Origin of the sequence: Acetoanaerobium pronyense (assembly GCF_017874355.1) — a bacterium.
GTDB classification, from domain to species: Bacteria; Bacillota; Clostridia; order Peptostreptococcales; family Filifactoraceae; genus Acetoanaerobium; species Acetoanaerobium pronyense.
In genome coordinates this window covers 1-57,671 of sequence record NZ_JAGGLI010000014.1, presented here as the reverse complement: position 1 = coordinate 57,671, position 57,671 = coordinate 1, and the positions used below count along the sequence as shown (strand labels likewise).

At 32.8% G+C, this 57,671-nt stretch carries 51 protein-coding genes, 1 rRNA gene and 1 riboswitch; of the genes, 2 read left to right on the top strand and 50 right to left on the bottom strand.

Features of this window, described 5'->3' with window-relative positions; translation table 11 throughout:
- Positions 1–128: 128 nt before the first annotated feature.
- From J2Z35_RS07470 to J2Z35_RS07335, 28 genes are all read right to left on the bottom strand, one after another.
- The gene (locus tag J2Z35_RS07470) at positions 129–722 is read right to left on the bottom strand and encodes a uridine kinase family protein (protein WP_209660768.1); all 594 of its coding nucleotides are present in this window, start codon (positions 720–722) and stop codon (positions 129–131) included.
- A 32-nt stretch (positions 723–754) separates the two neighbouring features.
- Entirely contained in the window at positions 755–3,886 is a 3,132-nt protein-coding gene (locus J2Z35_RS07465) for an AAA family ATPase (protein ID WP_209660767.1), read from the bottom strand.
- A gap of 2 nt (positions 3,887–3,888) precedes the next feature.
- Positions 3,889–5,067 carry an exonuclease SbcCD subunit D gene (locus tag J2Z35_RS07460; protein ID WP_209660766.1) on the bottom strand — a complete coding sequence of 393 codons (1,179 nt, stop codon included), beginning with the start codon at positions 5,065–5,067 and terminating at the stop codon, positions 3,889–3,891.
- Positions 5,068–5,082: 15 nt separating this feature from the next.
- Positions 5,083–5,988: a DMT family transporter gene (locus tag J2Z35_RS07455; RefSeq protein WP_209660765.1), complete on the bottom strand. Its 906-nt coding sequence runs from the start codon at positions 5,986–5,988 to the stop codon at positions 5,083–5,085.
- A gap of 27 nt (positions 5,989–6,015) precedes the next feature.
- Positions 6,016–6,594 (bottom strand): O-acetyl-ADP-ribose deacetylase, encoded by a 579-nt coding sequence (locus J2Z35_RS07450; RefSeq protein ID WP_245330798.1) that lies wholly within the window; start codon positions 6,592–6,594, stop codon positions 6,016–6,018.
- A gap of 49 nt (positions 6,595–6,643) precedes the next feature.
- Positions 6,644–7,402, bottom strand: a complete 759-nt coding sequence (gene surE, locus J2Z35_RS07445) for a 5'/3'-nucleotidase SurE (RefSeq protein ID WP_209660764.1) — start codon at positions 7,400–7,402, stop codon at positions 6,644–6,646.
- A gap of 181 nt (positions 7,403–7,583) precedes the next feature.
- Positions 7,584–8,459, bottom strand: a complete 876-nt coding sequence (locus J2Z35_RS07440; protein WP_209660763.1) for a DegV family protein — start codon at positions 8,457–8,459, stop codon at positions 7,584–7,586.
- 31 nt (positions 8,460–8,490) lie between these two features.
- Positions 8,491–9,783 carry a glutamate-1-semialdehyde 2,1-aminomutase gene (hemL, locus tag J2Z35_RS07435; protein WP_209660762.1) on the bottom strand — a complete coding sequence of 431 codons (1,293 nt, stop codon included), beginning with the start codon at positions 9,781–9,783 and terminating at the stop codon, positions 8,491–8,493.
- A 26-nt stretch (positions 9,784–9,809) separates the two neighbouring features.
- Positions 9,810–10,769: a porphobilinogen synthase gene (gene hemB, locus J2Z35_RS07430; RefSeq protein ID WP_209660761.1), complete on the bottom strand. Its 960-nt coding sequence runs from the start codon at positions 10,767–10,769 to the stop codon at positions 9,810–9,812.
- Positions 10,762–12,264, bottom strand: coding sequence for a uroporphyrinogen-III C-methyltransferase (gene cobA / locus J2Z35_RS07425; protein WP_209660760.1), 1,503 nt, complete (start codon positions 12,262–12,264; stop codon positions 10,762–10,764). The genes hemB and cobA overlap by 8 nt, the downstream gene beginning before the upstream one ends.
- 1 nt (position 12,265) lies before the next feature.
- Complete coding sequence (hemC, locus tag J2Z35_RS07420) at positions 12,266–13,165, bottom strand: hydroxymethylbilane synthase (RefSeq protein WP_209660759.1); 900 nt, start codon at positions 13,163–13,165, stop codon at positions 12,266–12,268.
- A complete protein-coding gene (locus tag J2Z35_RS07415) occupies positions 13,137–13,790 on the bottom strand; it encodes a precorrin-2 dehydrogenase/sirohydrochlorin ferrochelatase family protein (protein ID WP_209660758.1) in 654 nt (217 codons plus the stop codon). The genes hemC and J2Z35_RS07415 overlap by 29 nt, the downstream gene beginning before the upstream one ends.
- A gap of 1 nt (position 13,791) precedes the next feature.
- Positions 13,792–15,039 carry a glutamyl-tRNA reductase gene (gene hemA, locus J2Z35_RS07410; protein ID WP_209660757.1) on the bottom strand — a complete coding sequence of 416 codons (1,248 nt, stop codon included), beginning with the start codon at positions 15,037–15,039 and terminating at the stop codon, positions 13,792–13,794.
- Entirely contained in the window at positions 15,036–15,794 is a 759-nt protein-coding gene (cobK, locus tag J2Z35_RS07405; protein WP_209660756.1) for a precorrin-6A reductase, read from the bottom strand. The genes hemA and cobK overlap by 4 nt, the downstream gene beginning before the upstream one ends.
- Positions 15,791–16,510: a precorrin-3B C(17)-methyltransferase gene (gene cobJ, locus J2Z35_RS07400; RefSeq protein WP_209660755.1), complete on the bottom strand. Its 720-nt coding sequence runs from the start codon at positions 16,508–16,510 to the stop codon at positions 15,791–15,793. The genes cobK and cobJ overlap by 4 nt, the downstream gene beginning before the upstream one ends.
- 25 nt (positions 16,511–16,535) lie before the next feature.
- Positions 16,536–17,747, bottom strand: coding sequence for a cobalt-precorrin 5A hydrolase (locus tag J2Z35_RS07395; protein ID WP_209660754.1), 1,212 nt, complete (start codon positions 17,745–17,747; stop codon positions 16,536–16,538).
- Complete coding sequence (locus tag J2Z35_RS07390; protein ID WP_209660753.1) at positions 17,707–18,480, bottom strand: cobalt-precorrin-4 methyltransferase; 774 nt, start codon at positions 18,478–18,480, stop codon at positions 17,707–17,709. Before J2Z35_RS07390 ends, J2Z35_RS07395 begins: the two co-directional genes overlap by 41 nt.
- Positions 18,480–19,181 carry a cobalt-factor II C(20)-methyltransferase gene (locus J2Z35_RS07385; protein ID WP_209660752.1) on the bottom strand — a complete coding sequence of 234 codons (702 nt, stop codon included), beginning with the start codon at positions 19,179–19,181 and terminating at the stop codon, positions 18,480–18,482. Before J2Z35_RS07385 ends, J2Z35_RS07390 begins: the two co-directional genes overlap by 1 nt.
- A 16-nt stretch (positions 19,182–19,197) precedes the next feature.
- Positions 19,198–19,779: a precorrin-6Y C5,15-methyltransferase (decarboxylating) subunit CbiT gene (gene cbiT / locus J2Z35_RS07380; protein ID WP_209660751.1), complete on the bottom strand. Its 582-nt coding sequence runs from the start codon at positions 19,777–19,779 to the stop codon at positions 19,198–19,200.
- Positions 19,772–20,413 carry a precorrin-6y C5,15-methyltransferase (decarboxylating) subunit CbiE gene (gene cbiE, locus J2Z35_RS07375; RefSeq protein ID WP_209660750.1) on the bottom strand — a complete coding sequence of 214 codons (642 nt, stop codon included), beginning with the start codon at positions 20,411–20,413 and terminating at the stop codon, positions 19,772–19,774. Before cbiE ends, cbiT begins: the two co-directional genes overlap by 8 nt.
- A 1-nt stretch (position 20,414) precedes the next feature.
- Complete coding sequence (gene cbiD, locus J2Z35_RS07370) at positions 20,415–21,536, bottom strand: cobalt-precorrin-5B (C(1))-methyltransferase CbiD (protein WP_209660749.1); 1,122 nt, start codon at positions 21,534–21,536, stop codon at positions 20,415–20,417.
- Between the two features lie 2 nt (positions 21,537–21,538).
- Positions 21,539–22,180, bottom strand: a complete 642-nt coding sequence (locus J2Z35_RS07365; RefSeq protein WP_209660791.1) for a cobalt-precorrin-8 methylmutase — start codon at positions 22,178–22,180, stop codon at positions 21,539–21,541.
- A 1-nt stretch (position 22,181) separates the two neighbouring features.
- Positions 22,182–23,105: a GHMP family kinase ATP-binding protein gene (locus J2Z35_RS07360; RefSeq protein ID WP_209660748.1), complete on the bottom strand. Its 924-nt coding sequence runs from the start codon at positions 23,103–23,105 to the stop codon at positions 22,182–22,184.
- On the bottom strand, positions 23,092–24,186 hold the full coding sequence (locus tag J2Z35_RS07355; RefSeq protein WP_209660747.1) for a pyridoxal phosphate-dependent aminotransferase: 1,095 nt from the start codon (positions 24,184–24,186) through the stop codon (positions 23,092–23,094). Before J2Z35_RS07355 ends, J2Z35_RS07360 begins: the two co-directional genes overlap by 14 nt.
- Entirely contained in the window at positions 24,165–24,662 is a 498-nt protein-coding gene (locus J2Z35_RS07350; protein WP_209660746.1) for a hypothetical protein, read from the bottom strand. Before J2Z35_RS07350 ends, J2Z35_RS07355 begins: the two co-directional genes overlap by 22 nt.
- Positions 24,659–25,618, bottom strand: coding sequence for an adenosylcobinamide-phosphate synthase CbiB (cbiB, locus tag J2Z35_RS07345; RefSeq protein ID WP_209660745.1), 960 nt, complete (start codon positions 25,616–25,618; stop codon positions 24,659–24,661). The genes J2Z35_RS07350 and cbiB overlap by 4 nt, the downstream gene beginning before the upstream one ends.
- Positions 25,602–26,972 (bottom strand): cobyrinate a,c-diamide synthase, encoded by a 1,371-nt coding sequence (locus J2Z35_RS07340; RefSeq protein WP_209660744.1) that lies wholly within the window; start codon positions 26,970–26,972, stop codon positions 25,602–25,604. The genes cbiB and J2Z35_RS07340 overlap by 17 nt, the downstream gene beginning before the upstream one ends.
- 149 nt (positions 26,973–27,121) lie before the next feature.
- Positions 27,122–27,300, bottom strand: a riboswitch (cobalamin riboswitch).
- Between the two features lie 69 nt (positions 27,301–27,369).
- On the bottom strand, positions 27,370–28,440 hold the full coding sequence (locus J2Z35_RS07335) for a hypothetical protein (protein WP_209660743.1): 1,071 nt from the start codon (positions 28,438–28,440) through the stop codon (positions 27,370–27,372).
- Between the two features lie 115 nt (positions 28,441–28,555).
- Here J2Z35_RS07335 and J2Z35_RS07330 point away from each other — a divergent pair, with 115 nt between their 5' ends.
- Entirely contained in the window at positions 28,556–29,284 is a 729-nt protein-coding gene (locus tag J2Z35_RS07330; protein ID WP_209660742.1) for an HAD family hydrolase, read from the top strand.
- A 78-nt stretch (positions 29,285–29,362) separates the two neighbouring features.
- Here J2Z35_RS07330 and J2Z35_RS07325 read toward each other — a convergent pair whose 3' ends face one another.
- The 3 genes from J2Z35_RS07325 to J2Z35_RS07315 are packed head-to-tail and all read right to left on the bottom strand — an operon-like array spanning position 29,363 to position 31,508.
- Positions 29,363–29,893, bottom strand: coding sequence for a cob(I)yrinic acid a,c-diamide adenosyltransferase (locus J2Z35_RS07325; protein ID WP_209660741.1), 531 nt, complete (start codon positions 29,891–29,893; stop codon positions 29,363–29,365).
- 50 nt (positions 29,894–29,943) lie between these two features.
- Positions 29,944–31,065, bottom strand: a complete 1,122-nt coding sequence (locus J2Z35_RS07320) for a YibE/F family protein (protein ID WP_209660740.1) — start codon at positions 31,063–31,065, stop codon at positions 29,944–29,946.
- A 47-nt stretch (positions 31,066–31,112) separates the two neighbouring features.
- Positions 31,113–31,508: an FxsA family protein gene (locus tag J2Z35_RS07315; RefSeq protein ID WP_209660739.1), complete on the bottom strand. Its 396-nt coding sequence runs from the start codon at positions 31,506–31,508 to the stop codon at positions 31,113–31,115.
- A gap of 112 nt (positions 31,509–31,620) precedes the next feature.
- On the opposite strand from J2Z35_RS07315, the gene J2Z35_RS07310 reads away from it, so the two are divergent.
- Positions 31,621–31,944, top strand: coding sequence for a PilZ domain-containing protein (locus J2Z35_RS07310; RefSeq protein WP_209660738.1), 324 nt, complete (start codon positions 31,621–31,623; stop codon positions 31,942–31,944).
- A gap of 59 nt (positions 31,945–32,003) precedes the next feature.
- Here J2Z35_RS07310 and J2Z35_RS07305 read toward each other — a convergent pair whose 3' ends face one another.
- The 19 genes from J2Z35_RS07305 to rrf all read right to left on the bottom strand — a co-directional run.
- Entirely contained in the window at positions 32,004–33,278 is a 1,275-nt protein-coding gene (locus tag J2Z35_RS07305; protein WP_209660737.1) for a DEAD/DEAH box helicase, read from the bottom strand.
- 73 nt (positions 33,279–33,351) lie between these two features.
- Positions 33,352–35,229 (bottom strand): glycoside hydrolase family 13 protein, encoded by a 1,878-nt coding sequence (locus J2Z35_RS07300; RefSeq protein ID WP_209660736.1) that lies wholly within the window; start codon positions 35,227–35,229, stop codon positions 33,352–33,354.
- An 11-nt stretch (positions 35,230–35,240) separates the two neighbouring features.
- On the bottom strand, positions 35,241–37,673 hold the full coding sequence (locus tag J2Z35_RS07295; protein ID WP_209660735.1) for a glycogen/starch/alpha-glucan phosphorylase: 2,433 nt from the start codon (positions 37,671–37,673) through the stop codon (positions 35,241–35,243).
- Complete coding sequence (gene glgA / locus J2Z35_RS07290; protein WP_209660734.1) at positions 37,670–39,112, bottom strand: glycogen synthase GlgA; 1,443 nt, start codon at positions 39,110–39,112, stop codon at positions 37,670–37,672. The genes J2Z35_RS07295 and glgA overlap by 4 nt, the downstream gene beginning before the upstream one ends.
- A gap of 25 nt (positions 39,113–39,137) precedes the next feature.
- Positions 39,138–40,259 carry a glucose-1-phosphate adenylyltransferase subunit GlgD gene (gene glgD / locus J2Z35_RS07285; protein WP_209660733.1) on the bottom strand — a complete coding sequence of 374 codons (1,122 nt, stop codon included), beginning with the start codon at positions 40,257–40,259 and terminating at the stop codon, positions 39,138–39,140.
- On the bottom strand, positions 40,252–41,421 hold the full coding sequence (locus tag J2Z35_RS07280) for a glucose-1-phosphate adenylyltransferase (protein ID WP_209660732.1): 1,170 nt from the start codon (positions 41,419–41,421) through the stop codon (positions 40,252–40,254). The genes glgD and J2Z35_RS07280 overlap by 8 nt, the downstream gene beginning before the upstream one ends.
- Before the next feature lie 220 nt (positions 41,422–41,641).
- Positions 41,642–41,869 (bottom strand): hypothetical protein, encoded by a 228-nt coding sequence (locus tag J2Z35_RS07275; protein ID WP_209660731.1) that lies wholly within the window; start codon positions 41,867–41,869, stop codon positions 41,642–41,644.
- Between the two features lie 132 nt (positions 41,870–42,001).
- Positions 42,002–43,033, bottom strand: a complete 1,032-nt coding sequence (locus J2Z35_RS07270; RefSeq protein ID WP_209660730.1) for a LacI family DNA-binding transcriptional regulator — start codon at positions 43,031–43,033, stop codon at positions 42,002–42,004.
- 37 nt (positions 43,034–43,070) lie between these two features.
- Positions 43,071–44,156 (bottom strand): ABC transporter ATP-binding protein, encoded by a 1,086-nt coding sequence (locus J2Z35_RS07265; RefSeq protein ID WP_209660729.1) that lies wholly within the window; start codon positions 44,154–44,156, stop codon positions 43,071–43,073.
- Between the two features lie 28 nt (positions 44,157–44,184).
- Positions 44,185–45,078, bottom strand: coding sequence for a sugar ABC transporter permease (locus J2Z35_RS07260; protein WP_209660728.1), 894 nt, complete (start codon positions 45,076–45,078; stop codon positions 44,185–44,187).
- On the bottom strand, positions 45,078–47,168 hold the full coding sequence (locus J2Z35_RS07255) for an ABC transporter permease subunit (RefSeq protein ID WP_209660727.1): 2,091 nt from the start codon (positions 47,166–47,168) through the stop codon (positions 45,078–45,080). Before J2Z35_RS07255 ends, J2Z35_RS07260 begins: the two co-directional genes overlap by 1 nt.
- A gap of 22 nt (positions 47,169–47,190) precedes the next feature.
- A complete protein-coding gene (locus J2Z35_RS07250) occupies positions 47,191–47,640 on the bottom strand; it encodes a hypothetical protein (protein WP_209660726.1) in 450 nt (149 codons plus the stop codon).
- A gap of 63 nt (positions 47,641–47,703) precedes the next feature.
- Positions 47,704–49,020: a sugar ABC transporter substrate-binding protein gene (locus tag J2Z35_RS07245; RefSeq protein ID WP_209660725.1), complete on the bottom strand. Its 1,317-nt coding sequence runs from the start codon at positions 49,018–49,020 to the stop codon at positions 47,704–47,706.
- Positions 49,021–49,253: 233 nt separating this feature from the next.
- Entirely contained in the window at positions 49,254–51,614 is a 2,361-nt protein-coding gene (locus tag J2Z35_RS07240; RefSeq protein ID WP_209660724.1) for a glycogen/starch/alpha-glucan phosphorylase, read from the bottom strand.
- Between the two features lie 2 nt (positions 51,615–51,616).
- Positions 51,617–53,095 carry a 4-alpha-glucanotransferase gene (malQ, locus tag J2Z35_RS07235; protein ID WP_209660723.1) on the bottom strand — a complete coding sequence of 493 codons (1,479 nt, stop codon included), beginning with the start codon at positions 53,093–53,095 and terminating at the stop codon, positions 51,617–51,619.
- 9 nt (positions 53,096–53,104) lie between these two features.
- Positions 53,105–55,243 carry a glycoside hydrolase family 31 protein gene (locus tag J2Z35_RS07230; RefSeq protein ID WP_209660722.1) on the bottom strand — a complete coding sequence of 713 codons (2,139 nt, stop codon included), beginning with the start codon at positions 55,241–55,243 and terminating at the stop codon, positions 53,105–53,107.
- Between the two features lie 143 nt (positions 55,244–55,386).
- On the bottom strand, positions 55,387–56,529 hold the full coding sequence (locus tag J2Z35_RS07225; RefSeq protein WP_209660721.1) for a DUF362 domain-containing protein: 1,143 nt from the start codon (positions 56,527–56,529) through the stop codon (positions 55,387–55,389).
- A gap of 30 nt (positions 56,530–56,559) precedes the next feature.
- On the bottom strand, positions 56,560–57,465 hold the full coding sequence (locus tag J2Z35_RS07220) for a diacylglycerol/lipid kinase family protein (RefSeq protein WP_209660720.1): 906 nt from the start codon (positions 57,463–57,465) through the stop codon (positions 56,560–56,562).
- A 113-nt stretch (positions 57,466–57,578) separates the two neighbouring features.
- Positions 57,579–57,671 (bottom strand): 5S ribosomal RNA (gene rrf / locus J2Z35_RS07215); the annotation flags it as partial.

Genomic DNA, 57,671 nt, shown 5'->3' with positions numbered 1-57,671 from the left:
TAAATACCTAAAAAACACAAAGACAGATGCAATTTCTCCATCCATCTTTGTGTTTTTTGTTGTAAATAAAAGAAAGTAAATTTTAATTTTATAAGGATTATTTCTTCTTGAAATATTTTATTAAGCCCTCAAAAAAAATTTGTAGTATCAATAATCAAATCACATTTTGAGCTAAGATTATAAAATGATATATACTTTTCTTCTAAAGGAATCCAAATATCCTCAAATCTTTTGGCTCCATCTTCATTATTTCTTTGAATCAGTCTCTTCATTTGATTATCTTTTGAAACTGTCATAAATACAGTAAAATTATAGTTTTCATAAAGCTCTTTAGTCATGCTATATGCCCCCTCCACTATATTTATTTGTTTTGGAAGCATGATTTTTTCATCTGAAAAATCTTGTGTAAAGCATGAAAATGGTCTATAGATAACAGATTCCTCATTTTTAATAGGAAAAATAATCTCCTCTAAGAATCTCTCATGATGAATGTTTCCGCCTAGAATACTCAATCTTTCTTTTGTTCTTATGCTATTTGGAAGATAAAAATCATCTGTGTGGAAAAGATTTCCATCTACTACACTGCAAAGCTCTTTTGCAAAGGTGCTTTTTCCGCTTGCACACCTTCCATCTATTGCTATTATTATAGGTTTTTCTTTTGAAAGCTTTTCTATTTGATTTTTTATTATATCTATAAAATATTGTGGATATTTTTTTTCCATTGAATTGGTTTCCTTTTTAAAAATAAAGTAAATTACACAACAAAAATAGCTTCACTTCCTCTATTTGTAGCTCGAACTTCAAGCCTTGCATCTATTCTATCTTTGAGATCCTGAACATGGGAGATGATTCCTACAAGTCTTCCATCTTTTTGAAGATTTGCTAGGCAATCTATAGCACCTTCAAGGGATTCTGGATCCAAAGTTCCAAAGCCTTCATCTATAAATATAGTATCAAGCTGTATCCCTCCTGCATGAGATTGAACCACATCTGCAAGTCCTAAAGCCATAGAAAGTGAAGCCTTAAATCCTTCTCCCCCTGAAAGGGTTTTTACATCTCTTTTTTTGCCAGTATAATTATCAAATACTTCAAGGTCAAGACCCTGTCCTTTTCTTTTATCTCCTACATCCTCTTTCCTTACAAGCTCATATCTATTTGAAGTCATCTTTGAAAACCTTATATTTGCAGCTTCAATTATCTCTTCAAAATAAGCCCCAAGAACATATCTTTCAAAACTAATTTTTTTGTCATTGTCTCCATTTATGATTTTTGATAATCTTCCGATATCTTTAAATCTATCCTCATCTTTTTGTATTTCTCTTGTAAGTGCTTTGCATTCTAGAACTATATCCTTGTTATGACTAAGGGTTAGATAGTTCTCTTGTAGCTTTTCCGATAAGATACTCTTTAGTTTTTTCTCTTTATTTAGATTTTCAACAAGGGACGATATATCTTTTTTAGAAAGGCCTTCTGTTGATTTCATACCTTCTTCATAAAGAGTTTTTGTAGCTGCAAGCTCTTCCTCATAAAGCTTTATTTCTCTTTGGGTATTTTCTAGTTCTTTTATATCAATTTTTGAATTAAAATAATCTTCATAGGATGAAAACTTATTTAATTTTATTTGCATTTCAAGTTTTTCTTTTGATTCTGTCTTTTCAAGAGAAAGGGATTTTAAACTCTTAATACATGATTGGTTTATTCCATGTTCTCTTTGAAGCTTATCTTTGCACATATTATAGTTTTTTTCTGCCTCTTCATAATCTTTTTCCATGGCTTTTAGTTTTGACTTAAGTAAATGCTCATTTTGTATAAGATTTTCAAGAGGAATTATATTATACTCAAATTCTTTTTCTATAGCATCAAGCTTTTCTTTTTCTGCCCTGAGGTCCCCTGATTTATCACTTAATTTCCTTGATATATCTTTTAGGTTAGATTCAAGATTTTTTAGCTGTATTTCAATATCGTTTTTCTCTTTTTTTAGTAGTGCTTCTTTAAGAATCTTTTTATTTAATTCATCAATTTCACTTTTTAGATTTTTTAATGTTTCTTCAAAGTCCCTTTTAAAAATAACTAAATGGGCTTTTATTTCATCAATTTCTAAAAAGGTTTCTCCATGAAATTCTTCCTTTACAATAGGCCAGATAATATCCTTTTCCAGAGTTTTCATATCACTTTTTAACCCTGTGAGTATATCAAGATATTTCTGCTTATTGTTAAATTCTTTTTCTGCAGCTTCCTTTGCTGATTTTATAGATTTTTCATCTATATCTTCATGTTCAAGTCTTGCAGGGTTTGGATGTTCATTTGAGCCGCATACGGGACATGGTTTATCGTCCTCAAGCATCTTGGCTATAAGACCTGCTTGATTTCTTAAAAATCTATCTTCTAGAATATCATATTCATTTTTTAGTCTCTTGTATTTTATGTCTGTTTCTTCATAGATTTTACTTCCTTTGACATGTCTTTCTTTTTTTTCGGTCCAGAGCTTTATATTTTCTTCCAGTCGATTTAAGCTCTTAAATCTATTGATTAGCTTGCTTTCTTTTAACTCTAGATTTGATTTTAAATTTTTCACTTCTTGAATTTCTTCTATAGAGTTTGATATATTTTTAAACCTTTGTTCTAAGCTAACCTTGTCTTTTTCTGCTTTTAAAAATATTTCATTCATATTTTCAATATTTTGAGAGATATCTTTGATAATTTTTTCCTGATTTTCCCTTTCCATTAACTTTTCTTTTAGTTTTTCATTTTTCTCTATGTCTTTTATTAACTGGTCTTTGTCTTTTTGAAGGAGCTTCTGATCTTTAAGCCTTGTTTCAGATTGATCCATATCTGCTTTATACTGATTTAATCTTTTATCGCTTTCTTCAAGTTCCAATACTGCAGCTTCATATTTTTTTGTTATTTCAGTATATTTTTCTTCAAAAGTCTGGATTTGTAGAGCTTTTTTCCCAAGCTCTAGCTTTAGTGATTTTTGGGAATATACTTCCTTTCTATCATTTAGACTTTTAAGCTTGTCCTTGTAAACCTCTAGGCTCTCTAGTCTTTTATTTATATCCTCTGATATAGTTATTTCTTTTGATAGCTTTTCTACAAGATCTTCTGCTGATTCAAACTCCTTTTTCAAGGCGTTTTGCTGATTCTCTGACTTAGTAATAAATTCTTCAAACTTATTGAGCACCGAGATGATGTCTATATACTGAGCATCTATCATAGATTTTAACTCTTCATCCTCTTTTACTTTAAAGGCTCTGATTCTAGATGCTCTTTGTCTTTGAATTTCATCAATAGCTTTTTTTAAGGCATTTCCTCTTTCTTTAATTTCATTTTGAATTTCTGAAAACATGTTGGTTCCAAATATTTTTCTAAATATATCTTCTTTTTTATCACTATCAGATACAAGTAATTTTTTGAATTCTCCTTGGGGAATCATAAGAAGTTGTTTGAACTGCTCTGACGTAATTCCCAAAATATCTTCTATCTCCCTTGTAACTTCTTTTGGACCTGTGATTACTTTGGAGTTTGGAAGTTTTAGCTCTGCACTTGATTTACTTTCTGTAAGTCCTTCTCCTCTTTGCTTTGCCCTAAAATATTGAGGGCTTCTTTTTATATAATAAATATTATCTCTAAGAGAGAAAAAAAGCTCGACTTCGGTTGGAGTATCTATGCTTGCAAAATCACTTCTCAGAGATTTTCCCTCTCTATCACTACCACTTGGTTCTCCATAAAGAGCAAAATTGATGGCATCAAAGATAGTTGTCTTTCCGGCTCCTGTATTTCCTGTTATTACAAACATACGCTTGTCCTTTAAATGGGTTTCAAAATCCAGTTCTTGTCTCTGAGCATATGGTCCAAATCCACAGATAATTAGTTTTTTTAGCTTCAACCTTAGTCACCTCCCCTCTCACATTTTTCTATAATATCAGTCATTATCAATATATCTTGAGGATTACATTTTTCTCCAACCATATCTTCATAAAACTGTTCAAATAAATCAAGCTTTGACTTTTGCTTGATTTGTTCAGAGCTTATTTTAGATTCAGATATTTTAAGTCTTTCTCTTCTTTCTACTCTGACTAGCTCCATTACGTTTGGATAGACTGCTCGTAATTTTGCCATAGGGTCTATTAGCTCTCCTACGTCTTCAAGCTCAGCCTTTATATAATCTTCATAGTTTAGACTTTCCTGATTGTTCTTAGTTATTAAATCTTCGAGATTTCCTTTTATTATTCTAAAATCTCTTAGAGGTTTTAATGGTTTGAATTCTATAGTTACCTCTCCGTCTTTATCCATTTTCACTATAGTAATACCCTTATTTTGATTGACTTCCGAGAAGGAATACTTCATTAATGAACCACTATATCTTGCTTTATTGGATCCTACCTTTTGAGGGCCATGAAGGTGTCCCAGAGCAGTATAGTGAAACTCTTTGAAATGCTCGATACTTACATATTCACTTCCCCCAATTGAAAGTGGCTTTTCCGATTCACTTTCTGTAAGATGCTCAAACCCTTCTTTTCCAAATCCAGTTATATATCCATGGGCTATTGCAACATTTCTTTTAGTTGGGTCTAAATCTTTTTTTATGGACTCCATAATTTTTCCCATTGCATCATCATGGTTTTTTATGGTTTTATCCTCAAAAAACTCTCTAATTATCACAGGATCTACATAGGGGATAGGGTAAAAATCAACTTCCCCATTCTCATCTTTTAAAGTGATTTTTTCGGTTTCTGGGGTTAGAGTCCCTTTTAAATAAAGACCACTGCTTTTTAGGATTTCACTTCCAAACCCTATCCTTTCATTACTATCATGATTTCCTGCTATTGCAATTATCGGCGTCTTAAGCTCTACTATTATTTTTCTTAGAGACTTATTCATAAGTTCAATTGCATGTATAGGTGGTACAGATCGGTCATATATATCTCCAGCTATTATTAGTACATCTGGTTTTTCTTCTTTTATAGACTGAAATATTTGTTCAAGCAAAAACCCTTGATCTTCTGTCATATAATATCCATTGACCAGTTTTCCTATATGCCAGTCTCCCATGTGAAAAATTTTCATAAAAAGACCTCCAAATCAGTTCTGATATCTTGCTTTCCTAATATATAAAGATGGACTATTCATCAGTATTATTGATAAAAATATAAGGGATGCACCTGCTATGTTTCCAGATTTTATAGGTTCTTTTAAAATAAAAGCTGCAATAAGGATAGACACTATAAGCTCTACAGATGCTATGACTCCAAGCTTTGAAACCTGCACATTATGAAGAGATGGTATATAAAGACTGTATGGAAGTACAGCTACAACTACGCTAAATACTATAAGCAATAGAATAAGTGACGGATTTTTAAGTTCTCCAATAATCGCAAAAGGATTTGCAAAAGGAAGGAGTACTAAGGCCCCAAACATAAAACTGTATATAATGATTGTAAATGGGTTATATTTTGATGCAGTTTTTTTGCTAAGGGCTGGCATCAGAGAATATCCCAAAGATGCTACTATTCCCATAGTTATTCCCATAAAATCACTTTGAAGGACAGAAAAGTCTCCACCTGTCACCCCTAAAATACATCCAAAAAAACAGATTCCCACAGATATTATTTTCTTCTTATCAGGAATCTCTTTATACATAAACGTCCCAAGAATAAACATAAATACAGGTGAAAGATAAAGAAGTACCACAGCTGTAAAGCTTCCTACTCTTTGAATAGCTTGGAAATAAGCTATATTAAAAATCCCCTGTGAGATAACTCCTATGACAAATGATGAAAAAATCCCCTTTTTATCGATTTTAAGGACAGATGGGTCTTTAAGTGCAAATATAACCGTTAAAATAATAAAGCCAAGGAATAACCTAGAGAATGCTACCATCTCTGAGGTTAGACCAAAGCTAGTTAGTGTCTGGACTAATATTCCTATAGTTCCCCATAGTCCGCCTGCCACCGCAATTTTTATATAGCTTTTAGTAGAGCTTTGCATAGTATTTCCTTTCTTTAGTCAAATATTTTATGATAATCTTTCTTCAAATTCTTTATAAATTTTTTCTAGAGCTATTTTATATGTATTATAAACCTCATCATTGAAACATACAAAGAAAACTTTTTCAATCAGGTCCTCTCCATATATTTCAAGGATATTAATTACTGTAGTAAGGGCTATATGTGAAGCTTCCTCAACGGGATATCCATAGGCTCCTGTACTAATAGATGGAAAAGCAAGTTTTTTCAGTCCATGTTCGAGGGCAAGATTTAAAGAATTCATATAACACTCCTCTAGAAGTTCCTCTTCTTTATGGTTCCCTCCCTCCCATATAGGTCCTACCGTATGTATTATATAATCAGATGGAAGATTATAGCCCTTTGTAATCTTTGCTTCTCCTGTCTTGCATCCGTTTAGTTCTTGGCATTCCTTTAAAAGCTCTTCGCCGGCTTTTTTGTGAATCGCACCATCAACTCCAGAGCCTCCAAGCAAAGTATTATTGGCTGCATTTACTATGGCATCAATTTTGAGTTCAGATATATCTCCCTTTATTATTTTTATCCTATTTTTTATTTCATGTTTTTCTATGACCTCTACATCCATCATATAAAACATCTCCTTTTATATTTATTTTAAAGCATTTATAATTAAATCTTTACCAGTTTTTCTTTAGGTACTCAAAATGCAAATGAGAATAAAGACTATTGTAGACAGGGGTTACTGTTATTTTGTTTTCCCTTATCATCCATACATCGCTATGGGATGCCTCTTCTTCTAGTATAGGCTCTCCACCAATAATATACTCGAATACCCCTTCTTTAATTACTTTTTTTGCTATGACATTTTCATAGTCTCTTCTTCCAAGAGATGTAATTGCAAATTCATGGGCATTTTCAATATCATGGGGAAAATTTATATTGAGAATAAAATTACCTATATGGTTTCTTTTAGTTAGGTACTCTTTAATAAATTCCTCAAATTTGTCACAGATTTTTTCATAGTCTTCTTCATTATCATGAAATGAACAAAATGAAACAGCAATCGAGTTTATATTTTGATAAAGACCTTCAAGGGCAGCAGATACCGTTCCTGAATAAAACACATCAGTTCCAAGATTCGGTCCTCTATTTATTCCACTAATTAGTAAATCAAATTTTACTTCACTAAAAATCCCTTCTATTCCTATCTTTACGCAGTCAGTAGGAGAGCCAGAAAGACTATAGGCGTTTATACTGTCTCCCATATCATGCAATTTTGCAATAAGAGGCTTTTTTATAGATATACTCCTAGACATACCACTATATTCCTTGTCAGGGGCAACAACATAAACCTGTCCAAACCTTCTCATAGCTTTTGCAAGCATTCTAATCCCTAATGCATCTATACCGTCATCGTTGGTTATAAAAATATTCATAAACTCCTCCTCAAGCTTTTTACTAAGAATATTATACCTTATTTTCAAGGCTAATTCTCAGATAAATGCATAAATATACTTATTTCACAATAAAAAAATAAACCTCTTTATAGATGAACTTATATTCCAAATTAATTAGATATGAATCATCAAAAGAGGTTTATTTAATTTTGAAAGCTATTTATTTTTCATTTCCAACAAAAAATAATGTTATGGCTCCTGGACCTAAGTGAGTCCCTATTATAGGCCCTATGGGGCTTATATGTATTTTTTCTATTCCATACTCAGCTTTTATCATATCTCCCAGCATTTTAGCTTCTTCATAAGCTTGAGCATGACATATAAAAATTTCATTATTTTCTTCAAGTACCATACGTTCTTGCATGATTTCAAAAAGGCTTTTAATTGATTTTTTTCTTCCCCTTACATTTTTTACTGGTATTAGCTTTCCTTCGCTATTCACATGAAGCACTGGCTTTATACTAAGAGTACTTCCTATAGTAGCCTTCATAGAGCTCATTCTTCCTCCTCTAGCAAGGTGATGAAGGTCATCTACTGTAAACCAGTGACAAATTCTATCCATGTTGGACTGAGCCCAGTTTTCCCCATCCTCAATACTAAAGTTTTCTTCTTTTTTTAGCTTTGCAACTTTATAGGTAAGTAACCCCTGCCCCATAGCTGCAGCTTTTGAATCTATTGTGATTATCTTTCTATCTGGATATTCTGCCTCTAGCTCTTTCTTTGCAAGAATTGATGAGTTATAAGTTCCACTAAGTGCTGAGGAAAAGCAGATGTAAAGTATATCTAATCCTTCATCTAGGTACTTTTTAAAAAAATCAAGGTAAGTGCTCACTGTTATTTGTGAAGTGGAGCATTTAGCTCCTTTTTTTAACATATCATAAAATTCTTTGTCATCGAAGCTTGAATCTGTAGAGCAGTAGGTTTTTAATGCTCCATATATGGTATATTCCATAGGTATGACTTTTATACCCATACTCTGTGCAATATCCTTTTGAAGATCAGCGGTCGAATCTGTTATTATTACATATTCTTTCATTTTAAAAATGACTCCTTCCCAATATCGCCTGCTAAGAGTTAATCTCAACAAGTGCTTCTTTATGGCTTTTTATTGTATAATCTAGATGCTCATCTGTAAGAACAGTATTCATAAACATAGCTTCAAACTGTGCTGGTGCAAGTAAAATATTTCTTTTGAGCATCTCTCTAAAGTATATGCCATACATTTCATTGTCTGCCCTTTGAACATCTTTATAGGAGTCAATCGGTCCGCCAGTAAAAAACATGGATATCATAGATCTGTATCTATTTACAGTGATTTCAAGACCTAAATCACTTATATTCTTTTTAAATCCTTCTTCTAGTCTTTTGGCTTTTCTTTCAAGGTCCGTATATATATCTTTATTGTCCCTAAGCCTTCTAAGGGTTTTTAGTCCTAGATACATTGCAAGGGGATTTCCTGAAAGAGTTCCAGCCTGATATACTCCACCAAGGGGAGATACTATGCTCATTATGTCTTTTCGGCCTCCATATGCCCCTACTGGAAGTCCTCCTCCTATTATCTTTCCAAAGCATACCATATCTGGTTTTATATTAAAAGTCTCTGAAGCACCACCATATGCCAGCCTAAATCCAGTTATTACTTCATCAAAGATAAGAATAATACCTTCTTTTTTAGTTAATTCTCTAAGATCTTCCATAAATTTTTGAGTAGGAGGCACTACTCCCATATTTCCAGGTACAGGCTCTATTATTACAGCAGCTATTTCACCCTTATTTTCATCTATGGCATTTTGTACTGATTCAATTGAGTTAAATTCGCATACTATAGTATCCTTAATTACATCCTTTGGAACACCTAAACTGGTTGGCGCATTATATGTTAATGTTCCTGAACCTGATTTTACTAAAAGACAATCAGAATGTCCATGATAGCATCCCTCAAATTTTATAAATTTATCTTTTCCTGTATAGCCCCTTGCAGTTCTTATGGCACTCATTGTAGCTTCTGTTCCAGAGTTTACCATCCTTACCATTTCGCAGGCAGGGTAGGCATCTGATATTTCCTTTGCCATCTCAACCTCAATAGCTGATGGGAGTCCATAGGTTACTCCTTTGTCAAGAGCCTCAATAAATGCACTTCTCATTTCACTATCTGAATGTCCAAATATAAGAGGTCCCCAAGATGATATAAAATCTATATATTTATTTCCATCTACATCATAAAGATATGCTCCTTCCCCTTTTTCTACAAAGATTGGCGCCTTATCTACAGACCCAAATGCTCTTACAGGGCTATTAACTCCTCCAGGAATAAAGTTTTTTGCTATCTCAAATAGATTATTTGAATTTGTGCGCTCCATATTTCCCTCCCAAATTTAATTATTTATTATAGCATCTTTGCTATATCTTTAGCAAAATAAGTAATTATGATGTCAGCTCCTGCTCTTTTTATGGATATTATAGATTCATAAATTACAGCTTCATTCATAATATTGTTTTCTACAGCACTCTTTATCATAGCATATTCTCCGCTCACATTATAGGCTGCTATAGGTATATTAAATTTATCCTTTGCTCTTCTTATTATATCAAGGTATGAAAGAGCTGGTTTTACCATTATTATATCTGCCCCATCTTCTATATCAAGTTCAATCTCTCTTAAAGCCTCATCTGAATTGTGGATATCCATTTGGTAACTTTTTCTATCTCCCTTGCCTGGAGATGACGAAGCTGCTTCTCTAAAAGGCCCATAAAATGCAGATGCATATTTTGCGCTATATGCCATTATAGGTATATGACTAAAATCTTTTTCATCTAAAAGAGTTCTAATGGCTCTAATCCTTCCATCCATCATATCTGATGGCGCAACCATATCAGCCCCTGCTTTTGCATGACTAAGGGCTATCCTTGCAATGTAGTCTAGTGTTATATCATTTAATACATCGCCCTTTTCTGAAAGGATACCACAGTGTCCATGGGATGTGTATTGGCACATGCAAACATCTGTAATTACATAAAAATCAGGGTGATTTTCTTTTATTTTTCTTATTGCCTTTTGAACTATTCCTTGTTCATCAAAAGCACCACTTGCTACTTCGTCCTTATGATAAGGAAGGCCAAATATTATGACCCCCATTATGCCAAGGCTTTTCAGCTCTTTTATCTCATCATCTAGCATATCTACAGAGTAATGATAGCAGTCTTTTAGGGATGGTATTTCTTTTTTTATACCTTCTCCTTCTACTACAAATAATGGATATATAAGATCATTTTTGCTTATATGGGTCTCTCTTACAAGTGCACGTATATTATGGTCTCCTCTGAGTCTTCTTGGTCTTTTATTCATGGCTTTTCACCTCATTTAGTATAGCATTAACTACACCTTCTATATCATGCTTTTCTGCTTCTATATAATCAGTAAAACCATTGTCCCTTAAAGTATTACTTGTAATAGGCCCTATAGATACTAGCTTGGCTCTTTTTATATTCTCCTTTTGAGAATCATCAAGCATAGAATAAAAATGATTTACAGTAGAGGAGCTTGTAAATGTAATAAAATCCACTTTATCATCTATAGAGTCTTTAATCTCATCTCCAATAACTTCTATTTCATTTTTATATATCTTGACTTCCTTTACCTCGCATATTTCTCCAAGGGTTTCTTTTAGTACATTTCTTGCACCCTCTGCACATGGTATAAGTATTTTGCTAGATTTGTCTATATGTTTTTTCATCTCATCTGCAAGTGATTCTGCTATAAATCTTTCAGGCAATATATCTGCCTTTAAAGAATATTTTAAAAGCTCCTTTGCAGTAGAGCTACCAACTACTCCTATCTTTAGATGAGAAATAGCTCTAATATCTTTGACATTCATAAGGTTTTCCATAAAAATATTAACTGCATTTTGACTTGTGAATATTATATGAGTATATTCCCTTAGCTCATTAATTTCTTTTGCCAATAGCTCTTCATTTACTGGAGATATTTTTATGGAAGGACATTCTATTACTCTGGCTCCTAAATCCTTGAGTCTGCTAACTAAAAGACTGCTCTGAGCTCTTGCTCTTGTCACTACAATCTTCTTTGAGTGGAGAGGTTTTTTTTCAAAAAAATTCAATTTGTCCCTCAGGGCTATAGTTGTTCCTATGGCTATTAGACTAGGTGGTTTTATATGGCTCGGTAACCCATTTTCATCTATAGTTTTAAGGTCAGTAATAAAGGTACTTTGCTCGGGAAGAGTTGCAAGTGATACTATTGCTACAGGTGTAGATGGATTTTTCCCTTCTTTTAGAAGCCCCTTTACAATAAATTTTGCATTTGATACTCCCATATAAAACACTAGGGTTCCATCAAGTTTAGCTAAAGCTTCATAATTGAGTTCATCTTCTTCTGACTTAAGGTGTCCTGTAATAAGATGTAGTGATGAGGCGTGGCCTCTATGGGTTATAGGAATTCCTGCATAGGCAAGTCCACCTATTCCAGATGTTATCCCTGGAATCACCTCAAATTCTATTTTATTATCATAAAGAAGTTCTCCCTCTTCTCCACCTCTTCCAAAAACATAGGGATCTCCCCCCTTTAATCTAACTACAATTTTCCCTTCTTTGGCTTTATCAACTAGAAGCTGGGATATATTTTCTTGGGTCATAGTATGGTCCTTAGACGCTTTTCCCACATATATTAGCTCTGGATTTTTGGTTGAATGGTTTAAAAGCTCAGGGTTAGCCAATCTATCATATACTATAACCTCTGCTTCTTTAATAGCATTAAGACCCTTTATGGTGATTAATGATTCATCTCCAGGGCCTGCTCCAACAAGGTAAACTTTTCCGTATTTCATACTATACCTCCAAGGTTTTTTTGATTTTTTCGCCAAGCTGAGTCCCTAAAGATTCAGCATTTTTTGAAAGTCCAGTAATTTTATCTTTTATTAACTTATTTCCATCTTTGTCTCCATATATACCGTATATGGTTATATTTTCATTTTGAATTTCACAGTATGCTCCAACCGGTACATGGCATCCACCGTCTACAGCCGCTAAAAAAGCCCTTTCTGCCCTATACTGAATCCTTGCACTACTATCTTCTGCCTTCATAAGTATATCTATTATCTTTTGGTCGTTCTTTCTTGTCTGAAGGGCCAATATCCCTTGACATGGAGCTGGTATAAATTCTATTTCATCCATATATTCAGATACTTCAGATTCTCTTCCTATTCGCTTTATTCCTGAGGCTGCTATCATTATAGCATCAAGATTTTCGTCCTTGAGTTTTCTTATTCTTGTATCTATATTTCCTCTGATAGGATAAAATTCTGCATTTGGAAAAATCATTTTTAGCTGATGTACTCTTCTTTTACTTCCTGTCCCTATGGTGATATTTTTTAATGCTTTTAGCTCTTCATAGGAACATCCTTCTTTTATTATAAGTACATCCCTTGGGTCTTCTCTTTTTGGTATCACAGGAAAATCTAGCCTTTGATCCATAAGGGTTGGCATATCCTTCATGGAGTGAACTGCCATATCAATCTTTCCAGCTATAAGCTCTTCTTCTATTTCCTTTACAAATATCCCCTTGTCATTCATTTTATGAAGAGGAATATCCTGTATCTTATCTCCCTTTGTTTTAATTATTTTTATCTCAAACTCCACATCTTTATTTAGACTTTCAAGTTTTTTTACAATTAAAGATGTCTGGGTAAATGCCAAATGACTACCCCTTGTTCCCACAATTATCTTCATATGATTTTAACTCCTCTTTATTCATGAAAGGGAGCCTTTTTAGAAGCTCCCGTTTTTCATTATCTTTTATATTCATTTTTTTTATTTTTTCTCTTGCTCTCCCCATGAGCTCAATACTATCAGTATCTAAGCCACTTACAATATCTTCAAGCATTTCCTTTACAAGTCTTGAATATGCTGGACTATTTCCAGATGAAGATATGGATATTATAAGCTTCTCTTTTTCAATTACAGAAGGATTTATAAAATCAGAATCCATTCCTTCGTCTGCTCTTAGGCAAAGTATTCCAAGATCCTTAGCCTTTAGAGCTATATATTCATTTAAATCCTTATCACTTGTACATACAAAAATAAGGGTCTTTCCTCTTAGAATATCTTCGTCTTTTCCTATTTCAAAATCATTTTTCCTAAAATCAATAAAAGGTAAGATATTTTCAATTAAATTACTTTTTCTTGATTTTCTTTCAGACAATGCCATGTTTAATTTTTCCTGATTTTTACCCATTACTGTAAGTTTGCAGCCTGTATTTAAAAGTCCCATAGTCTTTCTTGTACCTACTTTTCCTAGACCTATTACAAGAACTTCTTTTTCTTTCAGATTAAGTAGTATCGGATATAGACTCATATCAGCTCAAATCAAAGAGTTCGTCTAAAACTCTTATATACTCTTCTCTTTTATTTTCTTCTTTCGTCTCTTTTAAGGCAATTATAGGCTCTCTTACAAGTCGCTTAAGGGCTGAATTTATCATCTTTTCTACAATCTTTTTTTCCCTGCATGGCAAATCCATTTTTCTGTATATGTAGGAAATAGTGTCTCTTTGTATCTCGTCACATCTTTCGTTTAAAGATTTTATTATTGGATCAGCCTTTATAGTATCTTTCCAACTGTTAAAGCCTACTATACTCTCATCAATAAGTTTTTTTGCCTTTACTGAGAGTTCTTTTCTAAGTCTTTCATTTTCTTCTGACGTCTTTTTAAGGCTGTCAATATCAAATAAAGTTATCATAGAATCAGACAGGATGTCATGTTCTATATCTCTTGGAAGAGCTAAATCAAGGGCAAAGAGTTCTTTTTTCCTTGGCTTTATTTCTGATTTTTTCACTACAATATGACTTGACGCTGTAGATGATATAAGTATATCCACCTCGTCAATATATTTATATTTTTCATCATAATAAACTTCTTTTACAAAAGGATACTGCTCTATTATATCCCTTATTTTTCCAGATTTTCTATTGCAGCAGTATATTTCCTCTACCTCTTCTTCAATAAGATGATTAAGAGCAAGTCTTCCCATCTTTCCAGTTCCTATAATAAGGGCTTTTTTTCCTTTTAGGCTCCCCATTCTTTCTTTTAAAAACTTTACCCCGATATAGCTAAGGGATAGAGGGTTTTCTGAAATTTTATAGGTGGATTTTATGTTTTTTGCTGTTGTTATAGCTTCCCTGAAGAGTTTGTTAAGGATTTTTTTACTTCCCTCAAGCTCCATGGATGTCATAAGTGCATCTTTGATTTGACCCAGTATCTGATCTTCTCCAAGTACTATTGAATCAAGTCCGCTACATACCCTGTAAAGATAATCTATCGCCTGATCCCCTTTCATATGAAAAAGGTAGTTTTTTATCTCTTCTTTTTTGAAATAGTCTCCATAGAAGTCCATGATTTTTGTTACTGAATCTTCTATATTATTTGAAGCTATGTATATTTCACTTCTATTGCATGTGGATAATATTACTACCTCTTCTATACCCATATCAAGTATTAGTGATATACCTTCTATTTTTTTGGCTTCAGAAAAAGAAGCCATCTCTCTCACTTCAATAGGAGCCTCTTTATGGGATATTCCTACAACTGCAATTTCCAATCCATTCACCTCTTTATATTCCTTATCAAATCTTTTATATCTTCCATATTATTTGTCTTTTGAGGATAGTCTAATTTTGGTCTTGAGACAACTATAAGAGGGATATTTAGCTCTTTACATGCCTCATATTTTTCAGTAAAGCCTCCTGCCTTACCACTTTCTTTTGTTATCATTACATCTGCTTTTGCAAGGATAAGCATCTCTTTGTTAAGCTCTTTACTAAATGGACCTTCCATTGCAATAATACAGTTATTTTCATATCCTAACTCTTCGCATTTCTTTATTATATTACTTTTTGGAAGTATTCTTAAATAGATTTTTTCAAAATCATTTATATAATTTATATATTTATCAGCGTTGTTACTTCCAACTGATAAAAATAATCTTTTTCCTAGGGACTTAGCAATCTCAGCTGCTTCTTCATGGGTGTCTGTAGTTTGTACATCAAGGGATGAAGTGTCAGACTCATCCCTTTCATATCTGATATATTTTGTCTGAGTTTCATTTGCCGCCCCTATGGCATTTTTAGAAACCTCAAATGCATAGGGATGGGTAAGATCAACTATGAGTCTTATATTTTTCATAGCTATAAGATTTATCATATCTTCTTTATTTAATCTTTTAACACAAAGATTTTCTTTAAATTCTTTAAACTGTTTTTCTCCATAGTCAGTTGCAACTGTTAGAATATAGCTCTCGTTTGAGTCCTTTAAGTACCTGCACAAACCATGGGTTTCGCTGGTGCCTCCAAGTACTAGAATCATACTTTATATCCTCTAGGTGTAATCATATTGTTGTTTTCTACATAGGTAGAGCTATTTCCTATTATTACGATAGATGTCATATCGACAACTGTATAATCAATTTCACCTATTGTAGTAATTATTTTTTCTTCCTTTTCCCTTGCTGCATTTTTTACTATCCCTAAAGGAGTATCTATTTTTCTATGTTTTTTTATGATTTCTATTGCTTTCTCAAGATGCCCTTCTCTGCCCTTGCTTCTTGGATTGTAAAGGCATATTACAAAGTCTCCTTCAGATGCCATAGCTATTCTTTTTTCAATAAGCTCCATTGGAGTCAAAAGGTCGCTTAGGCTTATGTGACAATAATCATGCATCAGAGGAGCTCCAAGTATTGCAGAAGCCGCAGTACTTGCCGTAACTCCAGGAATTATATTGACCTTCATATCATCACCGTTTAGAAGCTCAAGAATAAGTCCAGCCATTCCATATACTCCAGCATCTCCACTACTAACTACAGATACTATTTTTCCTGTTTTTGCTATTCTTATAGCCTCTTCGCATCTTTGAACTTCCTGTTTCATTCCATTTGAAACTATTTCCTTGTCCTTTATTATAGGCATTATAAGATTAGTATATGTCTTGTATCCAACTATCACATCAGACTCTTCAAGTGCACTTTTGGCCTTAAAAGTCATCATTTCCAAATCTCCAGGGCCTATGCCAACAACATTTATCAACTAAATTCCTCTTTTCTGTTTTTATTTAAAAATCCCATCCAAGGGCAAGAGTTATACCTTTGAACATTGCTTTTGGTACAATCACTCTTCCATTTGAAGCTATATATGCACAGGGCTCAGCAACTGCCTTCACCCCAGTAATTGACTCTACAAAACTTGAACCTGACAGTTCTTTCATTTTATCTATATTATACAGTATTTCATCACTGGAAAATGTAACAAATGGTACATTCAGATGATTAGATAGCTTTATTATTCCAGCTTCATCTTTTTTTAGTTCTATACTATATATTCCTTTGATAGATTTTTTTTCAAGTCCATAAGTATCCATTAGAGTTTCAAAAGCTAGATTTATCTCTTCAAAAGATGTTTCTCTTTTACACCCAATTCCTATAGAGATACATCTAGGTACAAGCTTGAAGTAATCTTTATTTTTTAGAATATCTAAAATCAACTCAAAATCTTCTTTTAAAAAGTCTCTATCATAAAAATCATTTATTCTTTTTTTTATTAAAGCTTGATTCTCTCTTATAGCTAGGTCCTTGATTAAAAGGCTATAATCGAAAGGGGATATATGGGTGATAGAGGTTTTGTCCTTTAAGTCTTCTTTGGATTTGACCTCTTTAAATCCCCTTGTATCTATATTATAGTTCTTCAAATCCATAGCAGAATAAAGATTTATACTTTCTTTTTCTGCTAAAAGGGAGTTGAATTTTGTATAAAACCCCTTATCAGAAGGTCTTATTGCATCTAACTTTTTAGCTATGATATCAACTGCTCCAACTTTATTTACGTCTGTGGCTGTTGTGATTACAGCCTCACATCCGATATGCCTTGATAGGTGTCTAGTTAGCTCATTTGCACCCCCTACATGACCCCCTAAAAGGCTTATCATATAGTCAAGGTTTTCATCTCCCACAAGGACAGCTGGATCATAAAGTTTATCCCCTATATGCTTTGATATGCTTCTTACCACTATCCCTGTCGCCATTATAAATATAAGATGACTGTGATTATAAAATGCTTTTTCAAGGATTCTCGAAAACTTTTCTTCGTAAAAAACCATGTTTTTACAGGCTTCTTTATCTTTTGCTTCAGATTTGAGCTTTAAGGGAGCATATATAAGAGGATTTTCATTACTTAAATCCTCTTCAAATTTGTTTTTTATAAGTGCTTCTTGAATTTTTAAGCCTGAACTAAGACCTTTCTTTGTCAAGGCTAGAATTCCTATACTCATGAACAAACTCCTTGTCATAAAGCTTAGAATAGTTATAATCATCACCTAAAAAGTCTCCAACAAGAATCAGAGCTGTCTTTTTGATATTTGCTTCATTTACCTTTTCTGCTATATCAAAAAGCTTTCCTTTAACTACCTTTTGATCAGGCCATGTAGCCTTATATATAACAACGCAAGGTGTTGTTTCTTCATATCCTCCCTCTGTAAGCTCCTTTACTACATCTGCTATGGAATGGACAGATAGGAAAATTGCCATGGAAGTTTTGTGAGCCGCAAATGATCTTAGGCTTTCTTTTTCAGGAACAGGAGTCCTACCTTCCATTCTTGTGATAATAACGCTCTGTGATATCTCAGGAACTGTGTATTCTACATTAAGAGCTGATGCTGCTCCCAAAAACGAACTTACTCCTGGAATTAACTCGTATTTTATATTTCTTTTATCAAGCTCTTCTATTTGTTCTCTTACTGAACCATATATGGAAAAATCTCCTGTTTGAAGTCTTACTACAAGTTTTTCTTCCTTAACTCCTCTTTCCATCACGTCTATAATTTCATTTAAGTCCATATATGCACTATTATGTACTTCGCATCCTTCTTTACAGTAATCAAGAAGCTCAGGGTTTACAAGCGAGCCTGCATATATTACTATGTCCGCTTTAGAAAGTACATTATGTCCTTTAAGAGTTATAAGCTCCTTGTCTCCAGGTCCTGCCCCCACAAAATATATTTTCATTAGTTTTCCCATCCTTTATTTATAAGTATTGTTGTAAAATAGGATATATCTTTTTCATCTATATTTTCAAAATCAGTGTATACCTTTTTATCTTCTTTAGATGAGTTACTTACAACTATGGAACATTTTTCTAATTTTTCCTCTTTGATAATATCTATTACTTCATGGAAGTTTTTGTATACCTTCATTATAACTAGGGATACTTCTTCCTTTATGTATTTTTTTAGCTTTTCTGTGCCTATGGTTGCAGGTACTACAATAAGAGGATTTTCTCCTTCTACCAGAGGAAAATTTTCTGATGATGCAATATCTAAAAACGAGGTAATTCCAGGGATTGTCTCTATGTTTATTTTATTCTTAAGAAGTTTAAGAAGATAAATATAAGTGCTATATACCATAGGATCTCCTATAGTTACAAAGCCTACATTTTTTCCCTCCCTTACATCATTTTCTATATCATTTGCAATACTATCCCAAGCTTCATTTAATTCGTCCTGATTGTAATTCATAGGAAAGTGTCTTTCTTTTATTTCAAGATTACTCTTTAAGTAGTCCTTTACTATATTATGGGCTACGCTTTTTCCTTCTTTTTTTGCTGTAGGGACATAAAGTATATCTATTTTTCCAAGAGCTTCTACTCCCTTCATAGTTACTGCTTTAGAGTCTCCTACTCCTACTCCTATTCCATAAAAAACTGCCATTTTTTCACCTCATGTTTTATTTTTTTGTTGTCTTGATTATAAATGTTGGGTTATTGGGCTTCAAATAAGTATACGGCCCTATATCAGTAAGCTTATTTATATTAACAAGGGAGCCTTCTGGTTTTTCAAAGCCGTCGTGATTTTTGATATATTCCATGGATTTTGTAAAATTTTCTATAGTTATGAAATTCATAACTAAGACTCCATTTTGATCCATTAACTCATATGCCCACTTTATAACAGATGATGGATCACCCTTAGTTCCTCCTATAAAAATCCTGTCAAAAGTTTCTGTAATACGGGAGGATGGAGCTTTATCGTTGATAAACTCCACTCTCTCCTTAAGCTTTTTCTTTTGACAATCAAGTCCTTCAAGATTTAAAAGAGAAAGCTTAAAAGCTTCTTCACTTGTCTCTATGGCTTTAATTTTCATAGATAAATTCAGATGAGCTGCCTCAAGAGAAATACTTCCTGTACCAGAACCTATATCAAGAAGCTTTTTTCCAGAGACTATATCCAGATAACCTAGTGCTATATACCTTATCTCCTCTTTTGTCATTGGTACATTTTGTTTCCTTGAAAAAACTTCATCATTCATATAGTTCTCCTTTTATTATAAGGACTACGCACATGCTATATTGTCTAGTTTTATCCAGCTCAGATGTTTTGCATATTGTTATTTTTTCATCTTCATATGATAGATTCTCTCCAATTACTATATATGGGTCCATTCCTATATATTGATATACCTCTGCAATATATACAGGACCCCTTCCAGCATCTGTCATAAAAGCAATTTTTTCCATTCCCTGAAGTATATCTATATCTATGTCTTTTCCATGAGATGATGTAATATAAACGTCATTCATGGGAATTTTTGCCTTTGCAAACAAATACTGAACAGAGCTTATACCAGGTACTAGTTCCACTTTTATATCCAAATTGTCTCTGAATATTTTGTCAACATATTTTCCAATCCCGTATAATGAAGGCTCACCAGATGCAAGAACTACAATACTTATGTCTTTATTTTTGAAGGTTTCGTCAAGGAGCATAGCCTCAAGCCTATCTATTTTTTCGTATTCAATCAAAGTTCCAGAATTTTCAATATGGCTTATTGCTTCAATTTGTCTTTTATGGCCATATACAATATCTGCTTTTTCTATTTTTAGCTGTCCTTCTAAAGTAAGGAATCTTGAATTTCCCGGTCCTATTCCAACCACAGTAATCATTTTATCCCAACCTTTCTAATAATTTTTCGGCTTGTCTACTCGTTCCAATTGGGTTTCCTTTTAAGTCAAAGATAATGATTTCAACATTTACTTCATCATAGGTATGCCTTTTAGCTTTTTGGGCAGCTATATTCGCCAAGATATCAAACAATGATTCATATCCATAGTCTCTAATATATGAAAGGGCCTCCTCTGCAGTAAGGGAATCCATTACAAGTTTTATAAGTTTAAGTGGAGCTCCCATCAAAGCAAGGTTCGATGCAATTATTTCATTTTTGGCATCAGCAACGTGACTATGAGTGTTGAAAATCCCTCCTGCCAGCTTGACTATCTTCCCTATATGGCCTCCAATTAGTATATCCTTAATCCCAAGAGCTGCTCCTTCTCTTAACATATACCCTATAAAGTTACTGCAAATACAGATATTTTCTTTATCTGCCCCCATAGAAATAATGAATTTTTCACCCATATTTCCAAAGGTATATCCTAGGGAGTCTCTTTTCTTCATTACAAGCTCAGCCCTTAAAGAGGATTTTAATGCTTCTTCACTCATAGGCTCTACTATTCCAGTTGTACCAAGTATAGATATTCCACCTTCTATTCCAAGTCTTGGATTGAAGGTCTTTTTACTTATTTCAATTCCATTTGGTACTGATATCTCAATATCAATACCACCATTTGGAAATAATTTTTCAGCTTCTTTTGTTATTAGCTCAAGGGGCTTGGGATTAATGGCGGGTCTTCCAGGTGGAATCTGAAGGCCTTTTTTCGTTATAGTTCCCACTCCTACTCCACCAGATATAAAAATATCCTTGTGTGAGGCTAAAGAGACTTTAGCTATAATCTCTAAATCATTTGTAACATCTGGGTCATCACCTGCATATTTAAGTACAGAGCATGTTGCAGTTTTGTTGTCATCAGAAAGGCTGTATCCTTTTGGAAGAATATACAGCACTCTTTTAGAAAGAAGTTCCAGTTCAATAGGATGCTCTTCTTCCATATTCTTAAGTAATGAGCAGGCGCCCTTTACTGCTGCTGCGGCTGCACTTCCTGTAGTAAAACCTCGTCTTAGCTTCTTACCATCTACATTTACATATCCCAGCTGTTTTTCATAAAACTCCATATCTAATCCCTTCCTGCAAGATAATATATGACTGCATTTACTATAGCCGCAGCTACATTACTCCCTCCTTTTCTTCCAAGAGCTGCAATGTGAGCTATTTTTTGATTTGCAAGGAGGTCTTTAGATTCTACGGCTCCTACAAATCCTACTGGAACCCCTATTATTGCTGATATATTTGTATTTTCATTCATTTCCTCAATTGCTTGAAAAAGAAATGTAGGTGCATTTCCAACTACAAGTATTTTTTCTGTGTCTTCTTTAATCATTCTTTTTACTGATGCCATCGATCTTGTTATACCTTCTTTTTTTGCAATTTCAGCAGTTTCTTTATCTGAAATATAACATTTTGCAGATATTCCAAGTTTTGCAAGTGCACTTTTATTAATTCCTGAAAGAGCCATATTTGTATCTGTATAAATCGTAGCTTTTCTTTTTAGAGCCCCTAAAATCTCTTCTTTAAAATTTTCACTTATCTTAAGGTTTTTTAGGTATTCGAAATCCGCTGAAGTGTGTACTACTCTTTTTATTATAGTTTCCTCAAAATCATCTTTAAATTTGTAGCCACTATGTTCTTCATTTATTATTTCTTGAATTATTCTAAAGCTTTCAGTCTCTATCTTCATTGGTTCTTTTATATAACTTATATTAGAGTTTTCCAAAACCAATACCTCCCTTTATAATTTTTACCGTGTACATTTTATTGTAATATTCTTTAATCTCTTTACTTAAATTATTATATAAATGATTTTTATTATTATATTCATTTAGAAGTATTCCTAATACACTTCCGCTATGGGCAATATTGACTCCAAATGCTCCAGATAAAAGAGATGCATCCACTATATCCTCAAGATGAGGCTTATATAAAAGCTTCTGATTTAGAAAAGCACTCTTTATAGCCGTCTCTCCCATTTTTTTCATATCATTTTTTTCTATAGAATCTTTAAGACTTTTGAAAATTTCTTTATAGGTATTTATATTTTTACTTTTATAGTCTTCATAGGATGATATTTTTCTCATGTCGCTTGTCTCTACTGTCTCATCTGGTTCAAGTATAATAACATCCAGATCACTTAATTTTCCTATATCTTCAATCTTGTTCCCAGTGAGCGGATTTATATATGTTAGATTCTCATAATAAATTGAATCTGTAGGCTCTATTTTAGCTGCACGCTTTGTTAAATCCTCTGAATCGAGAGTAATATTTAGATAAGACATACACGCACCTAGGGCTGCTCCAATATCGGCTGTAGAGCTTGACATCCCTTTGCTTCTAGGGATATCTGAGTTTATATAGATGGATATATCTTTTAATTCATTTCTCTCGCCAAAATCTTCAAAAAAATTTTCTACTGCAAGAATAGTTTTTTGCGAACACCTAGGTCTTATATTCAAGTTATCTCTTTTTATTAAAACTGTGGAAAATTTATTGATAGTGTAGGATGTAAGAAATTCTCCATCAGTTAGATTTCCTTGGATTATTTCTCCGCAAGATGCAGGGCAATAACCCATGTGAGCATCTTTATAATCTCCATATCTTTGTTTTTTCAGCTCTTCAAAGTACTGCATTAATTCCTCCACAAATCTTTTTTATACTTTCAAAAAGATTATTGTTTTCATACTCTTTTTTAATGGCAATCCTTATATAACTATCATCTAATCCCTTAAAATCATTACAGGTTCTTATGAGTAGTCCCTTTTCCAAAAGAAGCCTTTCTTTTAAATCTGTTCCTTTAAATCCATCGTTCAATTTAAGTAAAAGATAGTTTGTCTGGGATTCTGATACTGTTAAGCCGATAGATTTGTAAAGTTCTTTAAGTCTTTGTCTTTCAATTTTATAGTATTTTTTTGACTCTATCTTAAAATCCTTATTGAAAATATGACCTACAAGCTCTTCAGCCAAGACATTGACTGTCCATGGTTCCTTAAAGAGCCAAAGTTCTTTTATAAGCTCTTTGTCATAACACACTATGTATCCTAATCTTGCTCCAGGCATACCATGAAACTTAGTTATGGCTTTAAGAACTATAATATTATCTAAAGTCTTTGATTTTTCAATAAGGCTGATATTTTCTTTTTCACTAAAATCCATAAACGTTTCATCTACAAATATATATATATTTCTCTTCGTTGCTATTTTTAAAAGCCCGGAAATATCCGCAATTTCTCCAGTAGGATTATTGGGGTTGCATAAAATCAAAAGGTCTAGATTTTCAATCTCCTTATCAATTTCATCCTCTGAGGCTTTCAAAAGCTTAAAATCAAGCTCCTTTATACTCTTTCCTCCTATTTTTGCTCCTCTTTCATATTCGCAGAAGGTGGGATTGAAAATCCCTATTTTCTTGAACCTCGGGATTTTTGTAATAAGATAAATAAGCTCTGTGGCTCCATTCCCTGGTATTATAGCTTCAGACTGTACCTCTAAAATTTTTCCAAGATTCTCTCTCAGATCTTTATATCTTATATCAGGATATATATCTATTTTTTCAGATATTTTAGTAGCCACTTCTGAAAAATTTATATTATTTTTAATAACATTAACATTGGAGCTAAAATCAATTATATTATTTTCATCAATATTGTATTTAATGGCTGAGAGCTTTACATCTGCACCATGACTTCCTGACTCTATCTCCTGCTGTTTAGCCACTCTGCAAACACTCCTTTTTGATTCTTTTTGTTTATTGCTTTTCTAATTACAATGGCTGATGTTCCATTAAACACCATAGTAAAAATTAGAGCTTTTGTCATTGTAGCTGCAATATCTACTCCATAAAAGAAAAACAAACTAAAAAATGTAAGTAGAGGAGGAATTATAGAAAGAAGCAATAGAGATATTTTTATATCTTTTTCTCTAAAAAATGCAAATAGATATACTCCCAGGCCCACTGATATGGATATAAGTATCCTCGGAATAATATCCTCAGGAAATCCTTTGTAAAGTCCAGATGCAAGAAATATAAGACCTCCTAATAGCCCTGATTCAAATGGAGATGCTATAAATGTATAAAATATAGCCGGCAAACTTGCAAATGAAAATAGACTTCCTCCAATATTAAAAAATGAAAGTAAGTATCCTCCTAAGAGGAATGTGGTGAATGTAAGACTAAGCTTTGGAATTTTCATATCATAGACTCCTTTAATATAAATATTACTGTCATAACTATTATAGATGATATTGAACATCCATACATCAGTTTGCAGGTTTTTTTGATGTCACCTGAATCTATTTTTCTAATCTTATCTCCTATTGTGGGTTTAAAGACTGGTACTCCAAAGTATATATTTGTGCCTCCAAGCTGTATTCCTAATGCTCCAGCTACAGCTCCCTCTGAAAGTGCGCTGTTTGGACTACTGTGATTTTTTCTGTCTCTTATACTTATTTTGAAAGCATTTTTGTAATCATATCCTAAGAATAAAGCTCCAATTGAGAAAAAAAATGGTGAAAGTCTTGCTGGAATAAAATTTGCAATATCATCTGTCTTAGCAGAAAAAAAACCTAAATCCATATATTTTTCATTTTTGTACCCAACCATCGAATCCAAAGTATTTATAGCCTTGTAGGCAATGGCAAGTGGAGCTCCACCTACCAAACCATATAATAAGGGTGCAATAAACCCATCAACAGTATTTTCTGCTACTGTCTCTATTACCGCTCTATTTATGTCGTCAAATTCAAGCTCATTTGTATCTCTTCCAACTATGTATGAAAGGGCTTTTCTAGCTTCTTTTAAATCTCCCTTGTTTACAACTTCATATATCTTAATGGCTTCGTCTTTAAGGCATTTTACTGAAAATGTAGTATAAAGTATAAATCCTTCAACAAATATCCCAGCAAATAAACTTATTCTATAAGCAGCTCCTGTAACTAAATATGCCGTTAAGAAGCTTATAGAAACTGTGCTTAGTAAAAGCACTGCTCCAAATTTTTTAAAATTTTTCTTTTGTGCTTTTCTTCTTATTAGATTTTCCATCCATGTTATAAATTTTCCTATGTAAATTACAGGATGTGGAAATCCATAAGGGTCTCCAAAAATAATATCAAGAAAAAAGGCTATAAGTATGCTATATATTACTGTCACGATATTCCTCCATTTTTTCGCAGAATTTATAAGCCAAGTTATAATCTGAGCAAAAATGTGTATGAAGGTAAGATGCAAAAGTATTTTTTGATTTATATCCTCCTGCCCATCTATCTACTTTATTGTCATATCTTACTTTCTTCATTTCATAAACAGGTTTTAAATCTGTTTCAAATGTAGAGTGATGAAATTCATGGCCTTTTACCTCCTGACCCTTTGTCCCTATTATTGTATCTTCTAAGAGAACCCCTTTTGAATATCCAAATCTTTTAAGACCTTTAGTCATTTTACTTTTACCTTTTAATAAAGCTGCCATTTTATATTCATTTCCTTCAAGATCAACTAGAGATTCTCCCAAATACATAAGTCCTCCACATTCACCATAAATAGGCATATTAGCTTGGTAAGCCTTTTTTATAGACTCTATCATAGAAGTGTTTGACGATAGTTCACTTGCAAATATCTCTGGATATCCTCCTCCAAAATAAAGTCCGTGGCAATCGGGTATAGAGCTATCTGTTAAAGGACTAAATTTTACAATTTCAACTCCTAAGTCTCTTAAAATATCCAGTGAGTCCTCGTAATAAAAATTAAATGCCTTATCAAGAGCCAGTCCAAGCTTTACATTTGTTTTATGTTTTTTTTCTGTAGAGATTTCTGGAAGTTTACTGACATCTGATGCAATCTCTAAAAGCTTTTCAATATCTATATGTTTATTTACAAGCTCTGCCATTTTTTCAACTTTTTCTTTTGCATCCTCAATTTCAGTACCTAATACAAGCCCCAGATGTCTAGAAGGCAGAGATATTTCACTGACATTTGGTATTCTTCCAAGCACTTTTATTTCTACATTTTTCTCTATTGCTTCTTTTAAAATATTATAGTGAGAATCAGATCCTATATTATTTATTATGACGCCCTCTAGTCTTACATCTTTATCAAATTCTTTAAAGCCTTTTACAATTGCGGCTGCTGATGAAGCCATTCCTTTTCCATCTATTATAAGTATTGCTGGACAGTCTAGAATCTTTGCCATCGAAGCAGTAGAGCAGTAATCTGAATCTGATTGATAGCCGTCATAAAAGCCCATCACTCCCTCAACTACTGATATATCAACATCTTTAGAGTTCTTAGAAAATATGTTTTTTATTTCTTGGGTATCCAAAATAAAGTTATCTAAGTTTCTTGATGTAATACCTGCTGCCAATTTATGATATGAGGTATCTATATAATCAGGTCCTACCTTGTAGGGTTGAATTTTCATTCCTCTATCAGAGAGAGCTTTTATAATCCCTGATGTTATTGTAGTTTTTCCACATCCACTACTGGTCGCTCCAATCAATATTCGTTTCATATACCCTCCCATTTGTTTCTCCATATGTATTATCAATTAATATTTCAAAGAAGAATAGCTTAAAATTAACGTAAAAAATCCAAGCCTTCGCTTGGATTTCAATATATCTAGATTTATAGTAAGATATCTTATAATCCCTTCCCTCCGAAGGTTTTTAGTACATCTAGGCAGGTCTCCTGACTAAGAATCATCCTTTGCCCAACCTTCCCGCTCTAAAAAAGCAGTGGATATATGGACATCGTCATCTTTCACAGTAGCGGGGGCTGCAGAGGAATCTAACCTCTTTCCCTATTAATCTGTTATTAGAACCGAGATATCATTTTATTCTATTTTTATCTATAATATCATAAATATAAAGATATTCACAGTCTAGCTTTCCTCTAGTGTCTTATCTGAATCATATATTTGCAAGAAATTGGGCAAAGGTGCTTTCCTTTGCTTCAGCAAAATCATAAATTACAGGGTTTGGGAATATAAATTCACTATTTAAAAGTAAGGATTCTATATGAGATAGAATTTTTAATCCGTTTTTATAGGACTGCTCATCTAAGGCAGAAAAAACTATTTCTTTTTTTGAAATAAAATATATCCCCTCAAGGTCATCACTTATAATATACTCGGATTTTTTCACATGGCTATTGTTTGGTCTAAACTTAGTATACAAATCTCCCTTTCCAAAAGGAACCTTATATAAGGTTGGAAGAATAGATATAAGTTTTTCTTTTGAATTTGAGTTATTATTTTTAAAAGTGGCTATAAATTCCGTTCTTTTCATTTCGTTTGCTATCTCTTCCCTAGAGAGCTTATGATTTTTTCCTTTAAGTACAGCTCTTAGAATATAATTTTCTTCTTCCTTTAAAGTAAATCCTAGGGTTTGAGAGTAAAATCCAGTATGATCTTCAAATATTGCTACACATGAATATCTATGCCCGGATACATGGCTAACAGTATTTTTCAACAGAGTTGCCCCTTGCTTTGCAACTATTGGAAATGCTTCTATATCATTAGAAAAATATTTCAGAGCTTGAATGTCGTTGGCTATTAGCCTCATAGCCATATAATTTATAAACTCTACTTCACTAGATAGGGAAATACAGAGCTTCATAAATAATTTTTTTGAATCTACTTTCACATCCTTAATTAAGAAATCCTTATAATCTTCAAAGGGTTCAGGCAAAGATATTCCTTTGTTTATATTTGCTTTTGCATACTCATAAAGAAGATTTAGGGTTTCTTTTTTAGTGAGTCTTGAAAAGGGTGAGCCAAGCCCTCCTGTTAGTCTTGCTTCTTCTTGAAAGACTTCTTCCTCTAATGGGTCATAAAGGCCTACATAATCAGCTATTCCATCCCCTTCTGAATCAAGCAAAAAAAACTGATGAAAGTACTTATCTTCTTTTTTCCACTTTATATGAAGACCCATACTTCCCATGAGTCTAGATCTAGTTATTTTAGAAAATTCAAATTTCATGGTTTCACTCTCCAAATTATGGTACATAATTATTATATGTATTTTTTCCCTTGCATTTATTACCTTATTCATTGTATATTCTAACATAATTAAATATAAACAAGGAGGTATTACGATGAAGAAAATAGCAGCTTTTTTCGATATAGATGGAACTTTTTATAGGGACTCTCTTATGACTGAGCATTTTAAAAAATTAATAAAGTTTGATATAATCGATCCCCTTATGTGGCATGGACATGCAAAAACGGCTTTTAATGACTGGGATAAAAGACAGGGTAATTATGATGACTACCTTTTAGAACTTGCAAGTATATATATTGATGCTCTAACTGGTGTACCAAGGGAAAGTATTGAATTTACAAGTCAAAATGTAATTGATCAAAAATCCGAGAGGGTTTATAGATACACAAGGTCAAGAATCAAATGGCATAAGGATAGTGGCCATACGGTAATATTTATATCTGGAAGTCCTGATTATCTTGTAAAAAGAATGGCTAAAAAATACAATGTAACTGAGTTTAAAGGTACAGAATATATTTTTAGAGATGATATATTTACAGGAAGGATAGTTCCAATGTGGGACTCTGAGAGTAAAGACAAAGCTATAAATTATTTTGTAGAAAAACATAATATAGACCTAGGTAGCTCCTTTGCCTATGGTGATACCCATGGTGATTTTTCCATGCTAAAAAGGGTTGGAAAGCCTATAGCAATAAATCCTGCAAAAGAGCTTTTGATGGATATTAAAAACGATACTGAACTCAGAGATAAGGCAGAGATAATAATAGAGAGAAAAGATGTAATATACTCATTTCATCCTGATCAAATACAAACTTTATATTAAATCAAAATCTATAAAAGGACTTTCTTCACTTCAAACTAAAAGTGAAGAAAGTCCTCTATAGGTAATAAAACAAAGTTCTTAATCTTCTATTCCTCTTCTTGCAGGTATTCCTTTGTCAAATGGATGTTTTATAGGGTTTATTTCAGATACATAATCCGCTATTTCTTTTATAACTTCTGGCACATTTCTCCCAGTAAGTACTACCTCTAAGTGTTCTTTTCTATTAGCTATTTTTGATGCAAGGACATTTGGATCTACGAGATTGTTTCCTATAGCTCCCATAATTTCATCAAGTATCAGCATATCACAATCCCCTTTTGATAGCCTTTCATCCACAAATCTCAGTGCCGTATCTATATCCTCTTGAAGCTCCTTTTTTTCATTTTCATCAAGTGTCCAAAAAAAGCCTCTTGGTCTTTCAAATCTATGAACCTCAAAATTAGGTAACTGTTCTATTATTTTAAGCTCTCCTGTATCAGAAGATTTCAGAAACTGTACCATAACAACTTTAAATTCTCTCCCTGCTGCTCTTATTCCAAGGCCTACAGATGCAGTAGTCTTACCTTTACCATTTCCGGTATATACATGAACTAAACCTTTTCTTTCCATTCCCTACCTCCTAAGTGTTTATTGTCTTTAATTTGACAGCTATAAATTAACTATACATCCTTTTTCATTTCTTTTCTAGTCATTAAATATGCAGTTGTAAGTGCAGTAGCTGGAATTGCTGCAATAAGTCCTATACTCCCTGCCATAGCTCTCACAAACTCTATAGCTATAAACTCCATATTGATCATACGTGTAAATGAAAAATCATAGGCATTTATTATAAGAAGTAAAGGTAGGGAAGCTCCTGTATATGCCAAAATAAGAGTATTTGTCATAGTTCCCATTATATCTTTTCCAACCTCCATTCCAGAGAGAAAAAGTCCTTTAAATGATATCATGGGAGAATTTTTTTTAATCTCAGATATAGAAGAAGATATGGAGATGCTTACGTCCATGACTGCTCCAAGTGCTCCAATTATAACTCCTCCGAGGAATAATCCCGTAAGGTCTAGGTTTATCTCGGTCGGAAGATACAGTAGCATATTTATTTCATCTCCTGAAATTCCTTTTATATGAGCTAATCCTGAAATCATAAATGATATAGATGCTGCTAGAAAAAGTCCTACTAAAGTACCTGCAAGAGCTCCAATGGTTTTGCTTGTAAACCCACCTATTATAATATAGGTGATAAGAGTTGATGCAAATGCAGTTAAAAGAGACATATAAAAAGGAGAGTATCCCCGTAGAATCATAGGTATTAATATCTTCAATATAAGAATTATAGTAACTCCCAAACTAATAATTGCTTTAATTCCTTTTATTTTTCCTATTAAAATTATAATAACCAAAAAAACTACCAGAAGTATACTTAAATAGATATCCCTTTGATAATCTACAACATGACCTGAAAATCCTTGATCAGTTTCATAGACTTCTATAAAAACTCTATCTCCTACTTCAAACCAAAGGTCGTATACTTCATCTCCAAAGCTTGTGTTTTCAAGCTCCAGTATTTGACCTTTCAATTCTCCTGATTGTACCTCTACCTTAAAATATTGTACGTCTCCTGACATTCCTCCCCCGAAGTCCAAATCCAAATCTTCAGAGGTTATTTCAATAACCTTACCCCTTAAATATTCTATACTTTGTGCGTAAACATCTCCCGTAAATGCATATATTAATAAAATAAATATGCTTATTGAGAGTATCCCATATTTTTTCAATATAAGCACTCCTTTAACTCCTATTTCTAATCCATATAGGCATTTTATATTTTTTTCTATTTCGGTCCATAATAAATTATAGTACCACTTTCGATTCCCTTTTTCATTTTTTCTCGTATTTTAGTCTTGATAAAATTTCTTGTCCCTGGAATAACAAGAGAAAGTCCAATCAAATCTGTAAATATACCAGGAGTAAGCAGCATAGCTCCACCAACAAGGACGCAGAGTCCATTTATAAGCTCATCGGCTGGCATTTTACCTTGTGACATATCCATTCGAATTCTATTGACTATCCCTAGTCCTTCTTTTTTTGCTAAAAATGCCCCAACTACTCCTGTAAGAAATACTATTAAAATTGTATTTAGTATCCCTATTTCACTTCCAAGTCTTATCAGTATCCATAGCTCTATCACTGGTATCACTGTAAATGCTAAAATAAGTTTAAAAAACATAATATCATCCCCTTATACTCTATAAAAATAAAATTTTATAATCAACTTATGATACTATTATTGTAACATTTTTGAACCTTCCATGTTAAAATATAATTCAGGAGGTGTCTGTATGCAAGAAAGAAGAAAAGCTCCAAGAATTCCATACAATGCTAAATTTAATGTAGATTCATTATTTAGGGAAAATCATGATATTTTAAATGATATTGAAACTGAAATAGAGGCCTTTGATATATCAAGAAGAGGACTTGGGTTTAAATCTTTTGTAGATCTTCCACTGGATTTTTACTTTGATGTAAATCTCTATCTTAGTGAGTCCATTCACTTTTTCACTGTACTTAAGATAATCAGGAAAAGACAAGCTGAGAACTGTTTTGAATATGGCTGTGAATTTGTTGGCCTTGCAGAAAACTTGGCAATGAAAATAAAAGAGTAATCTAAATAGCTGAGGTCGCCTATTTTATTTGGCAATCCTCAGCTATTATAAATTTGAACCTATTTTTTTGATCCTTTTCTTGGCTTTCTACGTACCTTTCCACTTTTCCTTGAATTGACAAGTGATTTTTTTGCTGATTTTTGTGACCTTTTAAATTCAGTATCCTTGGTTTTTATTTTTCCTTCTAAAAGCTTTTCCTTATCTATTCTTTCTCTTTCGTAATCGCTTCTATCATATACAGACTGGATAGTTATTCCTACATTTTTCTGTATTTTCTCCATTTGAGTCACTTCTTTATCAGAAACTAGTGATATAGCTATCCCTGTTTCTCCAGCTCTTCCAGTCCTTCCAATTCTGTGTATATAGTATTCAATTTCTCTAGGAATGTCATAATTGAAAACATGGGTCACTCCTTCTATATCCATCCCCCTAGCTGAGATATCAGTGGTTACTAGATATGGGAATTTAAGGTCTTTAAATCTTTTCATAATAGTCTCTCTCTTAGTTTGAGAAAACTCTCCATGAAGTATCTCCGCATCAAGTCCTTTTTTTATCATTAAATTATAAACTTCATTTGCTCTTTCTCTTGATTTGCAGAAGATTATTGACATAAATGGCCTAAACTCTTCAATAGCCATTTTAAGGGAATCAAATCTTCTATCTTCTGTAGTCCTTATAATAACCTGTCTAATCTCTTTTACAACAACAGTTTCTGGATCTATCTCTATATTTATAGGGTTTTTCATTATTCTTCTTCCAAGCTTTCTGATTCTATCTGGAATTGTTGCAGAAAAAATCATCTTCTGAAGATTTTGAGGTGTTTTTGACATAAGTATATCTATATCTTCCATAAAACCAAAAGCCATCATTTGGTCAGCCTCATCAATTACTATCCTTTTAAGATGCTTGAAATTAATGGTTCCTTTTCTTAAGTGATCCAGTATTCTTCCTGGAGTTCCTACTACAATCTGGGATTTTGTCTTTAATCTATTGATTTGCTTATCTACATCATGTCCTCCATATACTGGAACTATCCCTATATTGCTATCAGCTGTAAGGTATTCAAATACCTGAGTAATCTGAAGGGCAAGTTCTCTTGTTGGAGTAAGTATTAGTGCTTGAGTTGTTGCTATGTCTTCATCTATAAGCTGAAGTATCGGAAGTGCAAAGGCAAGAGTCTTTCCTGTTCCAGTCTGAGCTTTTCCAATAATATCTCTGCCCTTCATAATAAAGGGTATAGCTTCTTCTTGTATTTTTGTAGGCTCTGTAATATATTCATTTTTCATTTTATCTATATATATTTCATTTATTCCTAAGCTTTCAAAAGATTTCATTTTTATTCCTCCTAAATTTCTTTGACTTCATATTATAACACAACAAAGAAAAAAAGCCCACAAAGGGCTATTTTTAAATTATTTTCTTAATTACTAGTGAATCCTTTCCTTTAATAACTATTTCTATTTTTTCTCCTATATGATGGTACTCTTCAAATGTAAATAGGCTTTGATATACCTCTCCTGTAACTTCAAGTGTAAATACCTCTTCGTTATCTGCTCTATTTACAATTACCATTATCTCTTGTTCATCTAACATTCTTTTATATCCTATAATATCATTTGAAATCTTGATATACTCTACACTTCCCTTTCTTATTGTATCTTCTTCTTTTCTAATTTTTAAAAGTTTTTTATAATGCTCTAGAAGTTCTTTCTTATTTCTAGGATTGTTATCCCTTAAATCATAGCAGATTCCAAGATGACAATAGTTTTCCCATGGGTAGGTGCTTCTGTTTTCTGGATCACTTCCCCCTTCAAGGCCCACTTCATCTCCATAGTAGATATGAACTGCCCCTAAAAATAGGAGCTGAAGAGTAGCTGCCATTTTTACCTTTTCTACGCTCCCTAGCTCAGTCATTATTCTTTTTACATCATGACTCCCTATAAGCTTTAGTGCGCTTTTATAATATTCTTCGGGATAGTTTTCTCTAAATGTCATACAAGCATTATAAAACTGACTTGAGGTAATTTCCTGATTTAAAAAATTGATTAATACTCTTCTATAGGGATACGCTGTAACAGAATCAAGTGAATCCCCTAAAAGATATGCCCGTCTCTCTCCGTAGGCTATTTTATTTGTTGCATCTTCCCATACTTCTCCAAGCAAGACTCCCTGTGGATCTATTTTTTTGATTCTATGGCGTATTGCTCTTATAAACTTCTCCGGAAGTTCATCAGCTACATCAAGTCTAAAACCCTTGATTCCAAGCTTCATCCACTTAGCAATTACTCCGTTTTCACCTGTTATAAACTCAAGATAAGAGGGCTCCATTTCATTTACATTAGGAAGATCTCCAATTCCCCACCAAGACTCATAGTCATGGGGGTAATTTGTAAACTTGTACCAGCTATAATAAGGAGAGTCTTTGGATTGATAGGCTCCTAATGTATCATATGTGGCATATTTATTGAAGTATATACTGTCGCTTCCAGTATGGCTAAATACTCCATCAAGAATTATAGAAATCTCTTTTTTTGCTGAAATATCTATAAGTTCTTTCAAATCTTCTTCGTCGCCATAAAGAGGATCTATTTTCATATAATTTGCTGTATCGTATTTATGGGAGCTCCTTGCTTCAAAAATAGGGTTGAGATAAATACATGTGACTCCTAGCTCCTCAAGATAATCAAGCTTTGAAATAATGCCTCTAAGATTTCCGCCAAAAAAATCCCAACGCTCTATACCTCCATTACTATCCTTGATGTAAAATGGAGAGTCTTGCCAGTTTGCATACATAAATGAGTTTTTTCTATAGCAAAGAGGCATTCCATTAGAGTTGCTATTATAAAATCTATCTACAAATATTTGATAGATTACTCCTTCACTATAATAGTTTGGAACCTTTTCTATATCTGAATGTACAGTCAGCTGATAAGACTGTACATCTTCCTTTTCAAATATAAGAGCCTTTCCGCCTTCATTAAAGTAATCTGGTGCTAGATAATACCTTTTCCCCTCATAATATACTACAAATTTATAAAAGTATATTCCAGGTTTTTCAAATGTTTGATAGGTATAGAAAAAATCATGATTTTTACTAAGATTCACAAAAAATCTTTCATTTTCATGGATTATTTCCATATCTATTCTTTCTATTTTTTCCAGATGGGGAATTTCATATGAAAGCCTAAAGCATATCGTAGCTCCATATTTTATAGCTCCAAAAGGCTCTTTGAATGTAGTATCCCATGAATCATAATATAATCCTATATTTGAGGCGTCATTCATTTTTAGCCCTCCTAGAAATGTTCTCCCATTCTTGCATTCCAGATACCATTAGCATACGAGGTTATGGTTTTGTCACTTGTAAACTGACCTGAAGATGCTATATTTATTATAGCCATTTCCGTCCACTTGTCTTTGTCCTTGTACAGCATGTCTATTTTTTCCTGTGCCTTGATATAGGCCTCAAAATCTTTAAGAACGAAATACTCATCATTATAGGTTATAAGATGATTATATATATCCATTCCTTCATCTTGGCTAAGCTTTGGAATAAATCCATTAATAAGGTCATCTACTACTCTTTTTATTCTATGATTTCTATGATATATCTCTCTTGAGCTATATCCTCCATGTTCGTAGTAATCTAAAACCTCTTTTGATGTAAGGCCAAATATTACTATATTTTCATCTCCTACTTCATTGAGTATTTCTATATTTGCTCCATCTAGAGTTGCTAATGTAATAGCTCCATTCATCATAAACTTCATATTTCCAGTTCCAGAGGCTTCTTTTGATGCTGTTGAAATCTGCTGACTCACGTCAGCTCCTGGTATTATACTTTGAGCTAAAGTAACTGAGTAATTTTCCATAAATACTATCTTAATCATACCTTTTACCCTTGGATCTGAGTTTATCATATCAGCAATAGAGTTAATAAATTTAATAATATTTTTTGCAAGATAATAACTTGGTGCTGCCTTTGCCCCAAATATAAAGGTTCTTGGTTGGATATCTAAATTAGGATTTTCAAGTATACTATGATAAAGATCAAGGATTTGAAGGCCATTCATCAATTGTCTTTTATAGGCATGCAGTCTTTTTACCTGGACATCAAAAATAGAACTTGGATCTAGTTTTATATTATTTTTATCGAGTATTATTTTTGCTAGCTTTTCCTTATTTCCTCTTTTTATTTTTCTTATTTCCTCACAAAAAGCTGGATTATTTCTATATTCTCTTAATCTGATTAAATCGGTAGGAACCCTCTTCCACACTGTCCCTATAGTATCATCTATAAGGTTTGTAAGTCCTTCATTCGCAAGCATCAGCCATCTTCTATGAGTTATTCCATTTGTTTTATTGTTAAATTTTTCTGGGTATAGTTCGTAAAAATCCTTAAGCTCCTTATTTTTTAATATTTCACTATGAAGCTTAGCAACTCCATTGACGCTTTGGCTTCCAACAATTGATAGGTTAGCCATCTTTACCTTTGAATCTGCTATAATTGCCATCTTATTAATTTTTTCTTGGTTATGGGGATATAATCTCATTAGGACATTGCAAAACCTTCTGTTTATTTCTTCAATTATCATATAGATTCTAGGCAGTAGCTCTGATACCATATGAGAAGGCCAGACCTCAAGAGCCTCAGAAAGTATAGTATGGTTAGTGTAGGAAATAGATGATTTTGTTATCTCCCACGCTTTGTCCCATGAAATATTTTCTTCATCAATAAGTATCCTCATAAGCTCTGGAATACAAAACGCCGGGTGGGTATCATTTATATGAATAGCTATTTTTTCACTAAATTCACTAAATGGAAGACCTAGCTTTTTAAACTTTCTCACTATACTTTGAATTCCTGCTGATACCATAAAATATTCCTGCTTGAGCCTTAATATCTTTCCTTCGTCACTTGAATCATCTGGATAAAGAACTTGAGAAATAGCTTCCACTGAGTATTTATAGTCCAGTATTTTTTTATAATCTCCATGGCATGCTGATGCCAGGTCATATTCACTTCCTGGGATTTCAGCGCTAAATAACCTTAGGTTGTTTACTGTGCTATTTTCATATCCTACAATAGGAGTGTCATAAGGCACTGCTAGGACTGGTTCGTAGTTTTTGTGGACAAACTTTAACTCACCATCTTCTTTAATCCAATCTATTTTTCCTCTAAACTTAACTATTACTGCTTTATCAGGCTTTCTTATCTCCCAAACATTTCCTTCTTTTAGCCAGTTTTCCGGAACTTCCATCTGATGTCCATCTATAAACCTTTGCTCAAACAGACCATATCTGTATCTTATTCCGCAGCCATGACCTGGGATGGCAAGAGATGCCATAGAGTCTAAGAAACATGCTGCCAGTCTGCCAAGTCCTCCATTTCCAAGACCAGGCTCAGGCTCTAATTTTTCAAGGTCATCGATATCAAATTCAAGCTCTGATAATGCCTCTTTACACTCTTTTAAAATTCCTATATTTAGAAGATTTGCTTTTAGCATCTTCCCCATCAAAAATTCAATAGAAAAATAATAAACCTGTTTTTCTTTATACTTTACATAGGAATTGTTTGTATAAATCCATCCTCTTGAGGCATAATCTCTAATTAGATTTCCTAGGGAAAAATATACCTGAAAATTTGTTGCTTCATTTATATCTACAGCATAATGATTTATGAGCTTGTCCTTTAAGTCATTTTTTATCTTTTCTTTGGTTATAATCATAAAACAATCTCCTCTATAAGTTTCCTATACAGGTCTTTGTATTGCTGAGCAGAGCTTTCCCAGCTGTAATCAGATTTCATTGCATTTTCCATAAGAATTTTCCATGAAGCCTTATCCTTAAATACTGAGTGAGCATAGTCAATTATGTGAAGCATTTCATGGGCATTGTAATTGGAAAATGAAAATCCGTTTCCTGTTTTTTCTTTTTCATTGTAAGGTATTACAGTATCTTTAAGTCCTCCAGTTTCTCTAACAAGAGGAAGGGTTCCATATCTTAGAGCTATAAGCTGGCCTATGCCACATGGTTCAAAAAGAGATGGCATTAAAAATATATCTGAGGATGCATAGATTCTATGGGCTAAGGTATTGTCAAACATGATTTTAGCCGCACATTTATCTGGGTATGTCATCGAGTAGTAATTGAACGCTGAGTTGTACTGGTCATCTCCTGTACCTAGTACTACAAATTGTATATCCCTTTCTAAAAGCTCTCCCATTATATGAGTTACTAGATCAAGACCTTTTTGTGATACAAGCCTTGTTACCATGCCTATCATAAATACATCCTTACGCTGAGGAAGACCTAGTATTTTCTGAAGCTGAAGCTTGTTTTCTACCTTTTTTTCAAGAGAGTTTATATCATATTTTTTAAACAAATTATTGTCCTTTGAAGGACAGAAGATATCATAATCAATACCGTTTAATATACCATAAAGTTTATCCTGTTTTTCATTTAAAAGGCCGTCAAGTCCCTCTCCAAAATATGGGGTTTTTATCTCTTTTGCATATGAAGGACTAACTGTTGTTATTGCACTGGAATAGTTTATGGCAGATTTCATAAAATTGACATCTCCAAAAAATTCAAGCCCACCATGATGCATCATATATGAAGGAAGTCCAGCTACATCTGTTAATACTTCCTTTGAAAAAACACCTTGATATCTTAGATTATGGATTGTAAAAACAGTTTTGATATCTTTATTTTCTAGATGATTTAAATTTTCTATTTTCATATATGCAGGAATAAGCGCTGTATGCCAGTCATTAAGATGTATTACGTCTGGAACAAAATCCATTCTTTTGATAAATTCTACAACAGCCCTTGAGAAAAATGAAAATCTTTCTGCATCATCAAAGTATCCATAAGGATGTTCTCTTTTAAAATAATATTCATTGTCCACAAAATAAAAGGGAACACCTTCATACTCGATTTTTTCGATGCCACAATATTGGTTTCTCCATCCAACAGGTACGGAAAAAATATCTATTTTATCGGTTTGGTCTTTATAAAATTCTGGTATCTGAAGGTATTTGGGAATCATTACTCTAACATCAAGTCCTTGTTTTCTTAAGGCTTTAGGTAGAGAAAAGCCTACGTCCCCAAGTCCCCCTGTTTTTATAAAAGGATAGCTCTCAGAGCTTACAAAAAGAATTTTCATAATTTACTTCCTCCTATACTATCATTTAAACAACTCTATTTTTATCTATAACAAGTGGAATATTACTGTCTCCTTTTAATTCTTTGTTTTGTGTTATAGTTACCCCTTTGTCCATAATAACGTTTTGTATGTTTGCTCCATTTTTTATGATTCCATTTTGCATCACTATAGAATTTTCTACTTTTGCCCCTTTTTCAACATGAACTCTTCTAAAAAGAATCGAATTTTTTACCTCTCCTTCGATGACGCATCCATTTGCTATCATAGAATTTTGAACTACAGCATCATTTGAATAATAGGTTGGAGATTCGTCCTTTACCTTTGTAAATATTTTTCTATCTGAATAAAAAAGCTCCTTTGATACATTTACATCAAGTATATCCATATTTGCAAAGTAAAAATTTTGGATACTGTTAATGCATCTCAAATAACCATCATATTTGTAACCCGTAACTTTAAGACTTTTTATAGCCTGACTTATAGCATCATTTAGATAATAATTTTCTCCCTTAGCTATGGAATCCATAATTATATCCATAAGAAGCTCTTTTTTCATGATATACATTTCCATTGATATATTTGCATTTTTTTTATGTCCCATATTTACTCCACATGACAATACTTTTCCTGTTTTCCCTATATTTAGTGTATATTGTCTTATAAAGTCTTCATTTGCATTATCTATTTTTTTATAAACTATTGTGATATCTGAGCCATCATGAATATGCTGAGCATATACTTCTTTATAATCTATATTGCATATCATATAGCTACCGGATATAAGTACATATTCCTGTCTGCTTCCTTTTATATATTCGATATTTGAAAAAAGATTTTGCATATCTCCCCTTGGAACACTTGTAGTCATAGGGTTATAATTCGGACCAAATAAGAAGAGTCCATCTATTTTTCTATCAAGATCCCAAGCCTTTCCGCTTCCTGTATGATCCATCAAGGATCTAAACCTATAGTCTGAGTATATTCCAATGTTTTGAATACCAGAATTCACCATATTAGAAAGGACAAAGTCTATAATTCTATATCTTCCAGCTATTGGTATCGAAGCTATAGTTCTAATCTCCGTAAGTTTTTTTATATTATATTCATTTTCGCTTAGGTTTATTATTCCTTGACAGTTTTTAAGCATCTAGCTCACCCTCCCCCTTGCTTTTTAAATCCTCAGGTCTTATATTTTGATTTTGCCCAATTAAAGAAATCCCGCCAGATTCGTCCTTAATTATTGTCCCTTTTCTTATTATTGTTTCCTTACCAATTATAGCTTTTTCTATATATACATCCTCTTCTATCTTTACATTTGGCATTATTACAGAATCTTTAATTTTCGAATTTTTCCCCACTGAAACTCCATAAAACAATACACTTTTCGTAACTTCTCCAGCTATAGTGCATCCTTCAACAACTAAAGAATTGTTTACTTTTCCTTCCCTAGAGATATATTGAGGAGGCATAATAGGATTTACAGAATAAATCCTCCAAGATGGGTCATTCAAATGTAAGGTATTGTTCCTGTCTATAAGATCCATATTTGCTTCCCATAAACTCTCTACAGTTCCTACATCTTTCCAATAGCCATTAAATCTATATGCGTAAAGATCTACACTGTCTTTGAGCATCTTAGGTATTATATCTTTCCCAAAATCATCGGAGCTTTTATCCTTTTCACCATCAATAAGGTATTTTCTAAGAACCTCCCAATCAAATATATACACTCCCATTGAAGCAAGATTGGACTTTGGTTTCCTTGGTTTTTCTTCAAATTCATATATCCTGTTGTCAGAGGTAGCATTCATGATTCCAAATCGCTTTGCTTCTTCCGTACTTACTTCAAGAACAGCTATTGTAGCTTTTGATTTTTTCTCTTTATGATAATCAAGCATCTTATTGTAATTCATTTTATATATATGATCTCCAGAGAGTATAAGGACGTACTTTGGATCATACTGATCTAGGAAATGTATATTTTGATAAATAGCATGAGCAGTCCCCCTATACCAGCTTCCCTCTGTCTCGTTCATATAAGGAGCTAATATAGATACTCCTCCATTTTTTCTATCTAAATCCCATGGACTACCTATTCCAATATGACTGTTTAAGATAAGAGGTCTATACTGAGTTAAAACACCCACAGTGTCTATCCCTGAATTTGAACAATTACTAAGTACAAAGTCTATTATTCTATATTTACCACCAAATGGCACCGCTGGTTTTGCTAAATTTTTCGTAAATATTCCAAGTCTACTTCCCTGTCCACCTGCTAATATCATAGCTACCATCTCTTTTTTGAACATATAAACCTCCTTAATACCTTCTTTTTAAAATTCATATTGCTATATATACCATTAAATCTCTATTCCTATCTATTAAATGATTAAAATAAAGAAAATTATATAAATTTTTTAAATTTACTGTATTTTTTTAATAATTCATACTAAAGATATCTTTAATTAAGAGCAAAAAAATAAAAGGCCTTCAAAATAAGGTCTTTTATCTTTTTATGTAATATATTGCTTATGCACAGAGACTCAAAGTTTTAATTGTAGATTTAACTTTTTCACTTATTACAAGTTCATTTTCTTTAGCAAAATTTTTTTGAAAATCATTAAAAATAAGATTTATATTTTCCCCATCATAATCTATTATGTCTATAAAAGAAAAATCTCTTAGAGCATCCATAAATAAATTTTCTATAGCATAATACCCTTCATTCATTTTCCCAATGTAATATTTTAATATCACTTTCCACCCCTCCTTTTCAAACTTTTCTGAAAATACCTATAGACAAATATTCCCGCCTCTAATGAGACGGGAAATTGTTTTTCTCTCTACAGCTTGATTATATTTAATTAAAATAAGAATGTCAATATAATTTTATTTTACTCCCTCTGTTGATTGTCTTTTATGAACAGCGTATGGGATTATCACCTTTTTTCCTCTAATTCCCTTTTCCATGGCTTCTACTAAAAGGTTCATAGCTTCTTTTCCAAGTCCAAGTGCATTGATATCTACAGATGTTATTGGAATATTTGAGTATCTTGACAAGGCTGTATTATTAAAGCTAGCTACAGCTATGTCTTCTGGTACTCTTATTCCTGAATTTTCAAATATTTTCATTGCGCCAAAGGTTACTAGATCATCACTTACAATAAGTGCGTCTGGCATTTGAGTCATATCAGATATTTTTGATCCATATTCATAGCCTGTCTTTTCATCAAAGGGCCCTGTAAATAATAGATCTGGGTCAAATTGAAGATTGCTTTCCTTGAGTGCTCTTTTATATCCATCAACTCTTTTTCTTGTTACTGTAAGCTTTTCTTCTCCCGCTATCATTGCTATTCTTTTTTTACCTCTCATGCTCATATAGCATGTGATTTCATAGGCTGCCATAAAGTTGTCGTTATCCACATGATTAATTTGCTCGCTAAGTTCTTCTGGAGAACCAATAAGAGAAAAAGGGAAGTCTATTTCAGTAAGATATTTTATTGCTTCATCCTTTACCTTACTTGACATTAGTATTACTCCATCTACCTTTGAGCCCCTTATAAAATTCTTGATTATTTTAAGTTCTTCATCTTTTTCTGTATTTGTAGAAAGGAGTAAATCATATTCTGTTGACGATGCCCCTTTAACTATTCCTCTCAAAGCTTCTGGAAAGAAAGGATTAAGAAGGATATCCTCAGATGTTGTCGGCATTATAACTCCTACCACTCCTGTTTTTTTTCTGGCTAGTGACCTTGCCATAGCATTAGGATAATAAGACATCTCTTCCATACATTTAAGAACTTTTTTTGTCGTAACCTCGCTTATTCTAGAATTATTGGATATAACTCTAGATACAGTTGATGGAGATACACCTGCTTTTTTTGCAACATCACTTATTGTGACATGCCCATTTTTTTTCAAAACACTCACCCCTTGAAAAGCAATATATCCTCTAAAATCAGTTAATTCTTTCTCCTGTTTCTGAATCAAAAAAGTGAAGAGCGTCTACATCAAAACCAAAATTATGCTTTTCTCCTTCTCCATATTCATAATGCCCCGGCATAGAAATAACAAGCTCTTTATTGCTATCTAGTCTTGCATATAGGATTTTCTCTTTGCCTAGCATCTCAACTACATCTATAGTACATGCAAATGTGTCTTTATGATGGGCGCCGCTTTCAAATCGCTCTGACCTGATTCCTAAGGATACGCTTTTTCCTTCATATAATTTTAGAAACTTTAAATCTTTTTCTGAAGGAGTGACTTTAATTATCTCATCTTCAGATATAAATTTTCCATCTTTTATAATACCATTAATTATATTCATTGTTGGTGATCCTATGAATTTTGCAACAAAAATATTTGAAGGGCTGTTATAGAATTCCTCTGGTTTTCCAGCCTGCTGTATTTTCCCTTCATTCATAAGGACTATTTTACTCGCCATAGTCATTGCTTCAGTCTGATCATGTGTTACATATATTGATGTAGTTCCAAGTTTCTTATGAAGTCTTACAAGCTCAACCCTCATATGCTCTCTTAGCTTGGCATCCAGATTAGATAAAGGTTCGTCCATAAGAAAAACCTTGGGCTTTCTTACCATCGCTCTACCAAGAGCTACCCTTTGTCTTTGTCCTCCAGATATATCTGATGGTTTAGAGTATAAATATTCCTTTATTTGAAGTACCTCAGCCGCTTCCATTACTCTTTCATGGATTATTTGTTTACGCTCTTTTCTCATTGCCAAAGAAAACGCCATGTTGTCATATACAGTCATATGGGGATAAAGGGCGTAAGACTGAAACACCATAGCTATATCTCTATCTTTAGGGTCTACCTTATTCACTCTTTTATCATTAAAAAGAAGATCTCCCTCTGTTATAGAGTTGAGCCCAGCTATCATTCTTAGCAGAGTTGTTTTCCCGCAACCTGATGGGCCAAGTATGACGCAAAAATCCTTTGCTTCTATCTCAAGATTTATATTTTTTAATGTAAATTCTTCTCTACCTTCATATTTTTTTCCTATATTTTTTAATACTACCTTCATAAGGCATCCTCCTATATCAAAATAATTTCTAGCCTTTTACTGCTCCCTTTGCAAGTCCAGATACAAGCTGCTTTTGCAGTATTATAAACAGCGCAACTATCGGAACAGCTGTAAGCAGTCCTCCTGCTGCAAAAGCAGGCTGATTAAGAGTTCTAAAATCATTTATAAGGGTAAAAAGTCCAGCTGCAAGTGTATAAGAACTTGGAGTCGTAAGCAAGACCCTTGGCATAAGAAAATCCATAAAAGGTCCAATAAAAGACCATAGAGCAATAATTGCAAGCATAGGTCTTGCTATAGGCATGATTATTAATCTATACACTTTTATATCAGAGCACCCATCTATTCTTGCTGCATCATCAAGTTCAGTAGAAATAGAATCTATATATCCTTTGAGTATGAATGTATTTCCCGCTATTCCTGTTCCAGCATATATAAGTATGAGCATCATCTGTCTTGTAAGATACGGAAAAACTGAAGAAATAACGGAGTGCATTGTAAAGTAAGCTGTAATCCCAGCAAAAGCTGGAATAGTCTGAATTAGCATGATAGCCATAAGAGAGGCTTTCCTTCCCTTGAATCTATATCTTGAGTAGGCAAATCCCGTAAAAGATACCATAATAAGGGTAAGTATTGCCGTTGAAGATGCTATAAATATAGTATTTTTAACCCAACTAAGGTATAGAGTATTATTAAAAAGGTAATCAAAATGTCTTAATGAAAACTCAAATGCATCATTCATTATAAGATATTGTTGCTGCCTTCCATTAAAGGCTGAGACTACCATCTGATAAAGAGGCCATATCACTATTACTGACCAGGATATCAGTACAAAATATACAAGCCCTAGACTTACTTTTCCTAAAAATGTAAGGGGCTGTCTATCTGAAAGATACAGGTCACTTTTCTTTTTAAATATACTCATTATAGTCTCTCCTCTCTAAAAGCCTTTGAGTTTCTAAAACCTATAAAAGCAAAAAACATAAGTCCTAATGAGATCACTATAGTTATTGCAGCACCTATTGCTTGATACTGGTTTTCCATAGTAAGCTTATATATATATGATATTAAAAGGTCTGTCGAACCTGCAAGATTCCCATATCTTATAGGATTAAACGGGCCTCCTCCATTAAAAAGATATATTATGGAAAAATTGTTAAAATTGAAAGTATACTGCCCAATCAAAAGGGGAGCTGTTTGAAATAAAACTATTGGGAGAGTAATCTTTTTTAGTTTTTGAAAAGATGTTGCTCCATCAATTTGGGCAGCCTCATAAAGATCTTCTGGAATGGACTGAAGTACTCCTGTTGAAAGAAGGAATACATATGCACTTCCAAGCCATCCCTGTATCATTATAAGAGCTACTCTAGATAAAAATGGGTCAGTTTTCACACCTATAGTCCTTCCTGCAATCCCGCTTATAATCTCGGTCAAGACCGCATTGGGAGATAGCATTATACTAAAAAACATTATACTTATAAAACCTGGAACTGCCCAAGGCAATAAAAATACTATTCTAAAAAAGGTCTTCCCTATTACTCTTTCATTGTTGGCTAAAAATGCAAGTAAAAATCCTATAGCAATAGCCAAAGAAGTAGCTACTAATGTCCAAATTATAGTCCATACAAGTATCAGCCAAAACACTGATCCAGCCAGTCCTTGTCCCAAGGCTATAAGCCTGTAATTTCTAATTCCAACCCATCCAAATTTTGATTGGTTCTGAGGATCCATTCCTGTAAATGAGAGTAAAATTGCTGTGGTTATAGGAACCAGTACTATAAATACAATTACAATAAGAGCAGGAATTGAAACTATATAAGGGAAACCATCCTTTGAAATACTGTTTTTTGATTCAAACCAATTTTTAGGTCTTATTCCCTTTATGATATCCTTTTCCACCTTCAGAACATCTCTAAAAGAAATGACGTAAAGACCAAAAGAAAATATAAGAAGATATACAGCAATTATTCCCTCTATCATAAAAATCAGGGATTTATCAAGCCTTCTCCCACCTTCTGCCAGTGATATAAGACCCGCAACGCCCTCTCCTTGGTAGTTTCCATACCCTAATGCATATGGAATTGCAGCGAAATATATAAATAATGACGCAAAAATAAAAAGAACCATTTTTATATATTGTTTATTTAAAAGCTGGCCTAATCCTGGAAGCAAAAATGTAAAATAAGCTATCTTAGGAGATGTTTTTTCTGTTTCCACTGGATTCTTTCTTCTAATATCAGCAATGTCAGCATACATTACTTGAAGCTTTCTTTTTGTGCCATTTTTAATTTCATATTTTCTATTTTTTATAAACTCTTTGTTGGATTTCTCTTCTGATTCAAAAGATTTCATATTTAGGGATTCTTTATGTTCTCTTTTTAGTTCTATTATTCCATTTTTAAGGGCTTTTTCAGAGATTAATCCATCTTTTCTTTTAGTCTTTAAACTTTCTATCTTTTTACTTAATTTTTCTTCTTTCTCTTTTTTATATTTATCAAATTCTATTTTTATCTTAGCTTCATTTTCTTTGTTTATATTGTTTTTTAAATCTAAAGCTTTTTTTAATTCTCCCTCGTTTGTCTCAAGTTCCTTTATGATTTCAGGAAGATGCCTTGTTTTCATTTTATTTTCTTCATACAAAAACTTAGCATCATAGGTCAAATCAATAAATTTTTCATAAAAGTTTCTTTTCTCAGTACTTTTATAAAGTTCAAGTTTTAGATTCTTTAGTTTAGCAGAGTTTTCAGTTGAGATTTTGCTCTTTTCTTTATTTACTTTTAGAGATAAATCTTTTAAAAAGGTTTTTTCCATTATTTTAAATTTATTTAACTTCTTAATATAAGGATGATTATTTCTATTTTTTTTGATTTCTGATATTTTATTTTGATATTCTTTTTTTCTTCCTGGCTCCTCATCAATTTTCATTTGAAGATTTGCTATTTCCTTTAAAAAATCGTTTTTTCTTTCATATTTATTTCCTATGTCATCATATAAATGTATATTATAATTTGCCATTATACTCCCACCTTCAAAAGAGTTAATTTGATTCTATCTTTGAAGAGATAGATATTATCCCATAAATTAAAACCTTATGACCTAAAATGCTAATATAATAAAAAATCGATGCAGTTCTGAAATCAAGAAAAGTATATGCAAACCCTCCAACCACTAGAACCGTCCATATAAAAATAAATAATCTATTTATTTTCGAATAATAAAATGTAAAATATGAATAGATTCCAAGTGCCATAGGAATAATTATCTTTGTCAAAAATTGAATTAGATTTAAGGATATGTAGGTGTTTAGAAGATCCATGCTGTCAATATCCATTGCATTTATATCTTTTATTTGTGCTATCCATTGATTATATAAGTCTATATCTTTAACAATTATCATAGTTTCTATAGCTGATGCAGATATTATAACTGCACATGATATTAATATAATATAAAGATTTTTTTTAGGGAGTTTAAAATCTGTATTCATAGTATTCCCTTTCTTATATAGTTAAAAAAGGAAGAAAGGCCCAGCCCTCCCTCCTTTTCTTATCTAGAAGTTTAACATCATTGCATCAAATGCCGCTTTTACTTGTGCATATGCTTCCTCTACAGTTGAAGGCTTAACAGCTGACCATGAAAGAAGACTGTTTTCCCATGTGTCCCAAACCTGTCCCCACTCTGTAAATAGAGGTCTTGCTGGAGCATCCTGATATGATTCTATTACAGATTCTATAATCTCTTTATCTACATCAGAAAGATCAGAATTCATATAAACATCAGCATCTACATTTTCCAGAATTTTACCTGAAGCTTTAAAGAAGTCAACTGCATAGTCAGGGTTTACAACTTCTTCAATAAACGCCTGAGCTAGCATCATCTTATCTTCATCTTCTTCTATTCTTGAATTTATTACAAGTCCCCATCCACCTTTCCAGTGTGCCAGAGGATTTGAGTTTACTGTAACTTGTTGAATAGGAAGTATTTCTAAATCTTCACCATTTCCAGCAAGATTGGATAAACTTCCTGTGGACCACGGACCTTCAAGTCTTATAGAAGTAACTCCGCCAGTTGAAAATGCTGAGTCCATATATCCCCAAGCTCCATCTGCATCCCAAAGAGCTGTTCCTGCTGCATCATGAGCTTGCCAATATTCAAATAAAACTCTAAATACTTCTTGTTTTTCAGGCTCTAAATCTGAAAAATCCTTTGTAAGATCAGAAAATAAATTTCCTGAATCATCTTTTCCAAGCAGTTCTATATCAGCAGTGTTTGTAATTGCAACTGCAAACCATGCATTAAATACAGGAACTAGCATTTGTTGAGGTTCAAGCTCTGTAAATTCGATCGTATTTGTAAGATCAATACCGCTTTCAGCTGCATTTGCGGAGTTAGCAAAATTTATAAGTGTTTCTATATTCATCGGGAATGCTAGATATTCGCCATCTATCATGAAGTTTCCGCCCAGACCTTCATCGTAGTTGCCAAATCCCCCTACATTTGATGCCATCTCTTTTGCATCAAGTGCTGCAAGAGCTTCATTTCTTGCTAGACCATGGATTCTGTCTGCTGAGATTGCAAATACATCCGCAACATCTACATTTGTAACATCAGTAGAATCTAAAACATCCAGGTGATCAAAAGATGGACTCTCGATAAAGTTTATTGTAGCATTTGGATGAACCTCTTTAACTCTGTCTGCTACTTGCTGATAGTATTCTCTCCATTCATCTTCTACCTGTACAGAAATTGTTGCCGCAATGCCTTCTCCACTTCCCTCTCCTGCCGGTGCTTCTGGGGTGTTACTTGTGCAGGCTGCAAGCGAGAGTGTGAGCATCATGATAAGAAATAGACTAATACCTTTTTTCATTCTAAATCCTCCCTCTTTTTTAACTAAATTTTAATATTCTAGCGTTTATATACCCAGAAATTCCCTATCAATCGTATGAATTTTTGTGCATTCGATTGCATAAATTTCTTTAGGAAAACGCTTGTATAAATCTAATTATATATGCGTTTTTTAATAAAATCAATGTTTATTTCTTAATTTTTCTAATAATTCTGGTTTTCTTTCGCTGTTTTAGTGCAAGCGTTAGCACTATATTATTTATTTTTTTCTATTTTCCAAATTTCCTTTGAATATTGCTCAATAGTTCTATCTGAAGAAAATTTACCTGCATTAGCCATGTTAATCCAACATTTTTTTGCCCACCCCAGCTTGTTTTTAAACTCATCATTTACCTTTTGTTGAGCGTCTCTATAACTATCAAAGTCCTTCATTACATAATAAACATCAGACTTATGCCAGCTTGCACCTTTTAGTATCGAATCATATAGCTCTTTATACATTCCAGTTTCGCCATCATCAAATGTTCCGTCTACTAATGTGTCAAGGGCTCTTTTTAGACCCTTTATTTTATTATATTCAGTATTTGGATTATAGGAATCCTCAATCTCCTCTATATCTTCTACTCTTAGGCCAAATATAAAATTATTTTCTTCTCCTGCTTCTTCAACAATCTCTACGTTAGCTCCATCAAAGGTTCCTATAGTAGGGGCTCCGTTTAGCATAAATTTCATATTTCCCGTTCCAGATGCTTCTTTTCCTGCTGTAGATATCTGCTGAGATATATCTGCTGCTGGAAATAATTTCTCGGCGTATGATACTCTATAGTTTTCAACAAATACTATTTTTATTTTTCCATCTATTTCCTCATCATTGTTTATAAGCTCTTTGATGTCGTTAATAAATTTAATTATTCCCTTTGCTCTAAAATACCCAGGCGCCGCTTTAGCTCCAAATATAAATGTCCTTGGAACTATATCTAGATTTTTATCTTCTTTGAGTCTAAAATATAAATCTAAAATATAAAGAGCATTTAAAATCTGTCTTTTATATTCATGAAGTCTTTTTATCTGTATATCAAAAATAGAACTTGGATCTACATCAATACCTTCATGCTCCTTTATATACTTAGCAAGCTGATCTTTCTTTTCCTGTTTTATTTCCATAAATTTTGTTAATACCTTAGTGTCATCAGAAAATTTTTCTAATTCTTTAAGCTTTTCAAGGCTTGTGATCCATGAATCAGAGCCTAATAACTCAGTTATATATTCTGATAACTCAGGGTTTGACTGAAGCAGCCATCTTCTTTGGGTAATTCCATTGGTTTTATTGTTGAACCTCTCAGGGTAAAGATCATACCAGTCTTTAAGCTCACTATGAATTAATAAATCCGTATGGAGCTGTGCCACTCCATTGGTGGAAAAGCTTCCATAAATAGAAAGAAATGCCATTTTAATATTTTTATCACTTATAATTTCAAATTTCCCAAAATCTTTTTTATCTATTTTTTTCTTTTTTAAGTCTGATTTTAGCTGAGTATTTATTTTCACTATTATCTTATAAACATCTGGAAGCAGTTTTTTGTATAGCTTTACAGGCCATTGCTCTAAGGCTTCTGCAAGGAGAGTATGATTTGTATAGGCAAATGTATTGACAGTTATTTCCCAGGCATCTTCCCACCTAATTCCTTCAAATTCTGTAAGAAGTCTCATCATTTCAGGAATCGCTACAGCAGGATGAGTATCATTTAGCTGTATTGCATGAAAATCCGGGAATTTTTTAAAGTCCGTATTATTAACCTTGAACTTTCTAATCATATCTTGAAGGGATGCTGATACAAAGAAATACTGCTGCTTTAGTCTTAATATTTTACCTTCCTCGTTTGAATCGTTTGGATAAAGAACTTTAGATATATTTTCTGCATTATTTTTTTCTTTCACAGAAAGATCATATTTTTGATCATTAAATTTTTCAAAATCAAATACATTAATAGGTTCAGATTTCCATAGTCTTAAAGTATTTATTGTATTTTTTCCATATCCTATTATTGGAGTGTCATATGGGACAGCAACTACATCTTGATCTGAAAAAGATACTACAATTTTTTCTGAATTTTTTCTAATGGACCAAGGATCTCCATACTCAAGCCAATTGTCTGCTTCTTCTACCTGAAAACCATTAATAAACTTTTGCTTAAATATGCCAAACTCATATCTTATTCCATATCCTGTTAGAGAGTAATCAAGAGTTGCTGCCGAGTCTAAGAAACAAGCAGCTAGCCTTCCAAGTCCTCCATTTCCAAGTCCAGCATCTTCTTCAGCCTCTTCTATATCATTATAGCTAAGCCCTATTTCGCTAAGAATATCTTCTACTTTTTCCTTTTCATTTAAATTAATTAAATTGTTGCTTAGGGCTCTTCCCATAAGAAATTCTGCGGACAAATAGTATGCTTTTTTCTTCCCTTCAAATTTATTTTTTGAATCCTCCCAATCTAATACAACTTCTTCCATAATAGCTTTTGAAAGAGCTACATATTTCTCTTTTTCTGTACATGACTCAATTTGTTTTCCAAAGTTTAATAGAGCATGAGTTTTGATTCTCTCTATAATTTGCTTCATAATTACCTCCCATATATTTCAGTCATATCTGCAATCCTATTAGCAAGCTCATCAGTCAAAGCATTTTTGTCCATTCTCCATATCCAATTGTTTCCAAGGGTTGATGGAGTATTCATTCTTGCATTATTGTCCAGTTCTAAAAAATCCTGCATTGGAGCAACCGCAAGGTATGATACAGAGCTCCAAGCTCCTCTTATCATTCCCCAGGTAAGTCCTTCATCGAAATTGAGCTTTAAATACTTTACCGCTAAATGAAATTCATCTTTAGGAATATTGTAAATCCAGCTTGTAGTAGTTTCATTATCGTGAGTTCCTGTATACACTACAGAATTTTTCGTGTAATTATGGGGAAGATAATCACTCTCTTCCCTTGTATCAAATGCAAATTGAAGCACTTTCATTCCTGGAAAACCAGTCACATTAATTAGTTCATGAACTTCATCTGTCAAAAAACCTAAATCTTCTGCAATGATATTAAGCTCTCCAAGCTCCTCTTTTATTTTCTTAAAAAGCTTTATAGAAGGGCCTTTTGTCCATCTACCCTTTACAGCGTCTTTTGCCCCATATTTTACTTCCCAATATGACTCAAATCCTCTAAAATGATCTATTCTAAGGACATCAACTGTTTCAAAGCTATGCTTTATTCTTTTAATCCACCATTTATATCCATCTTTTTCCATAGAGTCCCAATCATATATAGGATTTCCCCACAGCTGGCCTTTTTTTGAAAATGCATCAGGTGGACAACCTGCCACTGTAACTGGTTTAAGATTTTTATCTAGATTAAATAACTCCGGATTTGCCCATATATCTGAGCTGTCTTCAGCAACATAAATAGGAAGGTCTCCAATTATATTGATATTATTTGCATTTGCATATTTTTTTAGTTTATTCCATTGCTTATAGAAGAAATACTGAGTGAATACCCAAAAGTATATTTCTCTATGATTCTCTTTTTCAAATCTTATTACATCTGATGATTCTATATCCTTGTATTTTGGTTCCCAGTTTAACCATGATTCATTTTTATGATGAGTTTTTAAAGCCATATAAAGTGCAAATTCCCTTAACCAGTCTTTATTTAATTTATAAAATTCTTCAAGTTCCTTATTTAAAGCCTTATGACTATTTTTATATGCTTTTCTTAAAATAGCCATTTTGTTTTTGTATAATATCCCATAGTCAATCTTATGAGGGTCTTTTCCAAGGTTTTTCTTATTGATTTCTTCTTTGGTTATATAGGCTTTTTCAATAAGTTCATTTAAATCAATAAAATATGGATTTCCTGCAAACGCTGAAAAGCATTGGTATGGAGAATCCCCATATCCTGTCACCCCCAGAGGAAGAATTTGCCAGTTTTTTTGCCTTGATTTTTTTAAAAAATCCACAAATCTATATGCTTCTTTTCCAAAGTCCCCTATACCATATTCTGAAGGTAAAGAAGAGATATGCATTAAAATTCCGCTCGATCTTTTTTTCATTTTACTCTCCTATTTAATTTTTATTGTCCTTTGAGAAAGGCTTCCTTCACTGTCATATAAATAAAACTCTATTTCCTTAATATTCGGATTTGTGTTTTTTACATCTATGACCCAATCTGTATTTTGATATTCCACCTTTATGTGTGTGCAATATTTTTCTTTAATATCAAGAGAAATTCCATCATCATCATAAAGATCATATCTGGCTTTATCTTTTATATATCCAATAACTTTAAGAGTTTCTATATTCATAGATTTTACGTTTTGTGATGGTTCTACATATGGAAGCATAGAGTTTTCTCTAAGATAAAATTTGAGTTCATCTAAGGAATAATCCATATAATGAATTCCTTCTCTTTTTAGATTTGTTTTTATATTATTTTCTGAAAAAGATATTTCAAGCATATCTTGAGGAAGAGTAACATATCTTCCTTTTTTATTTTTAAAGTATACTGGTGTAAGCATAATGCTTCCTAAAATCAGCTGATCTTCTATATCTGAAAGTTTTTTGTCTGGAAATTCAAAAGTTAATGGAGAAAACATAAGTTTTTTTTCTGATATACTTTTCATGTATTCAGAGTAAAGATAAGGTATAAGCATATATCTCGATTTTATTAATTCCTTTGATCTCTCCTTGGTATTTTCTTCAAAACTAAAAGGTTCCTGAACCTTGGAGCCTATGGCAGAATGATTTCTAAGAAGTGGAGTAAACACGCTAAACTGCATCCATCTTACAAGAAGCTCTCCTGTACATTCTCCTCCAAAGCCTCCAGTATCAGCTCCCGTATAATAAAATCCGCACATATTTAGACTTGGCATCATTCTTACATTTAGTTCAAGATGTGACCACCAAGAAGAATTGTCTCCAGTCCATATGCCTGCATACTTGTGCATTCCAATAATTGAAGCCCGAGAAATAAGTAAAAATCTTTTTCTCTCAAGCAGAGTTTCAAGCCCTATGTAGGCTGCTTTTGTCATATAGTACCCATATAGATTATGAACATCATGGTTCTTTTTTTTGCCCTCTTTTAGCTCATGATAAAAACTCTGATAGTATTGGTCTTTATTTGAAAGCTGGGTGAATTTATCCTTTAACTTAAAATAGGTATGCGCATCTAAGTTTTCTCCCTTAGATAAATAGGCACTTTCAATAGCATCGTTAAGAGCAGTTTCATCATAAAAAATCGCAGGTTCATTCATATCGTTCCAAAAACCCTCAATCCCTAAATCTGTAAGAACCTTATATTTTAGTCCAAACCATCTTTGGGTATCTTCCTTCATGAAATCTGGAAAATGAACTTTTCCTGGCCATACTGCTGCAATATATGGCTTGCCATTTTCATCTTTGCAAAAATGATCACCTTTTATACCCTCTTCATAAATATCATAGCCTTCTTCTATTTTCACACCAGCATCTATTATAGGAACTAGATGAACTCCTTGATTCTTTAGATCACTTGATAGTTCTTTAAGATTTCCAAATCTTTCTTCTGATACTGTAAAATCTTTAAAATCCTCCATATAATCCAAATCAAGAAAAATTCCATCTATCGGAATTTCATTTTCCTTGAATTTTTCATAAATTTCCCTCACTTCATTTTCGTTTTTATAACCCCATCTGCTTTGAAAATATCCAAATCCCCACTTAGGTGGTATATATGGAGTACCAATTATTTGATGAAATTTTGAAATAATTACTTGTGGATTTTCCCCTTCGATTATATAAACTTCAAAATCTTCTCCATCGATATCAACTGAAAAAATCGAATTGTCTGTAAAGCCAACGTCGTAAAGAATTTCTGAGGGGAAGTCTATGAAATATCCTTTACATGTATCCCCTATAATCATAAAAAAATTATGAGCTCCATATAGAGCGTTTTTATCTTCTGTATGAGATGCATCATCAGTACAATATGATTTATAGGTTCTCCCTTTTTTGTTTATACCACCTAGATTTGCACCAAATCCATAAACCAAGTCTTCTTCTCTTAATTTAAAAGAAAAACTAGATTTATCATTTGTATATTTGACATTTAATTCGTCTTCAAAAAAGGTTTCTTTTCTGTTTAATTTTATTGTCCCCTCTGTTTCTATGGGTTCACCATAGCTAAAAATCTTTATTTCGTTGTCTAAGATGTAGGTTTTCATAATTACCTCCATATTCTTTTTGTGCAAGCGTTTGCATTAATAGTTATGTTTTTAATATTACCATAGATATTTTTTTTGTAAAGCATTTCTTAAAAAAAAAGAAAACAACTTTTATAATTTAATGTTGTTTTCTCAGATAAAATTTATTTTATTTTTAAAAATAGCTTTGAAAGAATAGGTCTTTTTATTTCGATTGCATCTGCTGGACAGACTTCATGACAACAAAAACAGCTGATACAACCTTTCAAATCTACTATAGGAAGTTTGTTTTCCATTTTAATCACTTTTGCTGGGCAATTTCTTACGCAGTGCCCACATGAAATACATTTTTGATGTATAAATTTTGGTTTTGCTTTTAGTCTATCTATTAGATACTCTCTTAAAAATCCAGGTATCTTATCAGATATAAAAGTTATATTTGTTGATTCAGGAAGGGTGAATGGTTTGATATCCATATCTCCATAATCATCCCCTTCTATTACAATACTACTTACATCATATAGGTTTCTTGATTTTGCAAGACTCAGAGTCGGAATTTTATAAAATGGTATGGAAGCTATGTGAGAGGCTATATAATCTGCTTCATGGGGATTATCTCCTCCTATTATAAGGCCTACTCTTCTTTTTTTTCCATTTGAAGGACCATTCCCTTCCATACAATCAATGGCATCTATTATAGTGTAATCTGGCTTAATAAATTCACAAATATCTATAAGGTGATGTGCAAAATTCTCTTCGCTTGTTAATTTAAAGTGGTACTCAGCTTTTATAAGACCAGGTATTACTCCAAATAAATTTTTTACTCCACCTGTATATGTCATCATACCATGAGTCTTAAGCTTAGCTGCACTTATCACAAAGTCAGATTCCAATATAGCATTTATCACCCTAAAGCTTTTAAGCCTTAAAGATTCTTCCGCTTTAACCTCACTATGGGTTATATTATAGTTTAAAACAGCACCAGATAAATTCGCTGCTTCATCCATTTTACATGAGCTATATATACCTTTCAAAGCATTTTCTGTAAATGGGCCAGCAGGGGAATCACCAATCGTTACTATACATCCTTTCTCTATAAAAAATTCTGATAATGCTCTAACTAAATTAGGATGAGTTGTTACTGCATCCTCAGGATCTTTTTTCATAAGCAAATTCGCTTTGATAAAAATCTTTGCATTTTTAAAAATTTTTCTGCTAATTTCACTGTATTCTAAGGACTTAAAAACTATATGTTTAATCTTTTCATACTCATAATCAGAGCATTTATACACAGAGACTTTTCCCATAAAATTTCTCCTTTTAGATACATTTTTTTATTATGGAGTTATCAGAGGTATTTTTTTATCAGCTATCTTTAATTTCATTTCTTTGGCCTTCATCACTTCTCCATCTACCTGAATAGAAATATTTGTTGAAGACTTTATGGATATTTTTTTACACTTACGTAATTCTACTTCTTTGATATTTTCATGTTTTCCTTTCATAAAAGTAAACAAAAGCCTAAGCATTTTCTTTCTTTTTACCGGGGAAATAAGACATATATCCAAAATACCATCTCTATAATCAGCATAAGGAAGTACCTTCATTCCTCCACCATAATACCTTCCATTTCCGCTAGCTATAAGGAGATAATCTCCTTTAATCTTTTCATTATCGTCTATAATGATTTCACAACTATAGGTTTTTAGATTCTTAATCGTATATATTACCCCAAAGAGATATATCAGTCCTGAAGGGAATAACTTATGCTTTTTCATTTTTTTACCATTATATACAACATCTGCATCAAAGCCCATAGATGCTATGTTTAAAAAATAAGACTCATTTAATACTCCTATATCTATAATCTCTATATGCCCATTTATGAGATCTTCTAAAAAAACTTTGAAGTTTTTATAGTTATTATCTTTATATACTGTCCTTACAAAATCATTTCCAGAACCACAGGGAATAACTCCAAAACCCAATAGATTATCTAAGCTGGAATCCATTATTCCATTTATAATTTCACTTGCAGTACCATCTCCACCTATAGAATATATCTTTAATTTGTTTTTTACCAAATTTTCTTTTGAGATTATACGAGCATGGCCGTGATACTTAGTAAATATAAATTCATAGGTTTCATTCTTTTTATTTTCAAAAATTTCTTCAATTAATTTTAATATTTTTAAGCTTCGTCCTTTGCCAGCCACTGGATTCACAATAAACAGATGATGCATATTCCCCTCCGCTATTTAGATTTGTCATTATTTTATTGTTTTAAGCTTTTTTGTGATATTTTCTTTATTAAATTATACACTAAAAAAGCCACAGCAAAAGCTGTGGCTAGGTTAATTCGCTGCGTCCTACTCTCCCAGGACCCTGCGGTCCAAGTACCATTGGCGATGAAGAGCTTAACTTCTGTGTTCGGAATGGGAACAGGTGT

Excerpts from the sequence above, each read along its gene's own strand:
- J2Z35_RS07470 (WP_209660768.1), bottom strand. The coding sequence starts at position 722 with ATGGAAAAAAAATATCCACAATATTTTATAGATATAATAAAAAATCAA.
- J2Z35_RS07460 (WP_209660766.1), bottom strand. The coding sequence starts at position 5,067 with ATGAAAATTTTTCACATGGGAGACTGGCATATAGGAAAACTGGTCAAT.
- J2Z35_RS07455 (WP_209660765.1), bottom strand. The coding sequence starts at position 5,988 with ATGCAAAGCTCTACTAAAAGCTATATAAAAATTGCGGTGGCAGGCGGA.
- J2Z35_RS07450 (WP_245330798.1), bottom strand. The coding sequence starts at position 6,594 with ATGATGGATGTAGAGGTCATAGAAAAACATGAAATAAAAAATAGGATA.
- surE (WP_209660764.1), bottom strand. The coding sequence starts at position 7,402 with ATGAATATTTTTATAACCAACGATGACGGTATAGATGCATTAGGGATT.
- J2Z35_RS07440 (WP_209660763.1), bottom strand. The coding sequence starts at position 8,459 with ATGAAAGAATATGTAATAATAACAGATTCGACCGCTGATCTTCAAAAG.
- hemL (WP_209660762.1), bottom strand. The coding sequence starts at position 9,783 with ATGGAGCGCACAAATTCAAATAATCTATTTGAGATAGCAAAAAACTTT.
- hemB (WP_209660761.1), bottom strand. The coding sequence starts at position 10,769 with ATGAATAAAAGACCAAGAAGACTCAGAGGAGACCATAATATACGTGCA.
- cobA (WP_209660760.1), bottom strand. The coding sequence starts at position 12,264 with ATGAAATACGGAAAAGTTTACCTTGTTGGAGCAGGCCCTGGAGATGAA.
- hemC (WP_209660759.1), bottom strand. The coding sequence starts at position 13,165 with ATGAAGATAATTGTGGGAACAAGGGGTAGTCATTTGGCATTTACCCAG.
- J2Z35_RS07415 (WP_209660758.1), bottom strand. The coding sequence starts at position 13,790 with ATGAGTCTATATCCGATACTACTTAATCTGAAAGAAAAAGAAGTTCTT.
- cobK (WP_209660756.1), bottom strand. The coding sequence starts at position 15,794 with ATGATTCTAGTACTTGGAGGCACCAGCGAAACCCATGGTTTGTGCAGG.
- J2Z35_RS07395 (WP_209660754.1), bottom strand. The coding sequence starts at position 17,747 with ATGAGTATAGGAATTCTAGCCTTGACAAAGAAAGGTCTTAGTTCAGGC.
- J2Z35_RS07390 (WP_209660753.1), bottom strand. The coding sequence starts at position 18,480 with ATGAAAATATATTTTGTGGGGGCAGGACCTGGAGACAAGGAGCTTATA.
- J2Z35_RS07385 (WP_209660752.1), bottom strand. The coding sequence starts at position 19,181 with ATGGCAGTTTTTTATGGAATAGGAGTAGGAGTAGGAGACTCTAAAGCA.
- cbiT (WP_209660751.1), bottom strand. The coding sequence starts at position 19,779 with ATGAATGATGAAGTTTTTTCAAGGAAACAAAATGTACCAATGACAAAA.
- cbiE (WP_209660750.1), bottom strand. The coding sequence starts at position 20,413 with ATGATTACTGTGGTTGGAATAGGACCGGGAAATTCAAGATTCCTTACT.
- cbiD (WP_209660749.1), bottom strand. The coding sequence starts at position 21,536 with ATGGAGTTTTATGAAAAACAGCTGGGATATGTAAATGTAGATGGTAAG.
- J2Z35_RS07360 (WP_209660748.1), bottom strand. The coding sequence starts at position 23,105 with ATGCAGTACTTTGAAGAGCTGAAAAAACAAAGATATGGAGATTATAAA.
- J2Z35_RS07350 (WP_209660746.1), bottom strand. The coding sequence starts at position 24,662 with ATGAAAATTCCAAAGCTTAGTCTTACATTCACCACATTCCTCTTAGGA.
- J2Z35_RS07340 (WP_209660744.1), bottom strand. The coding sequence starts at position 26,972 with ATGAAACGAATATTGATTGGAGCGACCAGTAGTGGATGTGGAAAAACT.
- J2Z35_RS07335 (WP_209660743.1), bottom strand. The coding sequence starts at position 28,440 with ATGAAATTTGAATTTTCTAAAATAACTAGATCTAGACTCATGGGAAGT.
- J2Z35_RS07330 (WP_209660742.1), top strand. The coding sequence starts at position 28,556 with ATGAAGAAAATAGCAGCTTTTTTCGATATAGATGGAACTTTTTATAGG.
- J2Z35_RS07325 (WP_209660741.1), bottom strand. The coding sequence starts at position 29,893 with ATGGAAAGAAAAGGTTTAGTTCATGTATATACCGGAAATGGTAAAGGT.
- J2Z35_RS07315 (WP_209660739.1), bottom strand. The coding sequence starts at position 31,508 with ATGTTTTTTAAACTTATTTTAGCATTTACAGTGATACCAGTGATAGAG.
- J2Z35_RS07310 (WP_209660738.1), top strand. The coding sequence starts at position 31,621 with ATGCAAGAAAGAAGAAAAGCTCCAAGAATTCCATACAATGCTAAATTT.
- J2Z35_RS07305 (WP_209660737.1), bottom strand. The coding sequence starts at position 33,278 with ATGAAATCTTTTGAAAGCTTAGGAATAAATGAAATATATATAGATAAA.
- J2Z35_RS07300 (WP_209660736.1), bottom strand. The coding sequence starts at position 35,229 with ATGAATGACGCCTCAAATATAGGATTATATTATGATTCATGGGATACT.
- J2Z35_RS07295 (WP_209660735.1), bottom strand. The coding sequence starts at position 37,673 with ATGATTATAACCAAAGAAAAGATAAAAAATGACTTAAAGGACAAGCTC.
- glgA (WP_209660734.1), bottom strand. The coding sequence starts at position 39,112 with ATGAAAATTCTTTTTGTAAGCTCTGAGAGCTATCCTTTTATAAAAACA.
- glgD (WP_209660733.1), bottom strand. The coding sequence starts at position 40,259 with ATGCTTAAAAACTGTCAAGGAATAATAAACCTAAGCGAAAATGAATAT.
- J2Z35_RS07280 (WP_209660732.1), bottom strand. The coding sequence starts at position 41,421 with ATGTTCAAAAAAGAGATGGTAGCTATGATATTAGCAGGTGGACAGGGA.
- J2Z35_RS07265 (WP_209660729.1), bottom strand. The coding sequence starts at position 44,156 with ATGAAGGTAGTATTAAAAAATATAGGAAAAAAATATGAAGGTAGAGAA.
- J2Z35_RS07260 (WP_209660728.1), bottom strand. The coding sequence starts at position 45,078 with ATGAGTATATTTAAAAAGAAAAGTGACCTGTATCTTTCAGATAGACAG.
- J2Z35_RS07255 (WP_209660727.1), bottom strand. The coding sequence starts at position 47,168 with ATGGCAAATTATAATATACATTTATATGATGACATAGGAAATAAATAT.
- J2Z35_RS07250 (WP_209660726.1), bottom strand. The coding sequence starts at position 47,640 with ATGAATACAGATTTTAAACTCCCTAAAAAAAATCTTTATATTATATTA.
- J2Z35_RS07245 (WP_209660725.1), bottom strand. The coding sequence starts at position 49,020 with ATGAAAAAAGGTATTAGTCTATTTCTTATCATGATGCTCACACTCTCG.
- J2Z35_RS07240 (WP_209660724.1), bottom strand. The coding sequence starts at position 51,614 with ATGAAGCAAATTATAGAGAGAATCAAAACTCATGCTCTATTAAACTTT.
- malQ (WP_209660723.1), bottom strand. The coding sequence starts at position 53,095 with ATGAAAAAAAGATCGAGCGGAATTTTAATGCATATCTCTTCTTTACCT.
- J2Z35_RS07230 (WP_209660722.1), bottom strand. The coding sequence starts at position 55,243 with ATGAAAACCTACATCTTAGACAACGAAATAAAGATTTTTAGCTATGGT.
- J2Z35_RS07225 (WP_209660721.1), bottom strand. The coding sequence starts at position 56,529 with ATGGGAAAAGTCTCTGTGTATAAATGCTCTGATTATGAGTATGAAAAG.
- J2Z35_RS07220 (WP_209660720.1), bottom strand. The coding sequence starts at position 57,465 with ATGCATCATCTGTTTATTGTGAATCCAGTGGCTGGCAAAGGACGAAGC.